This is a genomic window from Allorhizobium paknamense (assembly GCF_030815125.1).
In the GTDB taxonomy this organism is placed as follows: Bacteria; Pseudomonadota; Alphaproteobacteria; order Rhizobiales; family Rhizobiaceae; genus Allorhizobium; species Allorhizobium paknamense.
The window spans coordinates 285,247-342,425 of sequence record NZ_JAUSWH010000005.1 but is presented as its reverse complement, the minus strand read 5'-3'; the positions used below and the strand labels follow the sequence as shown (position 1 = coordinate 342,425).

Genomic DNA, 57,179 nt, shown 5'->3' with positions numbered 1-57,179 from the left:
ACCGGCGGATTGTTCATGCTCTGGTTCATGCGCGGACCCGATATGGCAGAAGATTGACGGAGCCCGCCGGATGCGCGATGCTTGAAAGACCTGACAGCGCGGCGGACCCGCTCCTCTTACTACAGGTGCCGGAGCGTGAAAAGGGTTCGGTGACTTGACGAACTTATACCAAGGTCGTTGAAAAGGCGAGGATGCGTTAGCATCTTCGATGCCTTGCTGTTATTGTGAATTCTTGCCGATCAGCCGCGACCGGAGGCTGTTGGAAATGCCATCGAACAGAAACACCACCAGCAGGATCAGAAGCACCATATAGCAGACATTCTGCCAGTTGGAATTGGTGCGCATCGCCTCCCAAAGCTTGAGACCGATACCGCCTGCCCCCACCGCGCCGATGATGGTGGCGGAACGGGTGTTGGATTCCCAGAAATACAGGGCCTGCGAGGCAAAAACCGGCAAAACCTGCGGCATCACACCGAAACGCTGCACCGCAAGCGGGCTTGCGCCGACGGATTTCATGCCTTCGCGCTGCTTGTCGTCGATATTTTCCAGCGCTTCGGAATAGAGCTTTCCGAGCGTGCCGGTATCCGTGAAGAAGATGGCGGAGATGCCCGCCAGCGGTCCGGGGCCAAAGGCGCGGGTAAAGAACAGCGCCCAGATCAGCATGTCGACACTGCGCAGAAAATCGAAGAAGCGCTTGGTAATCTGGTTCATGCCCCGGCTGGGCGTGATGTTGCGCGCGGCGAGAAAGGACAGCGGAAAGGCAATGACCGTTGCCAGCACCGTGCCGACAAAGGCCATGACCAGCGTCTGCAACAGTTTCGACCAGACATCGTAATGCTGCCAGGAGGGGTTATAGAGGAAATCGTTCCAGGCCAGCGACAGGTTGCTGCGGCTCTTGTCCAGCCGCTCGCCGGAGGTGACAAGCCGCCAGACCTCGCCCGCCGATTTGCCGAAGAAGGCGGAGGTAGGGTCGAAGATGAAATTGGCCCAGCCCAGGAAGCGGTTGTTGACGCGCACCCGTTCCGGCCCGATTTCCGCCCAGCCATTGAAGCCGAAATAGGCAAGCACCCGCCCGCCCGGCTGCCGCTGCTCTAACCACTCCGGCAATGGCCCTTCAGCATCCACCCGCTCCTTCGCTTGATCGAGCGTCAGGGTCGCGCTTTCCGTTCCCTGCGTGACGATGACCTTACCCGGCTTGACCGTCATATGGGCGTGGCTGCCAAGGCTGACTTCGGCCCTGACCACAGCCTCTTCCTGCTTCGGCGCGGAGGGTGCTTCAGCCTGCACTGCCTGCTGCTGCGGGGCAGCGCCCATGAAATTGAAGGCACTGCTGGCGGCGGGTGCTGCGGGCTGGGCGGGGATTGCCGCCTTTTCCGGCTGGCGGGTGATCACGGCCTTTTCCGTCACCAGCCAATCCGGCGTCGGATTGGGACCGGCAGGATCGAAACGGGAATAACTGATGGTGATGGCGCCATCGCGGTCGATGCGCAGTTCAGGGCGGATCTGGTAGGACACCCAGTCAGCTAGGTAATTGCCGGCTATGCCCCAATTGGCGGTGGCGAGGATCTTGCCGATGCCGAAAAACCACCAGGAAAACAGCAGATAGGCGAGAATGGTGAGCGCAATGACCGGTACCCGCCAGGTCTGCCAGCGGCTGCGATGGAGAAGCGCGCCGTGGCGGCTGGCGAGAGCGTCGAAATCCGCAGAGGAAAGACTGGGCATCCATGGCCTCACTGCACAATGGTAAAGGATTGCTCACCCACCAGACGGCGGCGCAGCCAGGCGGAAAGCTGATCGACCGCGACCACCGTCAACAGCAGCAGAATGATGATGGCGATGGTCTTGGCGGCATCGCCCCGGCTGATGGCAAGCCTAAGCGGTTCCCCGATGCCGCCGCCGCCGACAGCGCCGATAATGGTCGAGGCCCGCACATTGATCTCCAGCCGAAGCAGCGTATAGCTGACGAAATTCGGCATGACCTGCGGCACCATGCCAAAGCCGACCCTCTCGATCCAGGTGGCGCCCACGGCGCGCAGCCCCTCATCCGGCTTCATGTCGGCATTTTCAACCACTTCGAAGAACAATTTGCCAAGCGCGCCGATGGTGTGAATGGTGACCGCGATGATCGCCGGAAACGGACCGATGGAAAAGATCGCCAGGATGAAGCCCGCGATCACCACCTCGGGAAAGGCGCGCAGCAATTCCATGAAACGGCGCACCGGCCAACGGATCAGGCGGCTCGGCGTCATGTTGCTGGCCGCGAGAAAGCATAGCGAAAATCCGCCCAGTGCCCCGATCAGCGTCGAGAAGATGGCGATATTCAGCGTCTCCACCATCTTGTAGATATATTCGGGAATGTAGAAAGCCTGGGTGATGTAATAGCGGCCTTCGACATAATCATATTTCATGCTGCCATCCGCATAGGGCGACGGCAGATCGAACATGGCGCGCCAGATTTCCATGCCGTCACGCGGCACGAAATTTTCGAGAAAATCGAAGAGATGCGGCAGCCGATCGAAGAACTTGCCGGAATTGGCCTCATTGGCAAACCAGAGCGAGCCGCCAATGGCCATGAGGAACAGCATCAGCGCCAGCAGCGAATAGATGCGGCGGCGCACCGCCAGTTCCCGCCAATGGGCTTCGATCAGCTTTCCGCCATCCGACAGATGAACCGGGGCACTGCCACTCAGCATATCGCAAACCTTTTCAGCGTCTGTCCAGCAACGGCCTCGACACGGCCTCTTTGCAGAAGCGCGTGAACCATGGGAAGAACCTGTCCGCAGAGGATACTTCTGGAGCGTTTCAATGTTTCACGGAAACACTGAAACGCTCTAACTCTTTGTTTTTACGCATTCCCGGACGGAAAAACAGTTTCCGCTTTACCGGAAAATGCTCTCATGCCCTCCGGCCCGAAACGGGGATCAGCCGCCGATGGTCGCCTTGCGGGCGTCGATGATCGGCTTGTAAAAATCGACATTCACCTTGGCGAAGCCCTTGTATTCGCCGCCTTCGACAGCGGAGAAGCAGGCAGCGTCGGTCTTGGGCAGATCCATCATGAAGGCCGTGACCTTCTGCTTCATCGCGTCGGACATCGAGCTGCGCAGCACGATCGGACCGTTCGGGATCAGCGGCGACTTCCAGAGTTCGACCAGGTCATCCATGTTGAGGACGCCCTTGTCCACCATCTTGCGCAGGTTGCCGGAGGTGTAGCCGTCCTTGAAATTGCCCACACCCGAGCCGAACGTGGTGCCGGCATCGAAGGTGCCCTTCAGCACTTCCAGCACCAGGTTTTCATGGCCGCCGCCAAAGCCGGTGGAGGCGACATATTCCTTGACCGGCGTGCCGCCGAGGGCAGCAGGCAGCGTCACCGTCGGGATAAGGTAGCCGGAGGTAGAATCCGGATCGGCAAAGCCGAGCTTCTTGCCCTTGATATCGGTGACCTTGGTCATGCCGCTGTCCTTGCGGGCCACCATGATCGAATAATAGCCCATGGAGCCATCGGTCTGAACGGTGGTCAGAACCGGCTCAACGGCCTTCGGATTGGCGAGATAGGCCTTGGCATAACCGGCAGCGCCGAGTTCCGCCTGATCGAGCGTGCCGCCGAGAAGACCCTGAATGACGCCGTCATAATCGGAAGCCGGGAAGAAGGAGACTTTTTCAAAGCCGAATTCCTTCTTCAGGTGATCGCCCAGGCACTGATAGTTGCGCAGGCGGTCGGCTTCGTTTTCACCGCCCAGGATACCGATGCGGTATTCCTTGAGCTCTTCAGCAGCGGCGGCACCCGCAAGCGACAGAAGCGCTGCAGAGGCAAGCAGGATTTTCTTCAACATGGCTCTCTCCTGAATACCCGGCTCAGCCGGGCGACTGTGATGAACGAGAAATGCGTTAAAGCGGGGCGGCATAGGCCTTGAGCGGCTGCATGACATCGACGGGACGCGCCTCTGACTGGGGGCGAACGGGCTCGGAACCGGCACGCGACAAGGCGGTGGATGTCATGCTTTCATCGAGTTGGGCGGGATCGGTCACGCCGTAGATGGCGTGGACGGCCTCCGCCGTCAGCGCCTGCGGTGGTCCGTCGAAGACCACCCGGCCTTCCGACATGCCGATGATGCGCTCGCAATAGGCGCGGGCGGTATCCAGCGTGTGCAGGTTGGTGATGACGGTGATGCCCTCGCGACGATTGATGTCGCTGAGTGAATCCATGACGATCTTGGCGTTGAGCGGATCGAGGGAGGCGATCGGCTCATCCGCCAGCAGCATTTTCGGCTGCTGCATCAGCGCGCGCGCAATGGCCACGCGCTGCTGCTGGCCGCCGGACAGCGTGCCCGCCGGTTGCAGCGCCGTCTGCTCGATGCCGAGGCGCTCCAGCGCCGCAATGGCCAGCAGACGCTCTTCGCGGGTAAAGATGTTCAAGAGGCTCAGCGCGGTGGAGCGATGATTGAGCCGCCCGAGCATGACATTGGTCATCACATCGAGACGCGGCACCAGATTGAACTGCTGGAAGATCATTGCGCAATCGCGCCGCCAGTGGCGCAGTGCCGCCCCAGACAGCCGGGTGATATCGACATCGCCGAACCGGATCTGCCCTGACGTCGGATCTGCCAGCCGGTTCAACATCCGCAAAAGCGTGGATTTTCCGGCACCGGACCGGCCGATCACGCCGACCATTTCGCCGGGCGCGATATTCAGCGTCACGGACTGCACCGCCGTCTTCTTGCCGAACTGGCGCGTCAGGTCTTTCAGTTCAAGACGCATGATCTTCTCCGCCATCCCAGAAACTGACTGACGGATAGGCGGGTAATTTGAAGCTTACATGTCAGTTTGATGTACGGACTATTAAATCAGATGGATTTGCGCGTGCGAGCCGACACAAAAAGGGGAGAAACCGCCGGATTGCCCCCCTTCTTCTGGCAGGCAGGCCGGATCACTCCTTGGTGGCGCCCGCCATGATGCCGCCCATCAGCAGTTTTTGCAGAAGGGTAAAGACGATCAGCACCGGCAGAACCGACAGGACGGACATGGACAAAAGCCGCGGCCAATCGATGCCGAAACGGCCGACGGAATTGGCGATCGCCATCTGCACGGTCCACATGTCCTGATCATTGACGATCAGGAAGGGCCAGAGATAATCGTTCCAGCGCCAGACCAGGTTGAAAGCCATCAGCGTGCCGATGGCGGGAATGGACAAGGGCACGATGATCCTGAGCAGGATGCGCCATTCCGGCGTGCCGTCCAGCCTTGCCGCCTCCAGCAGGCTATCGGGAATGTTGACAATATATTGCCGCATCAGGAACACACCGGTGGGCGTTGCCGCGGGCGCGATGATCAGACCGGCCAGCGTGTTGAGAAGGCCCAGATCCCGCAGCACCAGAAAGACCGGGATCAGCACGATCTGCAACGGCACCATCAGCGATGACATGATCAGCATGAAGAGGAGGGTCGCGCCGGGAAAGCGGAATTTCGCCAGCGCATAACCCGCCATGACGCTGATCGTGACCGAGAGCAAGGCCGACAGCACCGCTACCACCGCGGAATTGCGGAAGAAGGTCAGAAAACGCGCCTTTGAAATGGCGTTGGCAAAGTTTTCCAGCGTCGGCTGCGCCGGCAGGAAGGTTGGGGGCCAGGCGAAGATTTCCGCCTGCGGCTTCAGCGCCGACACGAACAGCCATACCGGCGGCAGAAGAAAGACCACCAGCACAAGGCTAATCAGCGCCAGCCGGACGGGAGAATAGGCTTGCGTCATGACTTGCTCCTGGAGATCCTGAGCTGGATGATGGTCAGCGTGATGAGGATGATGAACAGCACCGCCGATTGCGCCGCCGCGATCCCCGCCTTCATCGGCATCTGGAACGCCGTCTCGTAGATCGTCTGGATCAGATAGACCGTGGCCTTGCCCGGCCCGCCGCCGGTGAGAGACACGACCAGTTCATAAACCTTGAAGGCCTCGATGCAGGAGAGAACCACCACCACCGCCATGGTGGGCTTGAGAAGCGGCAGGGTGATATGCGTGAACTGCCGCCATTTCGAGGTGCCATCGATGGAGGCGGCCTCGTAATAGTCCGGTGAGATGGCGGTGAGGCCGGAGAGAAAAATCATCATGTTGACGCCCGCCTGCCACCAGATCCAGGCGACCATGACGGCGATCTGCGCCATCACATCCTGTTCCAGCCACGGCACCGGCGCGATATGCACCAGAGACAGCAGATAGTTGACGAGACCGTTATTCAGCCCGAACAGCCAGCGCCAGGTGACGCCGATGATCAGCAGGCTGATCATCGACGGGAAGAACACCACCGTCCGCACGAAGGCATAGAGCCGCTTCTGCGGCTGCAACAGCAGCGCCAGGCCCAGCGAAAAAGCGATGTTGAGCGGTACGGCGCAGACGACGAAAATCACCGTCTTCAACAGCGACAGCCTGAACTCGCGATTGTCGATAAGACCGATGAAATTATCGAGACCGACAAAAACCGGCCATGTCTGCTTGACCTGCGGCAGCACCACGACGCCGCGCTTGAAGAAGGCCATGACCAGCCCTTGCGCCAGCGGATAAAGCGTGAAGGCCACCAGCAGGGCCACGGTCGGCAGCATTAGAAAGTAAGGCCAGAGCGCCAGCAAACCCGCCTTCAGCCGCCGCGACGGGGCGGGTTCGACACCCGCCTCCGCCTCTCCATGGACAAGCGCGCTCACTGGCCCGCCTCTACGGCCTCTTCGGCGGCCTTGTGGATCTCGGAGACCGCCTCCGCCGCGCTGATCTGACCGGCCACCGCCTGGGTGATGGCGGGCTTGATCACGGCCCAGACGGGCTGCATCTGCGGCCAGGCCTGGTCGGTGGCGGCATAGGCCGGGCTTGCATCCAGTTCGCCCTGCATGGTCTTCACCGCCATGGAGGCGGCTTCATTGCCGTAGTCGACCTTTGCGGCCTTCTTGTTGGCCGGGATGACGCCGAAGGTCTTGGCATAATCGGCCTGAACATCCGGCGAGGTGATCCACTTGATGAAGTCCACCGCCTCCTTGAGATGCGGGCTGGTGTTGAAGGCCACCAGATAATCGCCGCCATAGATGGAGGAGCGGACGGTGCCCGCAGGGGTCGGCCCGGCCTGCCAGCCGAATTTCGCCTTGCCGGCAAGTGCCGGGATCTGCCAGCTGCCGGACATGTAGGCAACGGCCTGACCGTTGAGGAAGAGTTCCTTCGGATTGTCGGAGCTTGCACCGGACCAGAGGCCGGGCGGCAGCACGTCCTTGGTGAGCTTGACGAAATCATCGACGGATTTGGTCCAGGCAGCGTCATCCATCACCACCTTCACCGGTTCCTTTTCAGAGAAGATGTGATTGCCGTACTGGAAGGGATAGACAATGAACCGGCTGGCCGACACGTCCCAGACCATGGGGTAGCGCGTGCCGGATTTCTGCGACACATCCTTGATCCTGGCCGTGAACTCATCCCAGGTCCAGCCCTTGTCCTGCGACGGGATTTCGACACCGGCTTTCTTGAAGGCATCGGTATTGAGGAAGACGCCGGTGGAGGTGACGTTGAGCGGTGCTGCAATCACCTGATCGCCAAGCTTGGCGCCATCGGCCCAGCCCTTGACGAAATCATTGATCCAGTCCGGGCCGATTTCCTTGGAGAGATCGGCGAGGAAAGGCCGGATGACCGGCTCCATGGACGAGGTCAACGACAGATCCGGCATGATGCCGGAGGCCGCATATTGCTGGAATTTCTGCAGCATGCCGTCATAGGGCGTGATCTGCAGGTCGAAGGTCGTTTCGGGATGGCTGGCGGTATATTTGTCCAGAAGCGTCTTCAGCGCCTTTTCCTGGGTATCGTCCTCCACATACCAGACGAGCTTCAATTGCGAAGCGGCGGCGGAAGACATCATCATCAGCGTCGCAAGGGCTGCCGCACTTGCCAGTTTCGTCATCGACATTCTGTTCCCCTTTTCTGCCCGTTAATTTGTTCGGCACCAAGACGAATTAAAGGCACGTCTTTTCGGTCCGTCAAGGGCAGGCGCGTCAAAAATCCGTCAAAACAGCCTGGCGGACAAAATTTGTTCGGAGACTTGACGAACTATGACTGATGTTTCACAGTTATATCCCGTTGAAGAGAAAAGCGAGACGGGATGACAAGAGTTATTCCCGTCACCGGATAAGGAGCCGAAGGTTCCATAGGGGAAGACGCATGGCCGGTCTGGCACTCAGCAAAATCGTCAAGCAATACGGCACCCACACAGTGCTGCACGGCATTGACCTCACCGTCAGGGATGGCGAATTCACCGTTCTGGTCGGCCCCTCCGGCTGCGGAAAATCCACGCTTCTGCGCTCCATTGCCGGGCTTGAAAGCATCAGCAGCGGCACGATCGAGATTGGCGGGCGCGATGTGACGGCACTTCCCTCGGGTGAGCGTGGCCTCTCCATGGTCTTCCAGTCCTACGCGCTCTATCCGCATATGACCGTGCGCAAGAACCTCTCCTTCGGCCTGGAAAACATGAAGCTGCCCCGGCAGGAGATCGATGCCCGCGTCATGGAAGCAGCGCGGATGCTGGCGATCGAGCCGCTCATGGACCGGCGGCCCAAGCAGTTGTCCGGCGGCCAGCGCCAGCGCGTCGCCATCGGTCGGGCCATCGTCCGCCAGCCCAAGGTTTTTCTCTTCGACGAGCCGCTTTCCAATCTCGATGCGGCGCTGCGCGTGCAGACGCGCGGCGAGATCAGCCGTCTGCACAAGCGGCTGGGAGCTACGATGATCTACGTCACCCACGACCAGATCGAGGCCATGACCATGGCCGACCGGATCGCAGTGTTGAACGGCGGGCGGCTGGAGCAATACGGCGCACCGCTGGAACTCTTCGATTTTCCGGCCAACAAATTCGTGGCGGGCTTTATCGGTTCGCCGCAGATGAATTTCTTCGATGGCACCATCACCGATCTCGGCCCGGAAAGCGTCACCGTCAGCATCACCGGCTTTGGCGCGCTCACCTTGCCGGTGGACAGTTCCACGGGCAAGATCGGCGACAAGGTCACGCTCGGCGCGCGGCCCAACCATTTCCGCCTCGGCAAGGCCGAGGGCCGCCCGATGATCGAGGCCCGCCTCAGCACCCAGTATGCCGAAAGTGTCGGAACCGAAACCTATATCTATGGCAAGATCGAAGGTCATGACCGCACGGTCATCCTGCATCTGCCCGATCATGTCGCCATTGCCGATAGCGAGGTGCTGGATATCTGCATTCCCGCCGCCCGCCTTCATCTTTTCCATGGGGAAGCCGGCCTATCCTTTGCCAAGAAGCGCCATGACGGCAGCCTGATTGCCGGCGCCAAAGCCGCCTGAACCCGACGCAGCCCGAGACGGAAGAAGTGATGACGACGACATCCCGCAAGACCGTGAAGACCGCACCGGAACCCAGAGTGGAGATAAACGCCAATGAAGCGGCGCTGACGGTTGCCAACTGCATCATCGATCTTGTCCGGCAAAAGCCTGATGCCGTGCTGGGGCTTGCCACCGGCGGCACCATGGAGCCGGTCTATGCGCATCTGGTTGCCACCTATCGGCGCGGCGAGGTGAGCTTTGCCAAGGTCACCAGCTTCAATCTGGACGAATATGTCGGCCTTCCCCCAAGCCATCCGGGCTCCTATCGCAGCACGATGAACCGGCTGTTCTTCGACCATGTCGATATCGACCCATCCCGCACCCATCTGCCGGATGGCATGGCAGGCGATCCCGAGTCAGCCGCAACCGCCTACGAGGCGGATCTTGCCCGGCTGGGACCGGTGGATCTGCAATTGCTGGGCATTGGCCGCAATGGCCATATCGGCTTCAACGAACCGGGCTCGGCACTGGACAGCCGCACCCGTCAGGTCGAGCTGCATGCCTCGACACTGGAGGCCAATCGCAGCTTCTTCGAGTGCGGCACCGTGCCCCATCATGCCATCACCATGGGCATTGCCAGCATTCTCGATGCACGACGCATCATCGTGCTGGCCACCGGAGAGGCCAAGGCAGAAGCGGTTTCCACCGCCCTTTCCGGCACTGTCAGCGAGGCCTGCCCCGCCTCCGCGCTGTTCTTGCATGATCAGGTGGAATGGGTGCTGGACAAGGCCGCGGCTGCCGGGCTGTGATGGCTGGCGAGCCGTCTTTTTCGTATTTTTCAAAGTTTTAGGAAGCTGCTGGAGAGGGCGCTTACGCCATCTCCTTTTCCACCCGTTCGCGATAGGCCAGAATGGCGGCGGCATGCATGCCGGTCCAGCCTTGCAACAGCGATCCGCGCCCGAAGGGTGGCGAGAAATATTCCACCGAACCGATCCAGCCATTTTCCAGGCTGGTCTGCCACCAGCGGGTCAGCGGATAGGACCAGTCCGCCAGACCGAAGCGCAGGCGCTGTTCGGCATAGAGACCGGAGAGATAGGGCCAGTCAGACCCATTATGGTAGCGATAGGCAAAGGCTGATTTGGCGCGCGTATCGGCCGGGCGTTTGAAAGGCGGCCAGGCGCACATCACGCCCCAGTCACCATAGGGCTGGCTCTGGTTGTTGCGGGTTTCCAGCACCTGCTGCACATGGCCAAGAAGGCTGCGGGCCTTTTCCGCCGGAATGGCATCGAAGCGGGCAAGGGTCAGGCTGTCCAGCGTCAGATGATCCTCGACGAAATCGCCCTTGATACCGTAATCAGCATACCAGCCCTTTTCGGTCAGCAGCGCCTCATCGACGGCGGCGCGCGCCTTGACGGCCACAGTTCTGGCCTCCTCCGCCAGGGCACGATCCTGCGTGCCGCCAAATTCGGCGATCACGTCCAGCGCCCCGATCCACAATCCGATATTGTAGGAGACATAGCCGTGGCGATAGACATTATCGGCCCAGTCCCGGTCATGGCGCGGCTTTTGCGGCAGGCCATTGCCTGCCATGTCATAGGCGCGGTAGCGGCGATAGATCGCGGCCACACGCTGCCAATGCCGCGCCAGCACCTCGGTTTCGCCGGTGCGGCGCAGATAATCGCCAATCGTCAGGATGAAGAACAGCGGGCTGTCGAAATGATCGCTCCACCAGTCTGTCGGGCGCAGATGTTCTTCCTTGTAGACCTTGTTGGTGGTGCGGAATTTCTCCCATTCCAGCCCTTGGGCGGGACCGGTGAGGATCACGCCGCTCGGAGCCTCGCCGTCCGGCTGGATGCCGGTTGCCAGAAGGTCGATCTGCGCGCGTACGGCGGGAAGATCGAGCGTGAGCAGCGCCTGCAGCGTCCAGTAACCGTCCCGGTAATAGGTGCGGGTGGGCGCGCTATAGGCCTGCCCGGCGGCCAGTCCGAGAAAGCTGCCATCCTCTGCATGGCGAATGGAAGAGAGGGCCGCATGGGCGCTCTGCACCGCCATGCTGCGCAACAGCGCCGGCGCGGTGGGGAGAATATCGCAGCGCGCGACATGGGCCGCGCATTCGGCGACAATCGCCTCCACCGAGAGCAAAAGACCCCGCTGCGCCTCTTCCTCGGAGGCGCCAACGGCGATCACGATACCGTCTGACCGTTCCTCGATCAGCGTCACACCCCAGGGCGTCGTGACCCGGCGCAGAGCACCCTTGCGCTCCACCTTCTGCGGCTTGGTCAGGCTGCCCCACCAGGCGCAACGGCGGGCAGGTGCGGCCCGGCGGATTTTCGCGCCGGTCAGGGCGAGCACCGGGGCTGATTGCGCCACATGCAGACCAGCCTCTGTACCGATGATCCGGTTCGGCGCATGCACGAAGGGACCGGTCCATGGCTCAAGCTGAACGGTCGCCATCCGGCCACAGCCCCAGAGCGAGACCTCCAACCGGCCTTCCGGATGAAAATCTCCCTGCAGGCGCGGCGCCATGAAGGCCAGTTGCAGCGGCAAGTCTGTTTCGACCAGGCCATCGGCACGAGGACGTGCCTTGAGAGTGGGAGAGGTCATTCTACGCCCTAATCCTTTGTTTTTACGCATTTCCGGACGGAAAACCGCTAAACACTTTTCCTGGAAATGCTTTTGTTTTTACGCATTTCCAGACGGAAAACCGCCATGCACTTTTCCTGGAAATGCTTTTGTTTTACGCATTTCCGGACGGAAAACCGCCATGCACTTTTCCTGGAAATGCTCCAGAATTCTTCGCCAGGTCTGCGGCCAGCAGAACGGCCCCGATCATCCCGGCGTCGGCACCGAAATGGCTCTGCTCCAGACGGCAGGAAAAGGGCAGAAGCGGCGCGGTCTGGCGCTTCAGCGCGTCAAAAAATTCCGGCTGGCTGCCGATACCGCCGCCGATCACCGTCAGCGCCGGATCGATCATGCTGTGGATGGCGGCAATCCCCAGCGAGGCGGTGCGGGCAATCTCATCCAGCGCCGCTCTGGCCGCTGCATCGCCCTGGCGAAGGGCCGTAAACAGTGCGGCCACCCCGCCCTCTTCCGTCAGGCCGAAGCGGGCGCGAATGCCAAAAGTGCCGACGGCATCCTCAAAAAGGCCATTCAGCGATTGCGGTGCCCTGTCATGAGGACGGTCGCCGACCGGCAGATAGGCAATTTCGCCGGTGCGGCCATGGGCGCCGCGGACCACTTGCCCGCCAAGCACCAGCCCCATGCCCACCCCGGTCCCAAAGGACAGGAAGACGAGCGACCCTTCTCCCTGCCCGCGTCCACGATGGGCTTCGGCAAAGGCGGCCAGATTGACGTCATTTTCCACCGTGACCGGACAGGGCAAGATGGCCGCAAGCAGCGTGGCCAGAGGCCGGTCTTCCGGCAAAGCGAGATTGGGCGACAGCGAAGCCAGCCCCGTCTGCGGGGAGACGACGCTCGGCACGCCGACAACCACCCGGGCGATCTCGGCAGGCGCCACACCCGCCTCCCGCGCCAGCCGCAGCACGATGTCCGCCAGTTGCGACAGCACGGGCGCCTGTGGCCCATGGCGCGTCGGCTCGCTGAAGGTGGCAATCACCTCTCCCCGGTCATCGGCGAGCCCCGCAAGGATCTTGGTGCCACCCAGATCAATTCCCACGACGCAGGCGCCGGAGCGGGTTTTGACGGACGGGCGGGACGGCGGTGCAATCGATGTCGGACGGGAGGTCACGATGCATCCTTCTATTTGTTCGGCAATCTGACGAATTATTAGGAGGCCAAGTCTGGCGCTGTCAAGCGCCATCCTTTCTTCAGGCAGGTGCGGATGTCATTTGCTGCCGCGAAAGCTGGCGTTCGCGATACCAGATGAAGAGGCCGGAGCCGATGAGGATAGCAGCGCCTGCGAAGGTCCAGAGGGTCGGCACATCGCCGAACAGCAGATAACCCAGCAGAAGAACGGCCAGGAACTGGAAATAGGTGAGCGGCGCGAGAAAGGAGGCTGGCGCGAAGCGATGGGCCTGAATGTAGAAATAATGGCTGACCGCGCCGAAGACACCGGCCCCGGCCAGCGCTGCCCAAGCCCGCCCGGTGGAGGGCGTGACCCACAGGAACGGCATGAGCGGCGTCAGGATCAGCGCCGGAAAGGCCGCCATGATCAACAGCATGCTGCCGGGCGAATCGGTCCGGGCGAGACGGCGGGTGAGAATGCTGTAGCTTGCGCCGATCAGCACGGAGGCGAGGATGATCAGGAAAGCCGGATCGAAACTGCCGGGCGTAGGCCGCGTAATCACGAGCACGCCCGCAAAGCCGACGAAAATCGCACTCCACCTATAGCGGCCCACCTTTTCGCCGAGAAAGAACACCGAAAGCAGTGTCACGAAAATCGGCCCCATGAACTGGATCGACAAGGTCTGGGCGATCTGCAGATAGGTGAGCGCGATGAAGTTCAGCAGGGTACAGACGATCTGGATCGAGGCGCGGGCCATTTGCAGTCCTGGGCTGGCGGTACGCCAGACCTCCGGCGACCGCCAGGGATTGAAAATGGCCGCAACCAGCAGGAAATGCAGCGCGAACCGGAACCACACCACTTCAAAGGCCGGCAGTTCCCGCGCGGCAATCTTGGCGGAACTGTCGAGACAGGCAAACAGGCTGACCGCCATCATCATCAGCAGGGCGGCCTTGGCCTTGTTGGTCACCTCGCCTGCAGGCCGCGATGAAGAGGCCGGAATTGCGGTTGCTGAAGATGTCATGGTTCGCCCTCTCTCTTTGACCTTTGCGCTCTTGCGGCACAACGTAGGAGCGGTCATAGCAGAGACGAAAACATTCGTCAGCATGACGAACTATTATTTTTGTGCAGTGCACCCTGGCCGCCAGCGCGTTGCACTGCCCGTTGAAACACGCCTTGTTATACCAAGGCTCGAAGATGCTAACGCATCCTCGCCTTGAAGGAATTTCGAATATCTCAATTGCGTCAGAGGCTTGAGATATTCGAATAAGGAATACGAAGAGCCATTTTCAATGACTCTTCGTATTACCCATCGAAACAGGCGATGAGCCGCTGGGCCGCCGAGGAAAGATGCCGCTCCTTATGGCGGAGCAGCATGAAGTGGCGCGGTGGCAGCGGCACATCCAGCGCCACCAGCAAACCGCTTTCCAGCATGGGTTCTGCCACCAGCCGCGAAACGACGGTTGCAGCCCCTGCCGCCATGGCGGCACTCAGAACGGCTTCATTGGAGGGCAGGCTCAGCACCACATTCAAATCCGCACTGGCAATGCTCATGCCCGCAAGTGCTGCCTCGAATTCCGAGCGCGTGCCGGACCCCTCCTCCCGCAGGATCCAGGGCAGGCTGCGGATCAACTCCGGCGTTGTGGTTTCCGCCGATTTCGCGATACGTCCGAAGGGAGCCACCACCATCAGATGATCCGTTGCCACCCGGCGCTGCGAGAGCGCCGGTTCATCGAGGCTGCCTTCGATCAGGCCGATTTCCACCGCCCCATCCAGCACTGCATCGGCAACCGACCGGCTATTGCCAACGGAAAACACCACCTCCACCTTCGGATAATCCGCATGAAAGCGCACAAGCCTCGGCGGCAGCCAGTAATTGCCGATGGTCTGGCTGGCCTGCAGATCCACCCGCCCGCGCTTCACATCCGCCAGATCGGTCAGCATCCGCTCGGCCTCGCGCATCCGCGCCAGGGTTTCCCGCGCCTCCTTCAGGAAAAAACGCCCCTCGCGCGTCAGTTCGATGCCGCGCCCCACGCGTTCGAACAGCCGCACGCCATGGGCTATCTCCAGCGCCTTGACCGAGGCGCTGACGGCGGAAGGCGTCAGATGCAAGGCCTCCGCTGCCTGCGTGATGTGCTGGCGCTCCGCCACCGCCACGAAAACCGCCAGTTGCTCGAAAGTCATGGAAAATCATCCTGCAAAATCGCATGAAACGTGAATTTTTATTCGATAGTATTTCATGAAATGCAATGGCATCTCTTGGGCATGCCAAACAAAACGCTTCTCCCCCTGTCTGATACCAAGGCTCGAAGATGCTGGCGCATCCCCGCCTTGAAAGAATTTCGAATATCTCAGATGCGTCAACGGCTTGAGATATTCGGAAAAGGAATACGAACTGCCATTTTCAAGGACTCTTCGTATGAAATCTTTCCGGGCCTTGGCCTGGCCGCAGCCCTCACCGGTGGCGCACTGCTGCTGGAGCAGGCGCAATCCGCGCTCACCGGCAGCGTCTTTCTGGATGGCATCGTGCTCGCCATTCTGCTCGGCACCGGCTTTCATACGATGTTCGGCCTGCCTCCGGCCTTGCAGCCCGGCGTGCGGTTTGCGGCAAAAAGACTGCTGGAACTGGCCATCCTGCTGCTTGGCGCCTCGATCAGCCTGTCGGCGCTGGCGGGAACCGGCGCGGTGATGGCGGCGGCGGTCGCGGGCATGGTGGTGCTGTCGCTGCTCTTCAGCTACGGCATTGGCAGGGGGTTCGGCCTGCCGCACCGGCTTGCCATTCTGGTGGCCTGCGGCAATTCCATCTGCGGCAACTCCGCCATCATGGCGGCGGCTCCGGCCATCAAGGCCAGTCAGCAGGATGTGACCGCCTCCATCGCCTTTACGGCAGCGCTTGGCATCATCGTGGTGCTGATGCTGCCGTTGAGTTTTGCCTGCCTCGGCATCAGCCCGGCACAATATGGCGTGTTAGCGGGCATGACCGTTTATGCCGTGCCGCAGGTGCTGGCGGCCACTCTGCCCGTGGCGCAGGTCAGCCTGCAGATCGGGACGCTGGTCAAGCTGATGCGGGTGCTGATGCTGGGACCGGTGGTGCTGGGGCTTGGCCTGATGCAGAACGGCCGGAGCGGCGATATCCAGCGCCCGCCGCTCATGCCCTGGTTCATTCTCGGTTTTCTGGCGCTGATGGCGGCGCGGTCATTCGATCTGCTACCCGCCGCACTCCTTGCACCGCTGCACGGCCTCTCCACCGCGCTCACCACGCTTTCCATGGCAGCGCTTGGGCTTTCGGTTAATCTGCGTGCCATCCTGTCTTCCGGCGGCCGGGTTCTGGCCGCAGGCTCGCTGTCCATTGCCGGTCTTGCAGGTCTCAGCCTGCTGGCCGTGCATTTCCTGCCAGGCCTTTGAACAGAGCAGCCCAGGACGACTGCGCCCGATAAAACACCGGTGGCTGGCCAATGGGCGCGGCAATGGTGATCTCCTCACCGCCCGCATACTCGATCCCACTCCATAGATGCACCCAGCGCTCCGGCCCCGGCAGGTAAAGCTGCCGCTCACTTTCGCCCGCCTTCCAGACCGGCGCAACCAGCAGGTCAGGCCCCAGCAGATAGGCATCCTGGATCGTGTAGGCCTGATCATCGGCCTCGTAATGGAGAAAGAGCGGCCGTTGCAGCGGCAGGCCCGTGTCCCTCGCCTCCCGCGATAGCGCCTTGAGATAGGGCTTCAATCGCACATGCAGATCCGTCATCCGGGCGAAATGATGCAGCACCGCCTCGTCCTGATCGATCTGCAGATTGTCGCGCGGACGGTTGCCCTCATGGGTGCGCATGACCGCTGTGAAGGCCGCCATTTCTGTCCAGCGCATGATCAGCTCCGCTGTCCGCACATTACCGAACAGGCTGGTATAGCCGCCAATATCGGAGTGGTGATAGGCATTGCCCAGCAGGCCGGAGGATAGTGCGCCGCAGATCACCGTCACCAGCCCGTCGTGACGGCTGAAATCCACGGATTGGTCCCCCGCCCACAAGAGCGGGCAATGGGCCTGAACACCGGTAAAACCGGCGCGCATGAAAAACAGCGCCTCTCCGGTCATGTGGCGGCGCTCTACGGCGCGGGCATTGACCTCGGCCCAGATCGTCGGCCAGGCATTATGCATTAGCTTGGCGTCTGCGCCATTTCTCAGATGCACATCGATGGGCAGATATTCGCCAAAATCCGCCATCCAGCCGGACAGGCCGTAATCCAGCATATTCTGGCCAATCACCCGCTCGGCAAACCAGTCTTTTGCTTGGGGATTGGTAAAATCCACCACGCCGCACTGGAATTCGCCGAAATCCACCAGCGCCACCCCGCCCATGTCGGTCAGCGCCAGAAAGCCTTTCATCGCCGCTTCATGAAACAGGCTTCCGTCCACACAAAGATAGGGGTTCACATAGCCCAGAAAGCGGATGCCTTTTTTCCGCAACTCAACAATCCGACCCTTGAGATTGGGATAGCGGGTTTCATCGGCCCGCCAGTCCCAGAAAAGCCTTGCACCGAAGGAGGTATGGCGCAGGCCCACCCAATCCTCGCACCAGAGTCCGCAGACCTTGACACCCGCCGCAAGAATGGCGTCCAGACGCGAAAGGGAATTTTCACCATCCTTGAGGCCGATGATCGCCCCATCCAGCACCCAGTCCGGGAGTTGGGGCTGACGCCCGAAACGCCGGGAAAGCTGATCGACCAATTGGACAAAGGTTGTTTTGGCAAACAGCTCTATGATGCGCGGGATGGCCCAGACCTCAATTTCGTGAAAGGCCTCGTTGCGGAAATCGAAGACGGAATAGGCGGTGGTGTCCACATGCAGCGCGTAGCGCCGCGAGGAGAGATAGGTGGGCTGGGGATAGTTGGTGTGGTAATAATCACCGCCAGCCTTGCCCATCAGGTCCGCGCGCAGGGTGATTTCCGTGGTCTTGTCACGTCCCACCCCGGGCTCGGACGTCCAGAGCGGAAAGCGGCGGCCGCGCATGTCGAAATAGGACATCTGTTCGCCGCCGCCATAGACATGTTCGCCAGCCTCTGCCCGAACGCGCATCCAGAAGCGGTTGAAATGCGAGCCTGCGGCCATGCATTGAATTACACCCTTATCCACGATGAGGGTCATGGCGGGGGGCTGTCCCTCGGCGAAGGAAAGGTGCACATGATTGCCGTCCACCACGGCATGGGTCAGCGGCACCCGTTCTTCCAGATAGTCCTCGATCTCAAAATTGCCGCGATACATATCCATCCGCTCGCGACCACGGCCCACATAAAAGGCCGGATGGTCGGGAGACTGATCAATCAGGATCATCCCATTCAGCGAAAGGGTAAAACCGCGATCGGCGGCTGCAAGCATCAACGTCATGAAAGTCTCGTTACCCCTTGATTGCCCCGGTCGTCAGGCCGGAGACCACCCGCTCCTGAAAGAGCACGATGAGAACGGCGACGGGCACGATGCCCACCACCAGGGCTGCTGAAATGACCGGCCAGGGAAAGGCAAATTCCCCCTGGTACAGCTGAATGCCCACGGGCAGCGTGCGCAGCGCCGGGCTGGAATTGAAGGAAAGCGCCAGCAGGAACTCGTCCCAGGCATTGACGAAGGCCAGAATGCCCGCCGTGAACACGCCGGGCGCCGACAGCGGCACCACCACGCGAAACAGCGCACCGAAGCGGGTGCAGCCATCGATCATCGCCGCATTTTCCAGATCGCGCGGAATGGTTTCGAAGAAAGAAACCAGCATCAAGGTGCAAACCGGCAGCGACAGCACGGCATAGGGCAGGATCAGCGCCGTCCAGCTATTCAGCAGGTTCAGCGCCCGCATCACCTCGAACAGCGGCACCAGCAGCGTCACCAGCGGAAAGGTGGAGACGGCGATGATGGCCCCGAGAATGAGCCCCCGGAAACGCAGATTGAGCCGCGCCAGCGCATAGGCGGCGAGCACCGAGACGAAGAGGGTCAGCAGCGTCGACAACAGCGCCACCATGAAGCTGTTGAACAGGAAGAGATGCAGCGGCTGATCGGAAAAGGCCCGCATGTAATTGGCGAGCGTCGGCGCCTGCGGCAGCCAGGTGATCGGCTTCACCGTCAACTCCGCCTCGGTCTTGAAGGAGGTGAACAGGATCCACAGTGCCGGAAACAGCCCGTTCACGAGAAGCACGGCGGCGGCGATCACCCTGAGCGGCTTGCCGGTGAGCATGGAGGCATTCTCGCGCATCACTGCCCCCTTGCGCGGATGATGCGCAGATAGATGGCGGTGACCGCCATGGAAAACACGAACATCACCACGGCCAGCGCCGATCCGTAGCCGAGATCGAGGAAGGAGACGGTGTTCTGGTGGATATACATGGCAAGTGTCGCGGTGGACGTGCCCGGACCGCCGCCGGTCATCATATAGGGAATGTCGAAGGTTTGCAGCGCCGTGATGGTGCGGAAGATCAGCGCCACTACGATGGCGGGCTTGAGCAGCGGCAGGGTGATCTCGAAGAACTGCCGCACCGGCCCCGCGCCATCGACATCGGCGGCCTCGTAAAGCGAACGCGGAATGGTTTGCAGCCCGGCCAAGATCATCAGCGCCATGAAGGACGAGGTCTTCCAGATGATCGCCAGACAGATGGCGGCAAAGGCAAGGTTCGGTGAATTGAACCAGATGATGCCGGTGACGCCGAAGCGCGCCAGCACGTCATTGACGATGCCATATTCCGAATGGAAGAACCACGCGAAGATCAGACCGACAAAGGAGAGCGGCAGCGCCCAGGGAATGAGCAGCGACAGCCGCACCGGCCAGCGGGTGCGAAACGGCAGATTGGCAAGAAGCGCCAGCACCAGCCCGAGGATCAAGGCTCCCGGCACGGTGATCAGCGTGATGAGCAGCGTGTTCCAGCCCGCCTCCCAGAACACCGGGTCCGAGGCCATCAGCCTGTAATTGTCGATGCCGACGAATTCCGCCGGAAGGCCGGAGGTGAGCGAGAGGTTGAACAGGCTGGTGTAGAACAGCCTGCCCACCGGGTAGACGATGACGAGCAGCAGCAGCACAGCCGCCGGCGCCAGCAGCAGAAACGCAAGCGTGCCCTCACCGGGATCGAAGATCCGGCTGAGCCAGGAGCGGCTTTTCGGGCGCGATGGCGAGGTGACGGTCAAAATCTGTTACATCCGTTTCGGCAAAGCGGGATGACCGGTATGGGTCATCCCGCATAGTCTATCAACGCAGAATCCGGCGCAGACGGCTTTCCATCTGGGCGGCACCGTCTTCCGGCGTTGTCGCACCGGCCAACACGGCGTTGACGGTGGTGCGGATCACCTCGCTCACCTCGTTATAGCGCGGTGTGACGGGCCGCGCCTTGGCGGTTTCCACCACGGCCTTGGCATCGGCAAACCAGGGCGCGGCCTTCAGCACCTCGGGATCGCTATAGACGCTGCCATAGGTGGGCAAAAGCGCTGCATTAACGGCCATGAATTTCGAGACATCGGCGCTGGAGAGATAGTTCACCAGCTTGCGGGCCTCGTCCTGGTGGGTGGAATAGGCCGAGACGCCAAACTCCCAACCGCCTAGGCAGCTTGCCTGCTCGCCGCCGGGAACGGCGGGAAGCCGCGCGACGCCGACCTTGCCGGACACGGTGGATTCAGCCCCCTGGAAGTGGTTCCAGGCATAGGACCAGTTGACGGCAAAGACCACCTTGCCCGCCTGGAATTCCTTGCGGGTATCGTCGGTTGCCACTTCGGCAATGTTCTTCTTGGCCACGCCCTTGTCGACAAAGCCCTTCCACAGCGACAGCGACTTGACGGCGGCATCCTTGTCGAAATTCAGCTTGCCGTCGGAGACCAGTGTCTTGCCCTGGCTCCAATAGGGCAGAAGGAAGGTGCAGACCGCGCCTTCGATGGCCTTGCCCTGGAAGGACAGGCCCTGAAGCTCGGGATCGTTCTCGCCCTTGGTGATGGTCTCGGCGGCCTTGACCAGTTCATCCCAGGTCTTGGGCGGGGCGATCTTGTACTTGTCCAGCAGATCCTTGCGATAATAGAGGAACATGGCATCGGCAAAGGCCGGAAGCGCCACCACCTTGCCGGAAACCGTATTGGCCTCGGCATAGGTGGGCAGGAAGGCGGACATGTCCTTGCCGGCAAAATCGGTCGTCCAGCCGGCGGCGGCATATTGCGCCGGGCGGATCACGTCGAGGATCATCACATCCAGGCTGGAATCCTTGGCCGACATCACCGTGTTGAGATATTGCGCCTGAAGCTCGGAGGTGTTGCCGCCGCTTTCGATGGCCACCTTGGTGCCGGGGTTCTTCGCCTCATACTGATCCAGCACCTTGCGCCAGATTTCCGGCCGATGCTGGCTGGAGAGAAAGATCTTCAGATCCGTCTCGGCCTCAGCCACGCCGGTGGACCACAACAGCGCCGCTGAGACGGCACCGATCAACAGCTTGTTCAATTTCATTCCCTTCCTCCCCATCATTTCTCTTCGAAATATTATGATCTATGTCCCGGTCAAAGACCGATGGCAGCTTCGGAGGCCGCATCGAACACATGCAGTTTTGTCGGATCGAGCCCCAGCCGCACCACTTCACCCACCTTGGGACGCATGGCAGGCGGCATGCGCGCCGTCACCGTCGCCTCTCCCAGCGAGACGTGCAGCAGCGTATCGGAGCCCAGCGGCTCCACCACATCCACGGGAACGGCGATCTCCACCCGCCCCTCGCCCACCGGCAGCACATGTTCCGGGCGGATGCCGACCAGCACCGGCTGTCCATCGGCCAGTTGATCGGCCCGAACAGCCAGACGATCGAGCGGCAGCGCATTGCCATCGGCAAAGGCCAGTTCGGCCCCCCGGCGCGTGGCGCGGGCAAAATTCATGGCGGGCGAACCGACGAAACCGGCCACGAAGACGTTGCGCGGCTGATTGTAAACCTCATCCGGCGTACCCACCTGCTCGATCACGCCATTGCGGAGAATGACGATCCGGTCGGCCAGCGTCATCGCCTCCACCTGATCGTGGGTGACATAGATGATGGTGGTGCGGAGCTTCTGGTGCAGTTTCTTGATTTCGGTCCGCACCTGCCCGCGCAGTTGCGCATCGAGATTGGAGAGCGGCTCATCGAACAGAAAAACCTGCGGATGGCGAACGATGGCGCGGCCCATGGCCACGCGCTGGCGCTGGCCGCCAGACAATTGCCCGGGCCTGCGGTCGAGCAGATGGGCAATGCCCAGCAATTCTGCCGCCTCGTCAATGCGCGACTTCGCTTCGGCAGCCGCCATGCCACGCACCTTCAGGCTGAAACCCATGTTTTCCCGCACGGTTTTGTGGGGATAGAGCGCATAATCCTGAAAGACCATGGCGATATCCCGCTCCCGCGGGGCCAGACGATTGACCACGTCATCGCCGATCATCACCTCGCCGCCGCTGATCGATTCCAGCCCGGCGATCATGCGCAGCGTCGTGGATTTGCCGCAGCCGGACGGCCCGACCAGCACGACGAATTCGCCATCGGCAATGACCAGATCAAGCCCTTTGACGACGCGCTGCGATCCGTAATGCTTTTCAAGCCCCCGCAGGGTCACTGACGCCATATTATGCTCCGCAGCGCAGCCATGCCTGCATGTCGTTGAACCGCTCCCGCCCGTGCCGCCCTGGGCCGCGAGACCGGAGCGGCGATCTTACGGGGGATTTGCCAGAAATCAATATTGCATCAATTTGACGAAAAGCACTTTCGAGCAAATTCCAACCCGTAAAACGGAAGACGCCGCAAAACCATTCCCTATCGGAGCCGCGAGACATAATGGGCGACGGAGGGATCATACCAGGTCTCGGAGACTTCCGGGATGGAGCCATCCTGGGCAAAGCTGCGGCGAATGATATGCGGCACGAGGGCGTTGGGCTGAGGGCTGAAGGCGGCGGGCCGCCAGGAGGGCACCGGTTGCTGACCGATGCAATCCTCCGCCTTTTCGATCCACAACCCAAGCCGCGTGCGGTAGAAAAGGTAGAGCGATTCCGACAGTTCCTCGGCAGACAGCGTGCCGATCAGTGCTGCATCCAGCCAGATTTCCTCCATCGCCGCCGGTTGACCGGACAGGCAGCGCAGACGGCGAATGCGATGGGCAAAGCGCGATTGGCCGAAATGCGGCAGATGCGGCGGCTTTGCCAGCCGCTCTACGCTCAACACCTCCGCCGTCGGCAGGCCACCCCCGCCTAACAACTCCAGCCGAAACAGCGCGTAAACGCTTCTCGGGCTCGCCTGCGCCCGGATGTAATTGCCCGACCCCTGGATGCGCTGAAGAAGCCCCCGCGCCTCAAGCTCGGAAAGCGCCTTGCGCAAAGTGCCCACAGCCATGTCCATCTGGACGGCCATATCGCGCTCAGGCGGCAGTTTTTCGCCATCCTGCAGGCGCCCGGCGGCAATATCACGCACCAGAAGCTCCACGACCTGGAGATAGAGCGGGAGACTGCCACGCGGATGCTTCATCACTCACCGAAACCGAACTTGAATTGATACATGATTGTTTTACGCGATTCTTGATGCTATTCAAAATTGCCGGAAATGTCCGGTGGATGCAATCCACCCTTCCCGATCCCTGCCGAAGGGCAGGACGACGACGAGGAGAGCCATTATGACCATCGTGCCGATCACCTCGGCGGACCTGGATGCTGCGGAAGTCTCGTGGTTTTCCGCGCTCTGCTCCGACGATTATGCCTTTCTCGGCGTGCCGGATGGCGCCTTGCGCTCAAGCTGGCAGCATTGCTCCGATATCGTCCGGAAGGCCGATGCGCTCGGCTTCCGCAACATCCTTTGCCCCTCGTCTTATCAGGTCGGGCAGGACACGTTGAGCTTCGTGGCGGCCTGCTCGCAGATCACCAGCAATATCAATTTCCTTGCCGCGATCCGTTGCGGCGAAATGCAGCCGATCATGCTGGCGCGGACCATCGCGACGCTGGATCACATGCTGTCGGGGCGCTTGACCCTCAATGTCATCAGCTCGGATTTTCCCGGCGAGGTGGCCGACAGCGCCTTTCGCTATCGCCGCAGCCATGAGGTGGTGGAAATCCTGCGCCAGGCCTGGACACGGGAGGAAATCAATTTCGAAGGTGAGGTCTATCAGTTCAAAGGGCTTTCGACCGAACCAGCCCGGCCCTATCAGCAGAATGGTGGGCCGCTTCTTTATTTCGGCGGCTATTCGCCGGATGCACTGGAACTATGCGGCGCGCAATGCGATGTCTATCTGATGTGGCCCGAACCGAAAGAGCAGTTGGCCGAGCGCATGCGCGCGGTGCATGCCCGCGCCAGCGCCCATGGACGCACGCTGGATTACGGCTTGCGCGTGCACATGATTGTGCGCGATACCGAACAGGAAGCGCGAGACTATGCCGAGCATCTCGTCTCGAAGCTCGATGACGAATATGGGCGACTGATCCGGGAGCGCGCCCATGACAGTATTTCTCTCGGCGTGCACCATCAGGCCCGCACGCGGGAACTGGCGGATCAATTTGGCTATGTGGAGCGACATCTGTGGACGGGCATCGGGCGGGCCCGCTCCGGATGCGGCGCGGCCATCGTCGGCTCCACCGACCAGGTACTTTCGGAATTGGAGGACTATCGCAAGATGGGCATTCGCGCCTTTATTCTCTCCGGCTATCCGCATCTCGACGAGGCGGAGCATTTCGGCACCAAGGTGCTGCCGCAGTTGAAAACCTGTTCGCTGCCGCATGCCTATGGCCGCGTCCCGGCCACGGTTCCCGCCACGCCACTGGGTATGGGGGAGCGCCACTGATGGACCGCATCACGCTTCAGCCGGGTCTCGATCTCAGCCGCATCGCCTATGGCATGTGGCGGCTTGCCGAGGATGCCGATACCAGCCCCGCCCACATCATCGCCAAGGTGGAAGCCTGCCTGGAGCAGGGCATCACCACCATGGACCATGCCGACATCTATGGCGGCTACACCGTGGAGGGCATTTTCGGCGCCGCGCTCAAGACGGCACCATCGCTGCGCGACAGGATCGAGATCGTCACCAAATGCGGCATTGTCGCCCCTGCCGGACGCTACGCCTCCGCCCGCGTCAAATATTACGATACCAGCAGCGCCCATATTCGCTCTTCGGTCGAGACCTCGCTGAAAGAAATGGGGATCGAGCACATCGACCTCCTGCTGATCCATCGCCCCGATCCGCTGATCGACCCGGAAGAAACCGGGCGGGCGCTGGACGAGGCCGTCGCCTCCGGCAAGGTCAGGGCTGTCGGGGTTTCGAATTTCCGGCCTTTCGATGTCAGCCTGCTGCAATCGGCCATGACGACACCGCTGGTGACCAACCAGATCGAACTGAGCCTCAGCCACACCGCGCCCTTCATCAATGGCGATCTGGCCTTCCTCCAGGAACGGCGCCTGCCGCCCATGGCCTGGTCACCGCTTGGCGGTGGCAGCCTGTTTTCCGATAAGGCGTCTCCCCTGCTGGCAGCCCTGGAAAAGATCGGCGCTGCCTCTGGTACGGATGCAAGCGCCGTGGCACTGGCCTGGCTTTTGCACCATCCGGCGCGCATTCTGCCCGTGGTCGGCACGAACAGGCTGGAGCGCATTCGCAGGATTGGCGATGCGTTGAAAGTGAAGTTCGACCGCGAAAGCTGGTTCGAACTCTACACCGCAGCCATCGGGAAGGACGTTCCGTGACGCATGGCCTTGGGAGCGACGAGAGGGTTTTTATCCCTGGCCCTGACAATGCCAGAGGCTTTCGCGATGCGCTCGGGGCCTTCGCCACGGGGGTGACCATCGTCACTGCCCGTGGTCCGGATGGTCCCGTCGGGATGACGGCAAACAGCTTTACCTCCGTATCGCTCGATCCGCCGCTGGTGCTGTGGTCGGTGGCGCGTCAATCCTCGCGCTACCCCGTATTTCGCTCTGCCGCCCATTTTGCCATTCATGTTCTGGGTGAAGGCCAGCAGGATCTGGCGCTTGCCTTTGCCCGCAGCAGTTTCGGCTTTGAAGGCGTGGACTGGCAGGAGAACGATCACGGCGTTCCCCTGCTGTCCGGCAGTCTGGCCTGCTTCGAATGCCGCCTTCATGCCGCGCATGAGGCGGGAGACCATACCATCCTGATCGGCGAGGTGCTTCGCGTGACGCAAGGCGGCGGCGCGCCGCTGTGCTTTTCGCAAGGACGCTTTGGAGCTTTTACAGCCTCTCCGTAGGTTTCATGAAACAGGTTCGGAGCATCGGACCGAAAAGTGGGAACCGGTTTTCGGAAAAATCCGATGCGAAAACCAGAAAGGAGAGCATCGTGACGATTCCGTTTTGCGGCACGATGCTCTAGGGTCAAAACTCAATCAGGATGGGTGTTCTGCAAGGCGTATTTTGTGTCTGAGTAGGAGGAAAGGTGAAGGAAATGCCGATCATTTTCAAACCTTTCCGACGCCCGCAGGCGCAAAATACGCCTTGCCCGAAGGGTTGAACGGGATGGGCCGCCTGATTGCGAACAATGCTCGACAAGGCCTCAGGGCCTTGCCTTGCGCTTGTTCGCGGCCATTCAATCCCATCCCGTTCAACAGAACACCCATCCTGATTGAGTTTTGACCCTAAAGATCCAGGAACTTTTAAGCTCTGGTCCCGTTCATCCGTCGTAACAATTCACAAGCGATGGAGGAATACCCCATGAGCAGCATGAGCGATAAGGTAAAGGGCACCGCCAACGAAGTCGCAGGCAAGACCAAGCAGGCGGCGGGCAAGGCCACCGGCAACGACCGCATGCGCGCCGAAGGCGCTGGCCAGGAAGCCAAGGGCAAGACCCAGAAGACGGTCGGCAAGGCCAAGGATACCGTAAAGGGCGCTGTGGACCGGCTCTGATCTAGGTCTCTCTGCCGCAAATCTGCGTCAATCGCAAAGCCCGCGACTAACGCCCCTAGAAAAGCCCGCCACCGTGCGGGCTTTTTGCATAAAAAAGGAATTATTGCTGCATTGCCGCATTTTTCCGCAAAAGCGTCCTACCTGCCAACAAGGACACGCAATTTTATTTCGTTTGACGACCCATTTTTTTCCATTTAGTTAAATTCAACAAAATTTAGGGGTCAAACGCGTCAAAGAATGCTGAACGCATCTTTACAGTCCTGAAACAGCCGATAATACGAAGCTTCTGTCGTTTAGCGAACCGTAAAAAGAGGGGCGAACCCTCGGCCTTGGGGACTATGCGCCGGATTGGTCAGACGTGCACGGAAGACAAGAACAAGGGCCGTGCATCTGGGTTCACAGTGTTTACGGGCGGAGCGTCGCAGGCTCCTTGTCCCGTTTGGGAGATTTTTATGAAACGTAAATTTGGCTTTGCTGCGGCACTGCTCGCCGCATCCTTCCTGTCCACCGCCGCCAGCGCCAAGACCTTCGTCTACTGCTCGGAAGGCTCGCCGGAAGGTTTCGATCCCGGCCTCTACACCGCTGGCACCACTTTCGATGCCTCCGCCCACCCGGTCTATAACCGCCTGCTGGAATTCGAACCCGGCACCACCAATCCGGTGGCCGCACTGGCCGAAAGCTGGACCATCTCTCCGGACGGCAAGGAATATACCTTCAAGCTGCGCCCGAATGTGAAGTTCCAGACCACGGAATTCTTCACCCCCACCCGCACGCTGAATGCCGATGACGTGATCTTCTCCATCGACCGGCAGATCAACAAGAGCAATCCGTGGAACCAGTATGTCGCTGGCGGTTCCTGGGAATATGCCGCAGGCATGGGTTTCCCGGAACTCATCAAGTCCATCGAAAAGGTGGATGACCTGACGGTGAAGTTCGTGCTGAACCGGCCGGAAGCGCCCTTCCTCGCCAACATCGCCATGCCGTTCGCCTCCATCGTGTCCAAGGAATATGCCGACAAGCTGAAGGCTGACGGCAAGATGGAGCAGTTGAACCAGATGCCGGTCGGCACCGGTCCGTTCACCTTCGTCGCCTATCAGCAGGATGCCGTCATCCGCTTCCAGAAGAATGCCGACTACTGGGGCAAGGCACCGAAGATCGACGATCTCGTCTTCGCCATTACCACGGATGCCGCCGTTCGCTACCAGAAGCTGAAGGCTGGCGAATGCCAGTTGATGCCGTATCCGAATGCCGCCGATGTCAAGGCCATGAAGGCTGATCCGAACCTGAAGGTGATGGAGCAGGAAGGCTTGAACATTGCCTACCTCGCCTACAACACCACGCAGGCCCCCTTTGACAAGCCGGAAGTGCGCGTTGCCCTCAACAAGGCGATCAACAAGAAGGCCATTGTCGACGCCGTGTTCCAGGGCATGGCGACGCCCGCCAAGAACCCGATCCCGCCGACCATGTGGTCCTATAACGACAAGGTGCAGGACGACAGCTACGATCTCGATGCCGCCAAGAAGATGCTCGAAAAGGCTGGCGTCAAGAACCTGTCGATGAAGATCTGGGCCATGCCGGTTTCACGCCCCTACATGCTGAACGCCCGCCGCGCCGCCGAAATCATGCAGGATGATTTTGCCAAGATCGGCGTCAAGGTCGAGATCGTCTCCTATGAATGGGCCGAATATCTGCAGCGCTCCAAGGCCAAGGACCGCGACGGCGCCGCCATCCTCGGCTGGACCGGCGACAATGGCGATCCGGACAACTTCCTGGATACGCTGCTGGGCTGCGATGCCGTGGGCGGCAACAACCGTGCGCAGTGGTGCAACAAGGAGTTCGACGCGCTGGTGAAGAAAGCCAAGGTCACCGCTGACAAGGCCGAGCGCACCAAGCTCTACGAACAGGCTCAGGAAGTCTTCAAGAAGGAAGCCCCCTGGGCGACCATCGACCACTCGCTCTCCGTGGTGCCGATGCGCAAGGACGTCACCGGCTTTACCCAGAGCCCGCTGGGTGACTTCACCTTCGAAAACGTCGATATCAGCGAGTAATCATCCTTCCCTGCGAAGCGGCCGGGCCTCATCCCGGCCGCTTTGTGTATTTTATGCGGCTTTCCGTTGAAACGACGGAGCCGCCTTTCCTGACGACATCACCGGGAAAACAACAGGTCCGTCCATGTTCGGTTTTTTCTTGCGGCGTCTTGCCGTGCTGATCCCGACCTTCATCGGGGTCTCGATCATTGCCTTTGCCTTCATCCGCCTGCTGCCCGGCGATCCCGTGGCGCTGCTCTCGGGGGAACGGGTCATGTCGCCCGAGCGCCATGCTGAGATCAGCGCCCAGCTTGGCCTCGACCGGCCCATGGTCATGCAATATCTCGACTACCTGCGCGGCATCCTCACCGGTGATTTCGGCACTTCGATCGTTTCCAAGACGCCGATCCTGAAGCAGTTCCTGGCGCTTTTTCCGGCGACGGTCGAGCTTTCCTTCTGCGCCATCCTGATTGCCGTCCTGATCGGCGTTCCGGCGGGCGTGATCGCCGCCATCAAGCGTGGTTCGGCCATCGACCAGTCGATGATGGGCGTGGCGCTGGTGGGCTATTCCATGCCGATCTTCTGGTGGGGCCTGCTGCTGATCATCCTGTTTTCCGGCATTCTGCAATGGACGCCGGTCTCGGGCCGCATCTCGCTGATGTATTTCTTCAAGCCCGTCACCGGCTTCATGCTGATCGATTCGCTGATTTCCGGGCAGAAGGGCGCCTTCTCCTCCGCCGTCAGCCATCTGGTGCTGCCCTCCATCGTACTGGCCACCATTCCGCTGGCGGTTATTGCCCGGCAAACGCGCTCCGCCATGCTGGAAGTGCTGTCGGAAGACTATATCCGCACGGCCCGCGCCAAGGGACTTTCGCCCTTCCGGGTGGTGGGCCTGCATGCGCTGCGCAATGCCATGATCCCGGTCATCACCACCATCGGCCTGCAAATCGGCGTCATGCTGGCGGGCGCCATCCTGACGGAAACCATTTTCTCCTGGCCCGGCATCGGCAAGTGGATGGTGGATAGCGTCTTCCGCCGCGATTATCCGGTGATCCAGGGCGGTTTGCTGCTGATCGCCGGCATCATCATGGTCGTCAACCTGATCGTCGATCTGCTCTACGGGCTGATCAATCCGCGCATCCGGCACTGAGCGCGGCAGGAGAACTCACATGGCTCACATTTCTTCCGACAAGAACGTGCCGAGCGCCGCTGCCATGCGCCGCCAGATGCTGAAGGAATTCTGGTTCTACTTCGCAGAAAATCGCGGGGCAGTGATCGGCCTTTTCATCTTCCTGGCACTCATCGTCATCGCGGTCTTCGCGCCGCTGATCGCGCCGCATTCGCCTTTCGAGCAATATCGCGACGCCGTGCTCCTGCCGCCCGCCTGGATCGAAGGCGGCCGTCTGGACCATCTGCTGGGCACCGACCCGGTTGGCCGCGACATTCTCTCGCGGCTGATCTACGGCTCGCAATATTCACTGTTCATCGGCGTCTTCGTCACCACGCTGTCGCTCACCACCGGTATCCTGATCGGTTTGATCGCCGGCTATTATCGCGGCTGGGTGGATACGGTGATCATGCGGCTGATGGATATCATCCTCGCCTTCCCGTCGCTGCTTCTGGCGCTGGTGCTGGTGGCCGTGCTTGGCCCGGGCCTCGTCAATGGCATGATCGCCATCGCGCTGGTGCTGCAGCCGCATTTCGTGCGGCTGACGCGCGCCGCCGTCATGGCCGAGAAGACCCGTGATTACGTGACCGCCGCCCGCATTGCCGGCGCCGGTCCGCTGCGCCTGATGTTCCGCACCATCCTGCCGAACTGCACCGCACCGCTGATCGTGCAGGGCACGCTCTCCTTCTCCAACGCCATTCTCGATGCGGCAGCCCTTGGCTTTCTCGGAATGGGCGCGCAACCGCCCGCACCGGAATGGGGCACGATGCTGGCCGAGGCGCGGGAGTTCATCCTGCGGGCCTGGTGGGTCGTCACCTTCCCCGGCCTTGCCATTCTCATCACCGTTCTGGCCATCAACCTGATGGGCGACGGCCTGCGCGATGCGCTCGATCCGAAGATGAAGAGGTCCTGACCATGGCGCTTCTGACAATCGAAAATCTCACCGTCGAGTTCCAGACCGCCAATGGCTGGTTCAAGGCCGTGGATGGCGTCTCGCTCTCCATCGACGAGCGCGAAGTGCTGGCCATTGTCGGCGAAAGCGGCTCGGGCAAATCGGTCTCGATGCTGGCGGTCATGGGGCTTTTGCCGTGGACGGCGAAGATCACCGCCACCCGCATGGACTTCATGGGCCGCGATATCCAGGCGCTTACGCCCTCCGAGCGGCGCAAGCTCATCGGCAAGGACATGGCGATGATCTTCCAGGAGCCGATCGCCAGCCTCAATCCCTGCTTCACCGTGGGGTTCCAGATCGAGGAAGTGCTGCGCATCCATATGGGCCTTGGCCGAAAGGAACGCCGCGAACGCGCCATTGAACTCTTCACGCTGGTCGGCCTGCCCAATCCAGCGGAACGGCTCAATCATTTTCCGCATCAAATGTCCGGGGGCCAGTGCCAGCGCGTGATGATCGCCATGGCCATTGCCTGCAATCCGAAGCTTCTGATTGCCGATGAGCCGACCACGGCGCTGGATGTCACCATCCAGAAGCAGATCCTCGACCTGATCATCCGGCTGCAGGCCGAGACCGGCATGGGCCTCATCATGATCACCCATGACATGGGCGTTGTGGCGGAAACCGCCGACCGCGTCATCGTCCAGTACAAAGGCCGCAAGATGGAGGAAGCCGATGTGCTGAGCCTCTTCGAAGCCCCGAAACATCCCTATACCCGCGCCCTTCTTTCCGCCTTGCCGGAAAATGCCACGGGCAAGCGGCTCAGCACCGTGTCCGATTTCATGGCGGAAGCGAACCTGGCTGGAGGTAAATGATGAACGACAGCCAATCCAAGGCTCCCATGCTGGAAATCCGCGATATCAAGCGGGATTACCATGTGCCCGGCGGCTTCATGAAAAAGGAAAAGACCGTCCATGCGGTGAAGGGCGTTTCCTTCAAGCTGGAAACGGGCAAGACGCTGGCCATCGTCGGCGAAAGCGGCTGCGGCAAGTCCACGCTTGCCCGCATCCTCACCTTCATCGATGAGCCGACGGCGGGCGAATTGCTGATCGACGGTCAGCGCGTCGATACACGCCCGGGCCATCTGACATCGGAAATGCGCCGCAAGGTGCAGATCGTCTTCCAGAACCCCTACGGCTCGCTCAATCCGCGCCAGAAGATCGGCGACGTTCTGGGCGAACCGCTGGCCATCAACACCAGCCTCTCCAGCGCCGAACGCCGTGACCGCGCCATGGAGATGCTGGTGAAGGTGGGGCTGGGACCGGAACATTATAACCGCTACCCGCACATGTTTTCCGGCGGCCAGCGCCAGCGCATCGCCATCGCCCGCGCCCTGATGCTGAACCCGAAGCTGCTGGTGCTGGACGAGCCGGTTTCGGCACTCGATCTGTCCGTGCAGGCGCAGGTGCTGAACCTTCTTACCGATCTTCAGGAAGAATTCGGGCTGACCTATGTGTTCATCAGCCACGATCTCTCCGTGGTCCGCTACCTCGCCGACGAGGTGATGGTGATGTATTTCGGCGAAGCGGTGGAATATGGCAGCCGGGAGGAGGTCTTCTCCAATCCCCGCCATGAGTATACACGCACGCTGTTTGCCGCCACGCCGCGCGCCGATGTGGCATCGATCCGCGCACGCCTTGCCAAAAAGGCTGTCGGCTAGGGTGTGTGGGTATTCAGTTTTGGGCGTGGCGAAAACGGTGATTTTCGAGAACCGGAGCGGAGTGTACTTGAGTACATGAGCACCGGAAGCGCAGGAAATTGCCGTTTGCAGCCCGCTCAAAGCTGAATACCCACACACCCTAGACTGAGGGCATTGATCCAAAGCGGTCTCGTTCTCTTATAAGGAGACGTCGGGCGATGTGGATGGCAACGGCCCGGCGTTTTTGCGTGAAAGGTTTCACGCAAAAGCTGCTACTGCATAATTCCTTAGATCTGAATCGATTTAAGGGAAAAATTATGCAGCAAAGGTTCGCTGTAAGCCCAAGGATGGACCGGATGCCGATCAGAAAACGCAATCCCTATTATCAAGGCCCGGTCAGTGACCATTTCGACGGTCGGCTGTTCTTCACGCCGGAGGCGGAAACGCTCAAATCCTTCAGCGATGTGATGCGGTGGATGCGCACGCGCAAAAAGTCGGACTGGCCGCGTCGCTGGCCGGAGGCGCCGCACGCGGCAAAGCCACTGGCGCGGGTCGAAGGCGATGGCCTTGGCATCACCATGATCGGCCATGCTTCGCTTCTGATCCAGATTGCCGGGCTCAATATCCTGACGGATCCGGTTTTTGAGCGCCGCGCCTCCCCCTTCTCCGTCGCCGGACCGCTGCGCGTCAACGATCCGGGCATTGCCTTTGCCGACCTGCCGCCGATCGACCTTGTGCTGCTCACGCACAATCATTACGACCACATGGATATCCGGACGCTGAAGCGGCTGAAAAAGACGCATGATCCGCTGGTCATCACCCCGCTCGGCAATGACACCATTCTGAAGCGCAGCATTCCAGACCTGCGCATCGGTTGCGTGGATTGGGGCGAAACCGTCGCTGCCGGAACCAGTGTGATCCATTGTGAACCCACCTGCCACTGGTCGGCGCGCGGTGTGGGCGACCGGGCCATGGCACTCTGGTGCTCTTTCGTGATCGAAACGCCTGCGGGCAAGATCTATCACATCGGCGATACCAGCTTTCACGAGGGACGGCATTACCGCATGATCCGCGAAAAGCACGGCGATCTGCGCGCCGCCATTCTACCCATCGGCGCTTACGAGCCGCGCTGGTTCATGAAGACCGGTCACCAGAACCCGGAAGAGGCCGTTGCAGGCTTCCAGCTTTGCGGCGCACGTTTTGCCGTTGCCCATCACTGGGGAACCTTCCAGCTGACGGATGAGCCAATCGAAGCACCGAGACAGGCGCTTCATGAGGCGCTTTCCAAAGCGGGTGTTGAGGCAGACCGGTTTCGCACGCTTCTGCCGGGGCAAAGCTTCAATGTCCCTGCCTGAGGGCCACTCCCTCTGTCTGACGCGATGGACTGGCTCGAAGGAACGTTGCCTGCGTCCTTTCGTTTAGAGCGCTTGTGAACATAAAACCGGCATCCACTTTTCCTGGAAATGCTCTAGGTCTTTGTTTTCACGCATTTCCGAACGGAAAACCGGTTCCCACTTTTCCTGGAAATGCTCCGATGGCATTTGCAACCCGGTTGAAAGTCGGTATTGCATCCTGCAATGCCCACGAACAACCGAAAAGTGCAGGAAGGCTAAGCTGCGCAGTTGAAGCGACCTCTGACGAAGATCCAGTGGCAACCTTTCCACCGGCTTGTCTCGCCGGGCCTGACGATTATTGCCGTCGTGACACTGATCGCCATTATCTTCGCCCAGGAGTTCCTCAGCTGGCAGTCGGAAGTCGAGCGGCACGAGCAATCGCTGCTGCAAGTAGCTCGCAGCTTCAGTCAGCATGTCGATGATACGATCGACCAGTCGACGCTGGCGCTTGCGGATCTCAGATCGGAAATCGATGACGAATACGGCACCAGCGCCATCAAGGACAAGCTGAACGCTATGATGCGCGCCCAGGTCGCGGCCTCGCACCGGCTTGGTTCGCTGATTTTCATCAATGCGCAGGGGGATCTCGTTGCGAGTTCGGCACCGCACCCGCCAGCGAACGTGAATTTTGCAGATCGCGACTATTTTCGCCTGCATCGGGACAATATCCAGCAAGGCACCGTCATAGGCCTGCCCATCACCGACCGGCTCACCGGAAAAGCGGGCTTTACCCTGTCGCGCCGCTACGAGCGGCTGGGACGCGGCAGCTTTGCCGGCGTGATTTCCGCCACGGTGCCGCTCGCCTATCTCGAAAGTTTCCTCGGAAGTTTCGACATCGGTCAGGAGGGCACGCTGCTTCTCATGCGCGCCGATGGTATCGCGCTGATGCGCAACCCCCACAGGCAAGACGTCCTTGGAAAGGATATGTCCGGCTATGGGCTTTTTACCCGGCAGTTGAAGGAAAGAACTGTCGGCACCTATCATTACCTCTCCCAAACCGATGGGCGGGAGCGCATCGCAGCCTTCGTGAAAAGCCCGCAAACCGGCATGGTCGTGCTAGTCTCTGCTTCGCAGGACGAAACGCTGAGCCGGTGGATCGGCAATGCGCGCGGACGCTGGATGTCTCTCGGCATCGCCGTCCTTCTGGTCTGCTATGCCAGCTGGCGCTCGCTGCGCCAGTCGCGGCTCCGGCTGCAGAGGGAGCGGGACGTCACCGCCCGTGAGGCGGAATTCCGCAGCCTCGCAGAAGCCTCTGCCGATGTCATTCAAAGACTGGATGAAAACGGCATCCGCCATTATGTCTCGCCGGCGGGCGAGAGAATGTACGGCAAGCCGGCAGCCGATCTGATCGGCACCTGCATCACCGAGGGCCTGAGCGCTGACGATGCTTCCCGGGTTGAGGATGTGCTGCGGCGGCTGCGGGCGGGCGCCAGCACAGATACCGTTCTTGTCGGGCGAGTGAACGGTCAGGGCGAAAAAATCTGGGTGGAGGCCTCCTTTACCCGTACCTCTATCCCCGGCGAATCCCAACGCTTCAGCGTGGTGGTCGTGACCCGTGACGTGACCCGCCACAAGGTCAGCCATGATCAACTGGACACTCTGGCGCATACCGATGCCCTGACCGGCCTTGCCAATCGCCGGGCGCTCGAAATGCGGCTGGCCAAGGCCGTGGAGGACCTGAACAGCGGCGAGGCCTGCCTTGCCTTGCTGATGATCGATGCCGACCGCTTCAAGCACTATAATGATCGCTATGGCCACATCGCCGGTGATCGATGCCTGGAGGCCATCGCCGCCGTCATCCGCGCTGCCGCCTCTCGGTCAGGCGATGTCGCGGCCCGTTATGGCGGCGAGGAAATTGTCGTTCTCCTACCCGGCGCCACCCTGGAAAATGCCAGGGTGGTGGCGGAACGGATTCGCGCCGCAGTGCAGGACCTTGGCGTCGAGCATCAGGACAATCAGCCCTGGGGCAAGGTGACGGTCAGCATCGGCGTCGCCTCCCTCTCGGCCCGCGCGCTGGAAGTGCCCACCAAGCTGGTCGAAGAGGCGGACAAGGCGCTTTATCAGGCGAAATCCCTGGGACGAAACACCATCGTCATGTCAGAAGCCCATTCCTAGAGCTTTGTTCTCACACATTTCCGGACACCAAACCGGTTCCCATTTTTCTCGGGACAATGCTAAAGCCACCCACCCCGCCGATTGAGCGCCACCGAGTAAACGCTTGTGGAGGCGGTGATGAACAGCACATGGCCATAGCGTCCGCCGAAGCAGACATTCGACACCGTTTCCGGGATGAGGATCTTGCCGAGAAGCCGCCCATCTGGCGCAAGGCAATGCACACCATCGCCCGCGGAAGACCAGAGATTGCCGTCGCGGTCCACCCGCATGCCATCGGCAGCACCCGGTGAAATGGCATGGAAGACCTCGCCGCCCGTCAGGCTGTAATCGCTCCCGACATCGAAGACGCGGATATGACGGGGATCGTCGGAGAACATGCGGCCGGTATCGGCGACATAAAGCCGCTTTTCATCCGGGCTGAAGGCCAGGCCGTTCGGGCAGTTGAAATCGGTCAGCACCGCCTCAATGCTGCCATTCGGATCGACGCGGTAGACATTGCAGGGCAATTCCTGCTCGCTCTTCTGGCCTTCATAATCCATGGCAATGCCGTAATGCGGATCGCTGAACCAGATCGCACCATCCGAGGCGACAATGACGTCATTGGGGGAGTTCAGCCGCTTGCCCTGATAGCTGTCGGCAATCACGGTGATCGAGCCGTCATATTCGGTGCGGGTGACACGGCGGGTAAAATGTTCGCAGGAGACGAGCCGCCCCTGCCGATCACGGGTATGACCATTGGCGAAATTGGAAGGCGCGCGGAAAACACTCACGCCCTGTTCCGGTATCCAGCGATAGATGCGGTTATTGGGAATATCGGAAAACAGCAGGCAGTTGAGATCGCCAAACCACACCGGCCCCTCCACCCAATCAAACCCCGTCGCAATTTTCTTGACCGGCGCATTGCCAAGGACGAAAGTGGAAAAAACCGGCTCGACAGCCTCGAAAAATGTCATGATGCCTTTCTCCTCCCGAAATCATCTGGCTTTATCGACATGGTATCGATAACATCGCCTGAAAATCAAGCAGCCATGGGAGGAATTTCAGTGTCCTTTTCAGAACCATCGTCACGGCTCACGGATGCGGGCGTGGAAACGATGTTGCGTGCGGCCATTGCCGCGGCATCAGACATGGGTCAGCCGCAATGTATTGTGATCGTTGATGCAAGCGGCGTTGAGCTCTCGACATTCCGCATGAGCGGTTCGCGCTTTCTCTCGCTGAAAAGCGCGCTGTCCAAGGCCAAGACCGCCGCCTCGATCAACGGCCCCAGCGCCAGCCTGCCCGACCATGCCAAGGTATTGCTCGGCCTTGCCACGGAAGGCGATGTCACCGGACTGCGCGGCGGTTTGCCGATCCGCCTGAACGGCCATCTGGTCGGCGGGATCGGGGTCGGCTCCGGTTCAGGCGAGCAAGATGAGGCCGTGGCGCTCGCTGCCCTCAAGGCCATTGGAGCGGACTTGCCATGAAACAGAAGCTTGCCTTTCTCGGCACCGGCCTGATGGGTGGCCCCATGGCCCGCCATCTTGCCGCTCATTATGACGTAACCGTCTGGAACCGCTCCCGCAACAGGGCGGATGCGCTGGCCGACGTTGCCAAGGTCGCGGATACGGCGGAGGCCGCAGCACAGGATGCGGAGATCGTCATTTCCATGCTGATCGACGGTCCCACCACCCGTAGCGTCCTCAGGGATGGCGGTGTGATCGAAGCGGCAGCGGAGGGCGCGCTGATCATCGACATGGCCTCGGTGGAGCCGGACTGCGACAAGGCGCTTGCCGGTTTTGCCATCTCTCTCGGCAAGCGCTTCATCGACGCGCCGGTCTCCGGCGGGGTGAAGGGGGCAGAGGAAAAGACGCTCTCCATCTTCATGGGCGGAGAAAAATCCGATGTCGAGGCCGCGCGTCCGGTTCTCGCCCATCTCGGGCGGCCCACCCATATGGGGCCGCTCGGCACCGGCCAGACGGCAAAGCTCGCCAATCAGCTGATTGTCGCCGTGACCATCGGCGCGGTGGCGGAAGCGTTTACGCTGGCGCAATCGGCAGGCTGCGATCTGGCCACGCTGCGCGGTGCCTTGCGCGGCGGTTTTGCCGATAGCCGTATTCTCGACCTGCACGGGCAGCGCATGGTGGAGGGCAATTTCGTACCCGGCGGGCGCTCGGTGGCGCAGTTGAAGGACCTGAACAATGCGCTCGACGTTGCAGCGGAAAGCGCGCTGAAACTGCCGCTTTCGCAAACCGTGCGGGCCGCCTTCGATGATTTCGTGAAAAACAAGAACGGCGCGGAAATGGACCACGCCGCATACTTCCTCTGGCTTCAGCAGAGCCAGTCCTGACGATGGAAAGACGGCTGCGACCATCGCAGCCGTCGAAACCGTCAGGAAAAAGCAATCTGCGCCTTCATCGCCTTGCTGCGATCCGCCGCCGTTTCAAAGGCTTTCACGGCGTCGCTGAGCGGCAAAGTATGGGTGATGAGGGGCTTCACGTCGATCAACCCCTTGCGCATCAGTTCGACGCCGGTCGCAAATTCCTCATGGAAGCGGAAAGAGCCGCGCAATTCCAGTTCCTTCGAGGTGATCGCCATCATCGGCAGGCTCATATCGCCGCCCAGCCCGAGCTGGATGATGACGCCGCGCGGGCGCAGCGCCGCGATGCCGCTGGCAAGGGCCGCCTGCGCGCCAGAGCATTCATAGAGAATGTCGAAACTGCCCTTGTCCGCTGTATAGGGTTGCAGTGCTTCGGGCTCTTCCGCCGTATTGATGACGCGGTCCGCGCCTGCCTCCTTGGCCATGCCGAGGGTGAAATTGGAAAGATCGGTCGCGACGATCTCCGCTGCCCCCGCCCGGCGGGCCGACAGTATGGAAAGCAGCCCGATCGGCCCGCAGCCGGTGATCAGCACCCGCTTGCCGAGCAGCTCACCGGCGCGGCGGGTGGCGTGCAGGGTCACGGCCAGCGGCTCGGCCATGGCCGCCTCACCGGGGGTCAAGCCGTCGGCGGGCACACATTGCAGCACATCGGCCACGAGGCTTTCGCGGAAAGCGCCCTGAATATGCGGAAAAGGCATGGCGCTGCCGTAAAAGCGCATGTTCAGGCACTGGTTATGCAGGCCCTGCTGGCAATAGCGGCAGGTTCGGCACGGTCTGGAGGGCGAAACGGCCACCAACTGCCCTCGGGAGAGCGTCGTGACCCCCTCGCCCAACGCCTCGACAACACCGGAGACTTCATGGCCGAGGATCATCGGCTCCTTCAGCCGCACCGCGCCGAAACCGCCGTGATTGTAATAATGCAGATCGCTGCCGCAGATGCCGCCGGTGGCAAGGCGGATTTTGACCTCGCCGGGACCGGGGCTTTCCTCCGGGCGCTCTTCAATGCGGATATCCTTGGCCGCATGGGCAACAATGGCTCTCATGGCCCCTTCTCCTTGGAACGATGATTTAAATAACCGGGGTGGGCAAAGGCTCACCCGCGAAATGTGCGGTGAGATTCTCGCGCAGCAATTGCCCCATGCCCTTGCGGGTCTCCACCGTGCCCGAGCCGTGATGCGGTTGCAGCAGCACATTGTCGAGTGCCAGGAAACGCGGATTGAGCTTCGGTTCCCCCTCGAACACATCGAGCGCGGCACCACCCAGACGGTTCTGCTCCAGAGCATCCAGCAGCGCGTCTTCATCGATATTGGCAGCGCGCGAGACGTTGATCAACATGCCTTCCGGCCCCAGTGCCTCAATGACCTGGCGGCTGACAATGTGGCGGGTGGCGGCGGAGGCGGCAAGCGTCACGAAAAAGAAATCCGACTGCCGGGCCAGTTCCACAGGATCTGCAATGAAGCGCATATCCCCGGCCGCCGCCTTCGGCGCGGTGGCGCTGTAGGCAATCTGCATGCCGAAACCCTTCAACCGCTCTGCCACGGCAAAGCCGATACGGCCAAGCCCGAGAATCCCGGCGCGGCGGCCAAAAACCCGCCTTTGCAGCGGAAAACCGCCCTTTTTCACCCAGCTTCCATCGCGCGCCCAGCGTTCTGCCGCCACCATGCTGCGCGAGAGGCACAGCATCATCGCCACGCCGAGATCGGCGACATCGCCGGTCAGCACATCCGGCGTATTGGTCACGCGAATGCCGCGCTCCCGGCAGGCCGCAAGATCCACCGCATCGAAGCCGACACCATAGACGGAGATGATTTCAAGATGGGGGCAAGCCTCGATCAGCGCCCGGCTTGCACCCAGTTCTCCCCGCGTGGCGATGCCGCGAATGGAAGGGCCAACCTCTGCCAGAAAGGCCGCCTTGTCTTCTGCCTCAAAATAGCGATGCACCGTAAAGGCAGCGTTCAACGGCTCTTCATCCCATGCGGGATAGGCCCCGAGCTGCAAGATGCCGGGTTTTGCCATTCTCAAATCTCCTCCCATGCCCCACCCCGTGAAAGGGCTTGACGTTTTATGTTATCGATAACATAAACGGAAAAGCTTGATTGTCCAGAGCACGAGCTTGAAAAGTGGATCTCCTGAAATCCACGGAAATCACCAAGGCGGAGGAAGCCATGTCGCTCAAACTTTTCGATCTCACCGGCAAGCGCGCGCTCGTCACGGGCTCTTCCCAGGGCATCGGGCTGGCGCTGGCCAAGGGGCTGGCGGAGGCGGGCGCGACGCTGGTGCTGAATGGCCGCAACCGCGACAAGCTGGAGGCGGCCGCGACGGAATTTTCAAACCCTGTCGAGCTTCTGGACTTCGACGTGACGGATCATGCCGCAGCCCGCGCGGCTGTGGATGAATTTGAAGCGAAAAAAGGCGCCATCGACATTCTCGTCAACAATGCCGGGATGCAGCATCGAAGCCCGCTGGAGGATTTTCCAGCCGATGCCTTCGAGCGGCTTTTGCAAACCAATATTGCCAGCGTCTTTCATGTCGGCCAAGCGGTTGCCCGCCACATGATCGGACGCGGACGCGGCAAGATCATCAACATCGCCAGCGTGCAGACGGCGCTCGCCCGCCCCTCCATAGCCCCCTACACCGCCACCAAGGGCGCGGTGGGCAACCTCACCAAGGGCATGGCGACCGATTGGGCCAAGCATGGCCTGCAATGCAATGCCATCGCGCCAGGCTATTTCGATACGCCGCTGAATGCCGCACTTGTGGCCGATCCGGCCTTTTCCGCATGGCTGGAAAAGCGCACGCCCGCAGGCCGCTGGGGGCAGGTGGAGGAACTGGTCGGCGCCTGCATCTTCCTGTCCTCGGATGCCTCGTCCTTCGTCAACGGCCATATTCTCTATGTCGATGGCGGCATAACCGTCTCGCTCTAGAGCATAATCCGACCGGAGTGAAACGAGGACGAATAAGATTATGCTTAAAAAAGAACGGCTTGGAGCGCAGATCTGATTCAATCAGATCGAAAAGCGCTCCAACCAAAAGGGGGAGGAGAAGAGCATGAGCAACAGGGTAGCACTGATCGGCGCGGGCGCCATGGGCGGCGCCATCGGCAAGCGGCTGGTGGAAACCGGCAACGCGCTCACGGTTTTCGATCTCGATCCGGAAAAGCGGGCCGCACTGGTGGCGGTGGGTGCCAAGGAGGCCACAACGGCGGCGGAAGCAGCCTCGGCATCCGATACCGTCATCCTCAGCCTCAACTCCCCGGCCATCGTACGCGCGGCAGTCTTTGGCGAAAAGGGCGTGGCGGAAGGGGCAAAGCCGGGCACGCTGATCATCGACATGTCCTCCATCGATCCCGATGCCACGAAGGCCTTGGCGAAGGATGCAGAGGAAAAGGGCCTGCGCTGGGTGGACAGCCCCCTTTCCGGTGGCGCGCCCAAGGCCGCCATCGGCGAACTGACGCTGATGGCCGGTGGCAGGGAAGAGGATGTCGCGGATGCCCATAAGGTGCTGAAGCACGTGGCCAGCAACTACACCCATATGGGGCCCGTAGGCGCTGGACAGACGACGAAGCTCATCAACCAGGTGCTGTGCGGGCTGAATTTCATGGCCGTGGCGGAAGCGACGCAACTGGCGCTGGATGCCGGTGTGGATGCCGCGAAAATTCCGCAGGCGCTGAAGGGCGGACGGGCCGATAGCGCCATTTTGCAGGAATACATGCCGCGTTACGTGGCCCGCGATTACCGCCGCACCGGGCGGATCGACAATATGGTGAAGGATCTGAACGGCGCGCAGGATCTGGCGCGGCGCACCCATACCGCCATGCCGCTCACGGCGATCTGCGCCGAGGTGCACAGATTGATGACCGCAGCAGGCTTCGGCGGCGAGGACCAGGCCATGCTGATGGAATATTACACACGATCAAAACCGGAGGAGACCCAATGATCACGCGTTACGCCCTGTTCGAAGGCAAGGTGAAGGACGGCGAAACGGCAGCCTTTCGCGAGGCGGTGCTGACGGAAATCCTGCCGAAGTGGAAGCAGTTTCCCGGCGCGGTCTCCGTTCGCGTCACATTTTCCGATGCGCGGGATGAGGGTGCGCCGGAATTTCCGCTGATCCTTGCCATCAACTATCCGGATATGCAGGCGGTGGAACAGGCACTGGCAAGCCCGGTTCGGGCAGAGTCGCGCGCGGCGACGGAAAGCGTCGTGAAGCGCTTTTTCGATGGACGCATCCACCATCACGTCACGGAGGCGCATGAATTTCCGCTAATATCTGGCTGAACCCTTGGATGAGCGGCCAATAATCGATTATATTGTTGGTGATATCGATAACAATGGTCGCTTCATGAACCATCGCCATCGTCCGCCCACCATGGCGGATATTGCAAAAATCACCGGCGTCTCCCCGATGACCGTCTCGCGCGCCTTCAAGGGCGGCAGTCTGGTCAGCAAGGAGACGCGTGACGCCATTTTGCAGGCGGCGGAGGATCTTGGCTATGTCTTCGATTCCACCGCCTCCAACCTGCGCTCGCAAAAAAGCGACTTCGTGGCCGTGACCATTCCCTCCATCAACAACGCCAACTTCGCCGATACGGTGGGCGGGCTTTCGGAGGTGCTGGCGAGCCGCAACATGCAGACCCTGCTGGGTTACACCAATTACGACATGCAGGAAGAAGAGCGGTTGATCGAGCAGCTCTTACGCCGCAAGCCGCAGGCCATTGTGCTGACCGGCGGCAAGCATACGGCCCGGGGCCGCAAAATGCTCTCGCAGGCCCGCATTCCTGTGATCGAAACCTGGGATATTCCCGCAGACCCCATTGGCCATTATGTCGGCTTTTCCAATGCGGGGGCGGTGCGTGACATGGTCAGCCATTTCGTGGCCGTAGGCTATAGCCGCATTGCCTTCATCGGCGGCGATGTGGGCCGCGACACCCGCGGCTCGGACCGCCGTGTCGGCTTCGTGGAGGCCATGAAGGCGCACGGGCTGGACGCGACCCGCCTGATTGCCGCAGGCCAGCCGCCGATTTCCATGCGCGAGGGCGCGGATGCCATGGCACGGCTGCTTGAGCAATTTCCCGATACGCAGGCCGTGATCTGCGTCTCCGACCTCTCGGCCTTCGGCGCGCTCACCGAATGCCAGCGGCGCGGCGTTTGCGTGCCGGACCAGATCGCCATTGCCGGCTTCGGCGATTACGAAATCGGCGGTATTAGCGTGCCGACCCTCACCACCATCGACGCAAGAGCCCGGGACATCGGCCTGGAAACAGGCCGGCTCATCCTCGACATTCTCGATAACGCGCCAGATATTGGTGATGTCACGATAAAGCCGCAGCTCATTTTGCGGCAAAGCAGCCGGTGACGAAATCAGGGCATAGAGCTTGAATGCCGGCTAAACCGAACTCATCGCCGCGTCTTTCAAATAGTCAGTAACGGGCCGCTCTCAGCGCTTGCAAATCCCCGCTGGTGAGTGCTGGAAGATTTGCCTCGATAATCTCCAGAGGCCAATCCCACCACGCTATGTCTAGCAGTTCGGAGATGATTTCATCGGGGTAACGCATTCGAATGAGCGATGCTGGGTTTCCTCCCACAACAGCGTAAGGGGGAACATCCCTGGCAACCACCGAGGCGGCGGCAACAATCGCGCCCGAACCGATATTCACGCCTGGCATTATTGCGGCATTGTGGCCAATCCATACATCATGCCCCACAACAGTGTCCTTGACCGGAAGGTCCTTGTATCCAAACGTCTCCGGGTTGAAGATGCGAAATGGATATGTGGTGAAACCGGTCATCGGATGATTTGCCGAACTGGTGATAAAGTAGCTTCCTCTCGCAATCTGAACAAATTTACCAATCACCAACCGCTCACGAACGCCATGCCCCAGATAAGGAGCCAAAATGATCGCCGTATCTTCAGGTCTTCCGGAGTGTGTATAATAGCTATACTCGCCGATCTCCATGCGGGGATGGTCGACAACATTCTTCAGATAAACAGTGTCCCGGTACACACTCCCGTCGGGCAAGGTTATCGGGTGGACATCATTCACTTGAAGAAAAGCCATAACGCGTCTTTCGTTTAGAGCATAATCCGGTCGGAGTGAAACGAGGATCGACAAGATTATGCTTCAAGATTAAGTGTTGCAGCGCCGATCTGATTCAATCAGATCGAAAATCGCTCCAAATTCTAAACAGTCGCATTGACGTAAAAACGCGGCAACACGCGGGTCAATTCACCCATGTTATTCCGTCGATCTGCGGAGTGATACCGCCCCGGCGATATGGCACGCATGAATATTTTTGATGAAGATGTTCAGATGCGGCTATGGGCATTCTCAGTATTGTCAATACCAACTGCAAAGACTTGTCATCGCAATTGAACACCATGTAAAAAATTTCGATATAGCCCAAAAGCAGAAGGCGCGGCTTTCGCCGCGCCTCCTGTTCTCATTTGCCCCAGATCTTCTTATAGGCATCCCGGTAACCGTTATCCGGGTCGAAGGTGTTTTTCGGGCCACCGTCGAATTCGACATTCTCCGCCGTGACCACATGCAGCGGTGAGACGTAGCCGGACCAGTTTTCGCCTGCGAAGGCGCGGTTCAGTTCGTCCACCAATTGCCAGCCTTGCAGGTTGAGCGGCTCGGCCACCGTCACAGACTGATATTGCTTGGCGCGGATCCGTTGATAGGCGCTTTCAGAGCCGTCGCCGGCGGCGATGCTTTTCGGTTTGCCATCGCCATCGATCCCGGCGGAGGCAAGGGCCGGGCCCATGAAGTCGAAATAGATGTCGTTGATGGCCAGAGAATGGGTCCATTTGGCGCCGTATTTCTGCAGAAGCGTCGTGGTCAGCTGCGGCATGCGCTGCGAGGTTTCGGCAATCGGCGTATCCACATATTCCAGCACCGTGCCGCCCAGCTTTTCGATCTCGGCCTTCATGCGATCGGCCTTGGCGATGGCGATGGCGTAGGTGGAGTCGGTGAAGATCACCACGCCGGGCTTGCCGCCGGCATCGACAAAGGCGTAATCGGCGGCAACCCTGGAAACTTCCATGGCATCCGTGGTAACGTTGGCGAAGACGCCGACATCCGGCACGGGACCAATGGCAGGGGCCGCATGCCAGGAGACCATCGGGATTTTCGCAGCTTTTGCGGCTTCCATGGCAGGCTTCTGCTCCACCGCGTCGAAGCCGTTGATGATGATGCCGTCCGGCTTCAGCGCCATGGCCTGACCGAAGGCCGCCGTGCGCCCGCCAATCGAGCCGCCGCTATCCAGGACGGTGATCTTCCAGCCGATGGCGCTGGCGGCTTCCTGGATGCCGTTGGTCACGCCCAGAATACCGCCATTCTTCATGTCGGCGGCGACGATGACGATGGACTTGCCCTTGGCAGCCTTGGGGCCGGTGGTGGGTCCATCCCACTTGTCCACCTTGCTGGCATATTTCGCCACCATGGCCTTGGCGTCGGCCAGCGGATCGGCCAAGGCCGGACCGGCCGCCATCACGGTGATGGCAAGGGCCGTGGATGTCAGAAACGTTCTGCGGTTCATGGTTATTTTCCTCCCTCTGGAATTTTGAAGTTTTGCAAACTCTGGTTCTTTTTCATTCGGTCTTGCCCGTCTGCGGCGGTTTCGCCTTTGCGACATTCAGGCCCCGGCGGCGCTGGGCATAGCCGGCAATACCGATGGCAATCAGCAGCGTGACGCCGTTGAACAGCGGCTCGACATAGAAGGAACCGCCCAGTTGCTGGATACCGGCAATACCGACGGCGAGGATGATGACGCCAATCATCGTGCCCCAGACATTCACACGGCCAGGCTTGATGGTGGTGGAGCCCAGAAAGGCCCCGACGAGCGCGGGCAGCAGATATTCAAGCCCGACACTGGCCTGGCCAATGCGCAGCTTGGACGCCAGCAGCACGCCCGCCACCGCCGACAACGTGCCGGAAGCAATGAACGCGCCGATGACGAAGCGGCGAACCGGGATACCGTTCAGAGCTGCAGCCTTGGGGTTTGCGCCAATGGCGTAAACGTAGCGGCCAATCGGGGTATATTCGAGCACCACCCACATGATGACCGCGAGCACCAGCACATAGAGGCCGGTGATCGGCAGGCCGAAGACCATGGTGCCGTTCAGCGCATAAAAGCCCTGCGGCAACACGCCGATCATCTGGCGGCCACCCGTGTGCCAAAGCGCCAGAGCATAAATGACGGTTCCTGTGCCGAGCGTGGCGATGAAGCTGTCAATCTTCGCCACTTCCACCAGCACGCCGTTCAGCAGCCCGGTCAGCGCGCCCAGCGCCAGCACGATCAGCACCGCCACCGGCCAGGGCAGGCCCAGCATGGTTTGCAGGCTGATGGCAAGGATGTGCCAGAGCACAATGCCATAACCGATGGTGAGATCGATGCGCCCCGCCGCCATGGGGATCATCGCCGCCAGCGAGAGAATGGCAATGATCGTCTTGTTGGCGATGATCGAGCGCAGGTTCAGCACCGTCGGAAACGTATCCGGCAGGAGCAGCGAAAAGAACAGGATCAACAGCGCGGTCAGGATCACCAGACCGTAGACCGGGGTGAGCCGCAGCCATTTTTCGGTACGGCTGAGACCTTTCATTTCCGCGCGGGTGGGTTCAAGGGCAGTGGACTGGATGGACTGCATGACGGTTCTCCTGAAATCAAGCCGCTTCGGAGGCGGACGCCGCGGCGATGACGGCGGATGTGGTGAGCGCGGCCCCGTCCAGTTCCCGGACGATCCGGCCCCGCGAGAAAACAAGCGCCCGGTGGCAGATATGCGCGATCTCCTCGAAATCCGTGGAGATGACGAGAACGGCAAGGCCGCTTTCCACGGCCTCGGCAATCAGCCGGTAGATATCGGCCTTGGCGCCGACATCGACACCGGCTGTCGGGTCTTCGGCAATCAGCAGCTTGCGGCCCGTGGCAAGCCAGCGCCCCACCACTACCTTCTGCTGGTTGCCGCCGGACAGCGCCTCGATCGGCAGTGCCTGATCATTGGGACGCAGGCCCACCTGATTGCCGAGCGCGCCCGCAAGCTCCGCCTCCCGCGCCGGGCTCATCAGGGTGAAAAGCCCCCTGCCCGAAGCGCCGGGATTGATGAAGGTATTTTCCCGGAGACTGAGCGACATGGCGACGGATTCCTCCGTGCGATCGCGGGCAATCAGCCCGATGCCGGAGCGAATGGCGGCAACAGGGCTGGACAAATCGGGGGGCACGCCATGCACCTCCACCTTGCCGGTGGAGGCCTCGCAGCCAAACAATGCCCGCCCGATCAATTCCTGACCGGCGCCGCGCAGGCCCACAAGGCCCAGCAATTCGCCCTTGCGAAGATCGAAGGACACCGGCCCTGCGCCCCGGCAATAGAGATCGCGCACCGTCACCAGCGGCGCGCCGAGCGTGGCCTCCGGCTTGACGAACAACTGGTCGGCCTTGCGACCGACGATCATGCGGATCAGTTCATCGGAATTGGTTTCAGCCACCGCCGTCTGGCCCACCAGCCGCCCATCGCGCAGCACCGCGACCCGGTCAGCGATACGGAAGATTTCATCGAGACGGTGCGACACATAGATCATGGCCACGCCGCGTGCTTTCAGTGGGCGCAGCGCCGTGAAGAGCCGCTCCACCTCATCGGCGGGGAGGCTGGCGGTGGGCTCGTCCAGCACCAGAATATCGGCCTCCACCGCCAGCGCCCGAGCAATGGCCACCAGCGATTTTTCCGTGCGCGTCAGGTCCTGGACCCGGGTGGAAGGATCGAAATCGCAGCCGACGAGCTTCAGCGCCTCCGCCGTGCGCCGCTCGGTGCCACGCCAGTCGATCAGCTTGTTGCGCAAGGAAAAACCCTGGGCGAGTCCGACATTTTCCCCCACCGTCATCCATTCGATCAGGCCGAGATCCTGGTGAATGAAGGCCACCGGCTGGCGCTGGTTGGGCTTTGGCGGACGATGGTGATAGGCCGCCCCCCGAAAGGCGATCTCGCCGCCATCGGGTTTGTAAATGCCGGCCAGCGTTTTGATCAGCGTGGATTTGCCGGCCCCGTTTTCCCCGAGAAGGGCGAGAATTTCGCCACGATGCAGGGAGAGGGACACATCGCTTAAAGCGCGTGTTCCACCGAATTCCTTTGAGATGTTTCGAAATTCCAGTAGCGGCTGCTCTTGCATCTCGCTCCTCCCAAAGCTTGATCCTACAGGCGTTGCAAGACCATATGTTATCGATAACATGAAAGTCAAGACACGCTTTTTTGGATATGTCAATAGATAAATACACCTATAGGACGAGACATTAAATCTTGTGCCTTTTCGTCGCGTCTATATCGTTGCGGCGCCAAAGGCGGACATGCGATATGGCCCGGCCAGCAGCGAGGAGGAAACATGGCTTCAAGCCTTGAGAATAAAAGGATTTCGCCGGAAAATGCAGAGGCGGCGCATCTTCTGAGACAGGTTTTCGACCAGGCGCTGAAGGCCGTCGATCCGCTGCTGGCCGTTCCGCCCTTTCTGCCGCCCGAGCCCGCGGGACGCACCGTCGTGGTGGGTGCGGGCAAGGCCGCCGCCCGCATGGCGGAAGCCGTGGAGCGGCACTGGCAGGGACCGCTTTCCGGCACCGTCGTCACCCGCTACGGCCATGGGGCCGATTGCCGGAAGATCAAGGTGATCGAGGCCGGGCATCCCGTGCCCGACAGCGCAGGCGCGCTGGCTGCGGAGGAGATCCTCTCCGCCGTGCAGGGCCTGGGAAAAGACGATCTGGTGCTCTGCCTCATGTCCGGCGGCGGCTCGGCGCTGCTGACCCGTCCGGCTGCGGGCATCAGCCTGGAAGAGAAGCGCGCCATCAACCGCGCCCTGCTCAACAGCGGTGCGCCGATCCAGGAGATGAATTGCGTTCGCCGGCACCTCTCCGCCATCAAGGGCGGCGGCTTGCTCGCGGCCTGCGGTGCGGCCAGAGTGGTGACGCTGGTGATTTCCGACGTGCCGGGCGATGATCCTGCCGTCGTGGCCTCCGGTCCCACCGTGCCGGACGACACGACGCCCGCTGATGCTCTTGCCATTCTCAAACGCTATCGCATCGAGCCGCCTGCATCCGTTCTGGCTCATCTGACGGCAAACACGGAGAGCCGCAGGCCAAAACCCGCCCCAGGCACCGTGCATGTCATTGCCACCGCCCAGCAGGCACTGGAAGCGGCGGCAGACGCCGCCCGCACGCTCGGCATCACGCCGCTGATCCTGAGCGACCGCATGGAGGGAGAGGCGCGCGAGGTGGGCAAGGTCCATGCCGCCATTGCCTTGCAGATCCGCAATCACGCCCAGCCGGTTGCCGCCCCTGCCCTCATCCTCTCCGGGGGAGAAACCACGGTGACGGTGCACAATTCCGCTGGTCGCGGTGGCCGCAATCAGGAATTCCTGCTGTCGTTAGCGATTGCGCTGGACGGAGCGGACGGCATTCACGCGCTGGCCTGCGACACCGATGGCATAGACGGCTCCGAAGAGGTGGCAGGCGCCATGCTGCACCCGGAAACGCTGGCAATGGCGCGCATGGCCGGACTGGACCCGAAACAGCAACTGGCCATGAACGATGCCTACACCCTGTTTGCCGCCACCGACACGCTGATCGAAACCGGGCCGACGCGCACCAATGTCAATGACCTGCGCGCCCTATTGGTTTTATAAAGCATATCAGGAAAAGTAGAATCCGGTTTTCCGTCCGGAAATGCGTAAGAACAAAGGGTTACAGCGACCAATCAGGCGGCTTGCTCGCGGCGATAGCCGGTATCGACCACCAGCGTGCCGCCGCAGAGCCGTGAGACGCAGGCGCAGATGCGGGGATTTTCCTTACGTTCGCCTTGCGAAAAGAACACGTCTCGATGATCCACCTCGCCAGTGGCCGAGACAATGGAGACCGCGCAAAGTCCGCATTCGCCGCGCCGGCAATCGAAGATCATCGGCACGCCAGCGTCGGTCAGCGCGTCCAGCATGGTCTGGTCGGCGCGCACGGTGATGCTGCGGCCATAGCCTGCGACCTCCACCTCAAATTCCTGCTCGGCAAAGCGGCCATTATCACCGAACACCTCGTAGCGCAGGCGGCTCATCGGGCGGCCGCTGCGGCGCCAGATATCGCGGGCGGCTTCCAGCAGGCCAAGCGGACCGCAGATATAGGCCTCGGCATCTGGCGGCAGGGCCGAAAATTCCGCTTCGAGATCGAGATGCTGCCCTTCATCCTGAGAGAAACATTGCAGCCGGTCGCCCAGCAGGGCTTGCAGGGGTTCGGCAAAGGCCATGAGGCTGCGGTTCTTCGCGCCATAGACCATGCGCAGCGATTGACCCCGCGCCGCCAGCGCCTCAGCCATGCCATAGATCGGGGTAACACCGATACCACCGGCGATCAGCAGGTAGTGGGAGGCCCGCCAGGAAAGCTCAAAGCGGTTTTCCGGTTCCGTCATCTCGGTCTCATCACCCGGCTGCATGCGCCAGATGGCGGCAGAACCACCCCGGCTATTGGGATGCAGCTTCACGGCAATGCTGAGCGTGCCCGGCGCACTGGGAATGACGGTGTAGGTCCGAATGGCGGGGGCGCCGTTGATCATCACCTTGATATTGGTATGCGAGCCGGGATCGAAGGCGCTTTGCAGACCATCCACGGCAAAGGTCAACATGCGCACATCGGCAGCGGGCTCGGCCATGCTGATCACCCGGGCCTTGCGCCAGATCTGTTTGGATTTCATGGTTTCCTCCTCGAATTCTTTTGAATACCCACACACCCTAGCTGGCCAGCATTGCAAGCGAGAGCACCTTGCCCTTCAACTCCGGCTGCCGCTCCAGCACGAAATCGAGATTGTGCCGCGCCAGCCGTGCATGTTCACGCATCAGAGCCTCCACCCGTGCGCCCTCCCGGCGCGATATCGCCTCGACAATCGCCTTGTGCTGGGCTTGGGCAACGAACAGCGTTGCCTCGAAGGCGGGAATTTCCACCTCGGCCCCCGCCACGAAGGCATTGGGGCTGGCAAAGGGCAGACGGGTGACCCGCGCCAGTTCACGCCCGATCAAGTCACTGCCGCTCGCCCCTGCAAGCAGCCGATGGAATTCCGCGTTCAACCCGGCATAGGCCTCGAAATCCACGCTGCCCGGTACTTGCCCGAAGACACCGTCCAACCGCTCAACCAACTCGGAAAGAAGCCTGAGCCTGGCGGGAGCGACACCGCGTTCCGCCGCAAGCCGCGCGGCTGTTCCTTCCAGCACGCCGCGCAGTTCAATGGCATCGATGGCATCCTGACGGCTGAAGCGGCGCACCTCGTAGCCGCCGGAGGAAAGCGGCGTCAGCAACCCCTCCTGCTCCAGCGTCTGCAAGGCGGCGCGAAGCGGCGTGCGCGACACCGCCAGCCGGCTGGCCAGCGCCACCTCTGAAAGGCGTTCGCCCGCCGCCAACTGGCCGGTCAGAACCAGATCGCGCAGACCGAGCAGCGCCTTTGCCGTCTGTTGCCGGCCTGATGCCTGTTGCTCCGCCATGGCCTATTCCGCCGCGGCGGGAAAGGCCGTCCTGCCAGCCAGTTCCGCATCGATCATCCGGTCGATCAGCTTGCGCGCCCACATGGAACCGGCATCGATATTGAGGTTGTAGAACTGATGATCGGGATTGGCATCGATGGCCCGCTGCTGGGCCTCCAGCACCACTTCATCCTCGCGGAACACACCGGCCACGCCCTCGCGCAATTCATGGGTCCGCGCCTGGTTTTTCAGGTCGTAATTGCGGGCAAAGGCCCAGAAGTAAAGACAGGTCTTGTCGGTGGAAGGGGTAATGGTATTCAGCACATAGCCGTTTACACCCCTGGAGCGGTTGCCCTCGCGCGCGCCGGTTCCCGCTTCCGCCACGCCGACATCGATGGCCACCGTGCAGGGCGCTTCGAACCGGATGATCTGCCAGCGGTCCACCTTGCCGGGGCGGCCATATTGCTTGGCCCAGAAAGGTGGCGGGTTGATGCCCTCCATCCAGCGGGTGATATAGGCGAAGCGGTCGGAATGGGTGGCCTCGAAGGGCGATTCGGCCACGGCGCGGTCACCGATGGACGAGCCGTGCACAAAGGTCTCATGCGTCAGATCCATCAGATTATCCACCACCAGGCGATAATCGCATTTCACCTCGATCAGCTTGCCATCCGCCGCCCAGTCAGGATCGTTGTTCCAATGCAAGTCGGGAATGAGCGCAGGATCCGCCAGCGCCGGGTCGCCGGGCCAGATCCAGATGAAGCGATGCTTTTCCGCCACCGGATAGGATTTCACGCAGGCAGAGGGATTGATGGTGTGCTGCGAGGGCATGTAGACGCAGCGCCCCGTATCGTCGAATTCCAGCCCGTGATAGCCGCAAATGACATTGTCACCCTCAAGACGCCCGAGCGAAAGCGGCACCAGCCGGTGCCAACAGGCATCCGCCAGCGCGACGGCAGCGCCGTCCTGCTTGCGATAAAGCACGACAGGCTTGTTGCAAATGGTGCGGGCCAGAAGGCCGCGCTTGACCTCCACATCATAGGCCGCCGCATACCAGGCATTCAGGGGAAAAGTCGGTCGGGTCATGATCTGTCCTCCTAACAGACCCCAAGCAGGCCACGATGTATACAGATTGTCAATTCACAAGTTCAATATGGAGTTTTAACGGGCATAAATAGCGTACTTTCTATTTTAGGAAGATTTTCTGTATACAATGACTGAAACGCCTCAGCGGGAATGACTCTTCACCAGATTGAGTGCCGGACATAACTTGTGGGTTATATTCACACTCCTTTAATTCATTTTACTTCCGCTTGGCGTTTTGCAATTCTGGCAAAGATGCGGGCGCTGGAGGCTGCCTGTCTCAAGGGAGGGAATCATGAAAATCTGGCTGGGTGCTGCTGCGGCGGCGCTGATCTTTGCATCGTCGGCTGCGGCCGATACCATCAAGGTTGGGGTTATCGGGCCATTTTCCGGCCCCTTTGCGCTGCAGGGCAAGAACTTCAAGGCCGGCATTGATGCCTGGTTTGCCCTTCACGGCAAATCGGTGGGCGATCACACCGTCGAGGTGGTCTACCGCGACGTGCCCCAGGCCGACCCCGCGCAATCCAAGGCGCTGGCGCAGGAACTGGTGGTCAAGGAAAAGGTGCAATATCTCGCCGGTTTCTACTTCACGCCGGATGCCATGGCCGCAACACCCCTGCTGAAGCAGGCAAATGTGCCGATGGTGGTGATGAATGCAGCCACCTCGGCCATCGTCACCAAGAGCCCTTATGTAGTGCGGACCTCCTTCACCACCTGGCAGACCTCGACACCCATCGCCAAGGTAGCCTTCGATGCCGGGGTGAAGAAAATGATCTCGGTGGTCAGCGATTACGGACCGGGTGTCGATGCCGAAAACGCCTTCAAGGCCGCCTATACCGCAGCGGGCGGCACGGTGGTGGAAACCGTGCGCATGCCGCTAGCCACCAATGATTTCAGCCCGATCATGCAGCGGGTCAAGGATTCAGGCGCCGAGGGCGTGTTCGCCTTCCTGCCCTCCGGCCCGACGACGCTCGGCTTCGTCAAGGCCTTCAACGACAATGGCCTGAAGGCCAAGGGCGTCAAGCTCTTTGCCCCCGGCGACCTGACGCAGGAATCAGACCTGCCGGCGCTCGGGGAATCGGCCCTTGGCATGCAAACCACTTTCCATTACGCGATCTCGCATGATTCGCCGGAAAACAAGGCTTTCGTCGAGGCCGCGGCCAAGGCCATTAGCAACCCGAAGGAACTCTCCTTCCCCGCCGTCGGCGCCTATGACGGCATGTATGTCATCAGCAAGATGATCGAGGCCACCGGTGGCAAGCAGGATGCCGAAAAGGCCGTAGAGGCCGTCAAGGGCTTGTCCTGGACCAGCCCGCGCGGCCCCGTGACCATCGACCCCGAAAGCCGCCATATCACCCAGACCATCTATCTGCGCGAAGTGGCGAAGACGGCGGATGGCAGCTATTACAACAAGGAAATCAAAAGCTTCGAGAAGCAGGGCGATCCGGGCCTGGCGGCAGCCAAGTAAGGACGCAAGGGAGCACCATGCAAACGGTACTCAGCATTTTCACCGATGCCCTGGCCTATGGCATGGTGCTCTTCGTGATTTCCATTGGCCTCTCGGTCACCATGGGCCTGATGCGGGTGGTCAATCTCGCCCATGGCGCTTTTGCGATGATCGGCGGCTATCTCGCCTCCTATGCGGTGCAGGGGCTTGGCCTTGCCTATGGGTTTGCGGTGATCGTCGCGGTGATCGGCACGATCATCATCGCCATTCCCCTGGAACGCTTTCTCTACCGGCGCATCTATGGCGCACCGGAATTGACCCAGGTGCTGATGACGATCGGCATCACCTTCGCCGTGATCGGCATCGCCAATTTCATTTTCGGGCCAACGCTTAAAACCATTCCGCTGCCGTCAGCGCTGGCCGGGCCGGTGGATCTCGGCTTCCGCACCATTGCCAGCCATCGGATCTTCGTCATCCTCTGCGGATTGATCGTGGCGGCAGCCCTGTGGTTCACATTCGAGCGCACGGCCTTCGGCGTCAAGCTGAGAGCGGCGGTGGACAATGCCGCCATGGCTGCGGCGCTTGGAGTGCGCACGGAGGTGATCTACGCCATCAGCTTTGCCATTGCCGTCGGGCTTGCCGCGCTTGGCGGCGTCATCGGCGCCGAACTGCTGCCGGTCGAACCTTATTATGCCCTGCGCTACATGGTAACCTTCCTGGTGGTGGTCTCGGTCGGCGGGGCGGGCTCCATTCCCGGCGCGCTGACGGCCTGCCTGCTGCTTGGCGCCATCGATACCACGGGCCGCTATCTCGCCCCCGAATATGGCGAATTCTTCTTCTATCTCGCGGTGATCGTCATCATCTCGATCTTCCCGCGTGGCCTGATGGGCAGGCTGAAACGATGAAAGCACCCTCAGACCATGCACAACACCGGACCTAACGCGTTGAAAAACGGCATGGCGACATCGGCAACTCCCTTAGCGCGCGGTCAGCGCCTGCGGTCCGCGATCGCACCGCTGGCGATCCTTATGCTTGCGGCCATTGGCTATCTGCTGTTTCCCGACAATCTGGCGCTTCTGACCCGCATCATCTCGATTGCGCTGCTGGTGCTGGCGCTTGATCTCGTCACCGGCTATTGCGGCATTGCCACGCTCGGCCATGCGGCGCTGTTCGGCGCAGGTGCCTATGCCAGCGGTATTGCCGCCGTGCACTTCTCCATCACCGATCCGCTTGCCATGACGGCCATCGGCGCCGCAGGCGGGGCGGTCGCCGGTCTCCTTTCCGGCGTCGTGCTGCTGCGCGCCCATGGCCTGCCGCAACTGGTCCTGTCCATTGCCGTCATCCATCTGTTTCACGAGGCCGCCAACAAAGCCTCCGGCTGGACCGGCGGCAGCGACGGTCTTTCCGGCATTGCGCCGGACGCCCTCTTCGGCCAGTTCGAATTCGACCTCTGGGGACACACCGCCTATCTCTACGGTGCCGGCCTGCTGTTGCTGATCTTCCTTCTGCTGCGCCTGCTGACCGCTTCACCCTTCGGAATGCTGTGCCGAGGCATCAGCGAGGATCGCATCCGCATTCAGGCCATGGGGGCGGCGGTGAACGGCACGATCTTGAAAATGTTCGTCATCTCCGGTGCGGTGGCGGGCGTCGGCGGTGCGCTGAACGCCATTTCGACGCAGGTGGTCGGCTTGGACAGCCTGAGCTTTACCCTCTCCGCCGAGGCCCTGGTCATGCTGGTCCTGGGGGGCGCTGGTTCGCTGTTCGGTGGCCTGTTCGGCACGGTGATCTTCATGTGGTTCGAGGATCTGGTCTCCGCCGCCAACCCCTTCCACTGGCTCACCATTGTCGGTCTGCTGCTGATTGCCGTGGTGCTGTTTGCGCCGCGCGGCCTTTACGGCGCGGCGGGCGCTCTCCTCAAGCGTTTTCACAGGAACCGGTCATGACGGCTGTTCTGGAAGTTTCCGGCCTCAACAAGAGCTTTGGCGGCCTGGCCGTGACCAATAATGTCTCACTCTCGCTTGAGCCGGGGGACCGGACGGTGTTGATCGGGCCGAATGGCGCGGGCAAGACCACCTTTGTCAATCTCGTCACCGGCAATCTCAGCCCCACCTCCGGAACAGTGCGGGTGGCGGGCGAGGATGTCACACGGCTTTCCGCCAGCGAACGGGTGCGGCGCGGGTTGGTGCGCTCCTTTCAGGTCACACGGCTTTTCCAGGACATGACACCGGAAGAGCATGTGGCGCTCGCCATTCTGCAACGGCAGGGAAAGACCGGACGGATGTTCGGGCACTATGCCGCCATGGCTCCGGTCATGGAGGAGGTACGCGATATTCTCGGCACGCTCGGGCTTTTGCCGCTGGCTGAAACCCGGGTACGGGAGATCGCCTATGGACAGCAGCGGCTGCTGGAAATCGCGCTTGCCATGGCGCTACGGCCCAAGATCCTCTTGCTGGACGAACCTGCGGCAGGCGTACCTTCCACCGAAACCGCCCGTATCGAACAGGCGCTGGACCGGCTGCCCGCCGATCTTGCCGTGCTGATGATCGAACATGACATGGATCTCGTTTTTCGCTTTGCCAAGCGCGTGGTGGTGCTGGCGGCAGGCACGGTCATCTTCGATGGCGACCCGCGTGCCGTTACCGAAAATGCCGAGGTCCGCG

53 protein-coding genes (2 of these 53 only partly in view) are annotated in these 57,179 nt (G+C 61.0%); 25 read left to right on the top strand and 28 right to left on the bottom strand.

Annotation, left to right across the window (positions count from 1 at the left end):
* The 8 genes from QO005_RS10925 to QO005_RS10890 form a co-directional block, all read right to left on the bottom strand.
* A protein-coding gene (locus QO005_RS10925) for an ROK family transcriptional regulator (RefSeq protein ID WP_307158051.1) crosses the window boundary here: on the bottom strand, nt 1-29 show its beginning. The gene continues 1,162 nt to the left of window position 1, outside the view; the window shows 29 of its 1,191 coding nt (coding positions 1-29); its start codon is at nt 27-29; the stop codon falls past the left edge of the window.
* Nucleotides 30-219: 190 nt separating this feature from the next.
* Nucleotides 220-1,722 (bottom strand): phosphonate ABC transporter, permease protein PhnE, encoded by a 1,503-nt coding sequence (gene phnE / locus QO005_RS10920; protein WP_307158050.1) that lies wholly within the window; start codon nt 1,720-1,722, stop codon nt 220-222.
* An 8-nt stretch (nt 1,723-1,730) separates the two neighbouring features.
* Nucleotides 1,731-2,693, bottom strand: a complete 963-nt coding sequence (phnE, locus tag QO005_RS10915; RefSeq protein ID WP_307158049.1) for a phosphonate ABC transporter, permease protein PhnE — start codon at nt 2,691-2,693, stop codon at nt 1,731-1,733.
* 228 nt (nt 2,694-2,921) lie between these two features.
* Nucleotides 2,922-3,830, bottom strand: coding sequence for a phosphonate ABC transporter substrate-binding protein (gene phnD, locus QO005_RS10910; protein ID WP_307158048.1), 909 nt, complete (start codon nt 3,828-3,830; stop codon nt 2,922-2,924).
* Between the two features lie 55 nt (nt 3,831-3,885).
* Nucleotides 3,886-4,755: a phosphonate ABC transporter ATP-binding protein gene (gene phnC / locus QO005_RS10905; protein ID WP_307158047.1), complete on the bottom strand. Its 870-nt coding sequence runs from the start codon at nt 4,753-4,755 to the stop codon at nt 3,886-3,888.
* A 169-nt stretch (nt 4,756-4,924) separates the two neighbouring features.
* Complete coding sequence (locus tag QO005_RS10900) at nt 4,925-5,743, bottom strand: carbohydrate ABC transporter permease (RefSeq protein WP_307158046.1); 819 nt, start codon at nt 5,741-5,743, stop codon at nt 4,925-4,927.
* A complete protein-coding gene (locus QO005_RS10895) occupies nt 5,740-6,687 on the bottom strand; it encodes a carbohydrate ABC transporter permease (protein ID WP_307158045.1) in 948 nt (315 codons plus the stop codon). Before QO005_RS10895 ends, QO005_RS10900 begins: the two co-directional genes overlap by 4 nt.
* Nucleotides 6,684-7,925 (bottom strand): ABC transporter substrate-binding protein, encoded by a 1,242-nt coding sequence (locus QO005_RS10890; RefSeq protein WP_307158044.1) that lies wholly within the window; start codon nt 7,923-7,925, stop codon nt 6,684-6,686. The genes QO005_RS10895 and QO005_RS10890 overlap by 4 nt, the downstream gene beginning before the upstream one ends.
* A 251-nt stretch (nt 7,926-8,176) precedes the next feature.
* Between QO005_RS10890 and QO005_RS10885 the strand changes: the two genes are divergently transcribed.
* Together QO005_RS10885 and nagB are read left to right on the top strand one after the other, a co-directional pair.
* A complete protein-coding gene (locus tag QO005_RS10885) occupies nt 8,177-9,319 on the top strand; it encodes an ABC transporter ATP-binding protein (protein WP_307158043.1) in 1,143 nt (380 codons plus the stop codon).
* Between the two features lie 29 nt (nt 9,320-9,348).
* Complete coding sequence (gene nagB, locus QO005_RS10880; protein ID WP_307158042.1) at nt 9,349-10,107, top strand: glucosamine-6-phosphate deaminase; 759 nt, start codon at nt 9,349-9,351, stop codon at nt 10,105-10,107.
* Between the two features lie 61 nt (nt 10,108-10,168).
* Here the strand turns inward: nagB and QO005_RS10875 are convergent, their stop codons facing one another.
* From QO005_RS10875 to QO005_RS10860, 4 genes are all read right to left on the bottom strand, one after another.
* A complete protein-coding gene (locus tag QO005_RS10875) occupies nt 10,169-11,902 on the bottom strand; it encodes a GH116 family glycosyl hydrolase (protein WP_307158041.1) in 1,734 nt (577 codons plus the stop codon).
* Between the two features lie 133 nt (nt 11,903-12,035).
* Nucleotides 12,036-13,046, bottom strand: coding sequence for an ROK family protein (locus QO005_RS10870; protein WP_307158040.1), 1,011 nt, complete (start codon nt 13,044-13,046; stop codon nt 12,036-12,038).
* Nucleotides 13,047-13,125: 79 nt separating this feature from the next.
* On the bottom strand, nt 13,126-14,064 hold the full coding sequence (locus tag QO005_RS10865; RefSeq protein ID WP_307158039.1) for a DMT family transporter: 939 nt from the start codon (nt 14,062-14,064) through the stop codon (nt 13,126-13,128).
* 281 nt (nt 14,065-14,345) lie between these two features.
* Nucleotides 14,346-15,224, bottom strand: a complete 879-nt coding sequence (locus tag QO005_RS10860; RefSeq protein WP_307158038.1) for a LysR substrate-binding domain-containing protein — start codon at nt 15,222-15,224, stop codon at nt 14,346-14,348.
* A gap of 171 nt (nt 15,225-15,395) precedes the next feature.
* On the opposite strand from QO005_RS10860, the gene QO005_RS10855 reads away from it, so the two are divergent.
* Nucleotides 15,396-16,445 carry a YeiH family protein gene (locus QO005_RS10855; protein ID WP_307158037.1) on the top strand — a complete coding sequence of 350 codons (1,050 nt, stop codon included), beginning with the start codon at nt 15,396-15,398 and terminating at the stop codon, nt 16,443-16,445.
* Here QO005_RS10855 and QO005_RS10850 read toward each other — a convergent pair.
* The 6 genes from QO005_RS10850 to QO005_RS10825 all read right to left on the bottom strand — a co-directional run bounded on the left by QO005_RS10850 (nt 16,408) and on the right by QO005_RS10825 (nt 23,513).
* Entirely contained in the window at nt 16,408-18,420 is a 2,013-nt protein-coding gene (locus QO005_RS10850; RefSeq protein WP_370878047.1) for an alpha-glucosidase, read from the bottom strand. The genes QO005_RS10855 and QO005_RS10850 overlap by 38 nt on opposite strands.
* Nucleotides 18,421-18,430: 10 nt before the next feature.
* Nucleotides 18,431-19,270: a carbohydrate ABC transporter permease gene (locus QO005_RS10845; RefSeq protein ID WP_307158036.1), complete on the bottom strand. Its 840-nt coding sequence runs from the start codon at nt 19,268-19,270 to the stop codon at nt 18,431-18,433.
* Entirely contained in the window at nt 19,270-20,142 is an 873-nt protein-coding gene (locus QO005_RS10840; RefSeq protein ID WP_370878051.1) for a carbohydrate ABC transporter permease, read from the bottom strand. The genes QO005_RS10845 and QO005_RS10840 overlap by 1 nt, the downstream gene beginning before the upstream one ends.
* A gap of 112 nt (nt 20,143-20,254) precedes the next feature.
* Nucleotides 20,255-21,490 carry an ABC transporter substrate-binding protein gene (locus QO005_RS10835; protein WP_370878046.1) on the bottom strand — a complete coding sequence of 412 codons (1,236 nt, stop codon included), beginning with the start codon at nt 21,488-21,490 and terminating at the stop codon, nt 20,255-20,257.
* Between the two features lie 50 nt (nt 21,491-21,540).
* Nucleotides 21,541-22,620, bottom strand: a complete 1,080-nt coding sequence (locus tag QO005_RS10830) for an ABC transporter ATP-binding protein (RefSeq protein ID WP_307158033.1) — start codon at nt 22,618-22,620, stop codon at nt 21,541-21,543.
* A gap of 188 nt (nt 22,621-22,808) precedes the next feature.
* Nucleotides 22,809-23,513 carry a GntR family transcriptional regulator gene (locus QO005_RS10825; protein WP_307158081.1) on the bottom strand — a complete coding sequence of 235 codons (705 nt, stop codon included), beginning with the start codon at nt 23,511-23,513 and terminating at the stop codon, nt 22,809-22,811.
* Between the two features lie 145 nt (nt 23,514-23,658).
* On the opposite strand from QO005_RS10825, the gene QO005_RS10820 reads away from it, so the two are divergent.
* From QO005_RS10820 to QO005_RS10770, 11 genes are all read left to right on the top strand, one after another.
* Nucleotides 23,659-24,816 carry an LLM class flavin-dependent oxidoreductase gene (locus QO005_RS10820; RefSeq protein WP_307158032.1) on the top strand — a complete coding sequence of 386 codons (1,158 nt, stop codon included), beginning with the start codon at nt 23,659-23,661 and terminating at the stop codon, nt 24,814-24,816.
* Nucleotides 24,816-25,709 (top strand): aldo/keto reductase, encoded by an 894-nt coding sequence (locus tag QO005_RS10815; protein ID WP_307158031.1) that lies wholly within the window; start codon nt 24,816-24,818, stop codon nt 25,707-25,709. Before QO005_RS10820 ends, QO005_RS10815 begins: the two co-directional genes overlap by 1 nt.
* Nucleotides 25,706-26,224 carry a flavin reductase family protein gene (locus QO005_RS10810; protein ID WP_307158030.1) on the top strand — a complete coding sequence of 173 codons (519 nt, stop codon included), beginning with the start codon at nt 25,706-25,708 and terminating at the stop codon, nt 26,222-26,224. Before QO005_RS10815 ends, QO005_RS10810 begins: the two co-directional genes overlap by 4 nt.
* A gap of 460 nt (nt 26,225-26,684) precedes the next feature.
* Nucleotides 26,685-26,876: a CsbD family protein gene (locus tag QO005_RS10805; RefSeq protein ID WP_307158029.1), complete on the top strand. Its 192-nt coding sequence runs from the start codon at nt 26,685-26,687 to the stop codon at nt 26,874-26,876.
* A gap of 452 nt (nt 26,877-27,328) precedes the next feature.
* A complete protein-coding gene (locus tag QO005_RS10800; protein WP_307158028.1) occupies nt 27,329-28,924 on the top strand; it encodes an ABC transporter substrate-binding protein in 1,596 nt (531 codons plus the stop codon).
* A gap of 124 nt (nt 28,925-29,048) precedes the next feature.
* Complete coding sequence (locus tag QO005_RS10795) at nt 29,049-30,053, top strand: ABC transporter permease subunit (RefSeq protein WP_307158027.1); 1,005 nt, start codon at nt 29,049-29,051, stop codon at nt 30,051-30,053.
* 19 nt (nt 30,054-30,072) lie between these two features.
* On the top strand, nt 30,073-30,984 hold the full coding sequence (locus tag QO005_RS10790; protein WP_370878045.1) for an ABC transporter permease subunit: 912 nt from the start codon (nt 30,073-30,075) through the stop codon (nt 30,982-30,984).
* A gap of 2 nt (nt 30,985-30,986) precedes the next feature.
* Nucleotides 30,987-31,835, top strand: coding sequence for an ABC transporter ATP-binding protein (locus tag QO005_RS10785; RefSeq protein ID WP_307158026.1), 849 nt, complete (start codon nt 30,987-30,989; stop codon nt 31,833-31,835).
* The gene (locus QO005_RS10780) at nt 31,835-32,680 is read left to right on the top strand and encodes a dipeptide ABC transporter ATP-binding protein (protein ID WP_307158025.1); all 846 of its coding nucleotides are present in this window, start codon (nt 31,835-31,837) and stop codon (nt 32,678-32,680) included. The genes QO005_RS10785 and QO005_RS10780 overlap by 1 nt, the downstream gene beginning before the upstream one ends.
* Nucleotides 32,681-33,015: 335 nt before the next feature.
* Nucleotides 33,016-34,014: an MBL fold metallo-hydrolase gene (locus QO005_RS10775; RefSeq protein WP_307158024.1), complete on the top strand. Its 999-nt coding sequence runs from the start codon at nt 33,016-33,018 to the stop codon at nt 34,012-34,014.
* A gap of 267 nt (nt 34,015-34,281) precedes the next feature.
* Nucleotides 34,282-36,168 (top strand): diguanylate cyclase, encoded by a 1,887-nt coding sequence (locus QO005_RS10770; protein ID WP_307158023.1) that lies wholly within the window; start codon nt 34,282-34,284, stop codon nt 36,166-36,168.
* Between the two features lie 59 nt (nt 36,169-36,227).
* Here QO005_RS10770 and QO005_RS10765 read toward each other — a convergent pair whose 3' ends face one another.
* The gene (locus tag QO005_RS10765; protein ID WP_307158022.1) at nt 36,228-37,121 is read right to left on the bottom strand and encodes an SMP-30/gluconolactonase/LRE family protein; all 894 of its coding nucleotides are present in this window, start codon (nt 37,119-37,121) and stop codon (nt 36,228-36,230) included.
* Between the two features lie 90 nt (nt 37,122-37,211).
* On the opposite strand from QO005_RS10765, the gene QO005_RS10760 reads away from it, so the two are divergent.
* Together QO005_RS10760 and QO005_RS10755 are read left to right on the top strand one after the other, a co-directional pair.
* The gene (locus QO005_RS10760; RefSeq protein ID WP_307158021.1) at nt 37,212-37,631 is read left to right on the top strand and encodes a GlcG/HbpS family heme-binding protein; all 420 of its coding nucleotides are present in this window, start codon (nt 37,212-37,214) and stop codon (nt 37,629-37,631) included.
* Nucleotides 37,628-38,494, top strand: a complete 867-nt coding sequence (locus QO005_RS10755) for an NAD(P)-dependent oxidoreductase (protein ID WP_307158020.1) — start codon at nt 37,628-37,630, stop codon at nt 38,492-38,494. Before QO005_RS10760 ends, QO005_RS10755 begins: the two co-directional genes overlap by 4 nt.
* A 41-nt stretch (nt 38,495-38,535) precedes the next feature.
* Here QO005_RS10755 and QO005_RS10750 read toward each other — a convergent pair whose 3' ends face one another.
* Both QO005_RS10750 and QO005_RS10745 read right to left on the bottom strand, forming a co-directional pair.
* Complete coding sequence (locus QO005_RS10750) at nt 38,536-39,567, bottom strand: L-idonate 5-dehydrogenase (RefSeq protein ID WP_307158019.1); 1,032 nt, start codon at nt 39,565-39,567, stop codon at nt 38,536-38,538.
* A 25-nt stretch (nt 39,568-39,592) separates the two neighbouring features.
* Nucleotides 39,593-40,540, bottom strand: a complete 948-nt coding sequence (locus tag QO005_RS10745; RefSeq protein ID WP_307158018.1) for a 2-hydroxyacid dehydrogenase — start codon at nt 40,538-40,540, stop codon at nt 39,593-39,595.
* Between the two features lie 149 nt (nt 40,541-40,689).
* Here QO005_RS10745 and QO005_RS10740 point away from each other — a divergent pair, with 149 nt between their 5' ends.
* The 4 genes from QO005_RS10740 (at nt 40,690) to QO005_RS10725 (ending at nt 43,876) form a co-directional block, all read left to right on the top strand.
* Nucleotides 40,690-41,448, top strand: a complete 759-nt coding sequence (locus QO005_RS10740) for an SDR family oxidoreductase (protein WP_307158079.1) — start codon at nt 40,690-40,692, stop codon at nt 41,446-41,448.
* Nucleotides 41,449-41,572: 124 nt separating this feature from the next.
* Complete coding sequence (locus QO005_RS10735) at nt 41,573-42,460, top strand: NAD(P)-dependent oxidoreductase (RefSeq protein ID WP_307158017.1); 888 nt, start codon at nt 41,573-41,575, stop codon at nt 42,458-42,460.
* Nucleotides 42,457-42,798, top strand: coding sequence for a hypothetical protein (locus QO005_RS10730; RefSeq protein ID WP_307158016.1), 342 nt, complete (start codon nt 42,457-42,459; stop codon nt 42,796-42,798). Before QO005_RS10735 ends, QO005_RS10730 begins: the two co-directional genes overlap by 4 nt.
* Before the next feature lie 64 nt (nt 42,799-42,862).
* Complete coding sequence (locus QO005_RS10725; RefSeq protein WP_307158015.1) at nt 42,863-43,876, top strand: LacI family DNA-binding transcriptional regulator; 1,014 nt, start codon at nt 42,863-42,865, stop codon at nt 43,874-43,876.
* Between the two features lie 64 nt (nt 43,877-43,940).
* Here QO005_RS10725 and QO005_RS10720 read toward each other — a convergent pair whose 3' ends face one another.
* The 4 genes from QO005_RS10720 to QO005_RS10705 form a co-directional block, all read right to left on the bottom strand.
* Nucleotides 43,941-44,579, bottom strand: coding sequence for a CatB-related O-acetyltransferase (locus tag QO005_RS10720; RefSeq protein WP_307158014.1), 639 nt, complete (start codon nt 44,577-44,579; stop codon nt 43,941-43,943).
* Between the two features lie 382 nt (nt 44,580-44,961).
* Nucleotides 44,962-46,059 carry an ABC transporter substrate-binding protein gene (locus QO005_RS10715; protein WP_307158013.1) on the bottom strand — a complete coding sequence of 366 codons (1,098 nt, stop codon included), beginning with the start codon at nt 46,057-46,059 and terminating at the stop codon, nt 44,962-44,964.
* A gap of 52 nt (nt 46,060-46,111) precedes the next feature.
* On the bottom strand, nt 46,112-47,167 hold the full coding sequence (locus tag QO005_RS10710) for an ABC transporter permease (protein WP_307158012.1): 1,056 nt from the start codon (nt 47,165-47,167) through the stop codon (nt 46,112-46,114).
* A gap of 16 nt (nt 47,168-47,183) precedes the next feature.
* Nucleotides 47,184-48,680, bottom strand: coding sequence for a sugar ABC transporter ATP-binding protein (locus QO005_RS10705; RefSeq protein ID WP_307158011.1), 1,497 nt, complete (start codon nt 48,678-48,680; stop codon nt 47,184-47,186).
* 210 nt (nt 48,681-48,890) lie between these two features.
* Between QO005_RS10705 and QO005_RS10700 the strand changes: the two genes are divergently transcribed.
* Entirely contained in the window at nt 48,891-50,180 is a 1,290-nt protein-coding gene (locus QO005_RS10700; RefSeq protein ID WP_307158010.1) for a glycerate kinase type-2 family protein, read from the top strand.
* Nucleotides 50,181-50,251: 71 nt separating this feature from the next.
* Here QO005_RS10700 and QO005_RS10695 read toward each other — a convergent pair whose 3' ends face one another.
* From QO005_RS10695 to QO005_RS10685, 3 genes are read right to left on the bottom strand one after another with little or no spacing between them, the layout of a single operon-like run.
* Nucleotides 50,252-51,232 (bottom strand): PDR/VanB family oxidoreductase, encoded by a 981-nt coding sequence (locus tag QO005_RS10695; RefSeq protein ID WP_307158009.1) that lies wholly within the window; start codon nt 51,230-51,232, stop codon nt 50,252-50,254.
* 37 nt (nt 51,233-51,269) lie between these two features.
* Nucleotides 51,270-52,013 carry a GntR family transcriptional regulator gene (locus QO005_RS10690; RefSeq protein ID WP_307158008.1) on the bottom strand — a complete coding sequence of 248 codons (744 nt, stop codon included), beginning with the start codon at nt 52,011-52,013 and terminating at the stop codon, nt 51,270-51,272.
* 3 nt (nt 52,014-52,016) lie between these two features.
* Nucleotides 52,017-53,075 (bottom strand): aromatic ring-hydroxylating dioxygenase subunit alpha, encoded by a 1,059-nt coding sequence (locus QO005_RS10685; RefSeq protein ID WP_307158007.1) that lies wholly within the window; start codon nt 53,073-53,075, stop codon nt 52,017-52,019.
* 292 nt (nt 53,076-53,367) lie between these two features.
* Here QO005_RS10685 and QO005_RS10680 point away from each other — a divergent pair, with 292 nt between their 5' ends.
* The 4 genes in view from QO005_RS10680 to QO005_RS10665 are tightly spaced (at most 51 nt apart) and all read left to right on the top strand, a layout consistent with a single transcriptional unit that may run on beyond the window.
* Nucleotides 53,368-54,540, top strand: coding sequence for an ABC transporter substrate-binding protein (locus QO005_RS10680; RefSeq protein ID WP_307158006.1), 1,173 nt, complete (start codon nt 53,368-53,370; stop codon nt 54,538-54,540).
* Between the two features lie 17 nt (nt 54,541-54,557).
* A complete protein-coding gene (locus tag QO005_RS10675; RefSeq protein WP_307158005.1) occupies nt 54,558-55,424 on the top strand; it encodes a branched-chain amino acid ABC transporter permease in 867 nt (288 codons plus the stop codon).
* A 51-nt stretch (nt 55,425-55,475) separates the two neighbouring features.
* Nucleotides 55,476-56,462, top strand: coding sequence for a branched-chain amino acid ABC transporter permease (locus QO005_RS10670; RefSeq protein ID WP_307158004.1), 987 nt, complete (start codon nt 55,476-55,478; stop codon nt 56,460-56,462).
* Nucleotides 56,459-57,179, top strand: partial view of an ABC transporter ATP-binding protein gene (locus tag QO005_RS10665; RefSeq protein WP_307158003.1) — the 5' portion only. Its footprint extends 44 nt past the window's final position; only the first 721 of its 765 coding nucleotides appear in the window; its start codon is at nt 56,459-56,461; the stop codon falls past the right edge of the window. Before QO005_RS10670 ends, QO005_RS10665 begins: the two co-directional genes overlap by 4 nt.

Excerpts from the sequence above, each read along its gene's own strand:
- QO005_RS10705 (WP_307158011.1), bottom strand. The coding sequence starts at position 48,680 with ATGCAAGAGCAGCCGCTACTGGAATTTCGAAACATCTCAAAGGAATTC.
- QO005_RS10745 (WP_307158018.1), bottom strand. The coding sequence starts at position 40,540 with ATGGCAAAACCCGGCATCTTGCAGCTCGGGGCCTATCCCGCATGGGAT.
- QO005_RS10795 (WP_307158027.1), top strand. The coding sequence starts at position 29,049 with ATGTTCGGTTTTTTCTTGCGGCGTCTTGCCGTGCTGATCCCGACCTTC.
- QO005_RS10670 (WP_307158004.1), top strand. The coding sequence starts at position 55,476 with ATGGCGACATCGGCAACTCCCTTAGCGCGCGGTCAGCGCCTGCGGTCC.
- QO005_RS10820 (WP_307158032.1), top strand. The coding sequence starts at position 23,659 with ATGACCATCGTGCCGATCACCTCGGCGGACCTGGATGCTGCGGAAGTC.
- QO005_RS10890 (WP_307158044.1), bottom strand. The coding sequence starts at position 7,925 with ATGTCGATGACGAAACTGGCAAGTGCGGCAGCCCTTGCGACGCTGATG.
- QO005_RS10720 (WP_307158014.1), bottom strand. The coding sequence starts at position 44,579 with ATGGCTTTTCTTCAAGTGAATGATGTCCACCCGATAACCTTGCCCGAC.
- QO005_RS10775 (WP_307158024.1), top strand. The coding sequence starts at position 33,016 with ATGCCGATCAGAAAACGCAATCCCTATTATCAAGGCCCGGTCAGTGAC.
- QO005_RS10675 (WP_307158005.1), top strand. The coding sequence starts at position 54,558 with ATGCAAACGGTACTCAGCATTTTCACCGATGCCCTGGCCTATGGCATG.
- phnE (WP_307158050.1), bottom strand. The coding sequence starts at position 1,722 with ATGCCCAGTCTTTCCTCTGCGGATTTCGACGCTCTCGCCAGCCGCCAC.
- QO005_RS10755 (WP_307158020.1), top strand. The coding sequence starts at position 37,628 with ATGAAACAGAAGCTTGCCTTTCTCGGCACCGGCCTGATGGGTGGCCCC.
- QO005_RS10830 (WP_307158033.1), bottom strand. The coding sequence starts at position 22,620 with ATGGCGTCAGTGACCCTGCGGGGGCTTGAAAAGCATTACGGATCGCAG.
- QO005_RS10875 (WP_307158041.1), bottom strand. The coding sequence starts at position 11,902 with ATGACCTCTCCCACTCTCAAGGCACGTCCTCGTGCCGATGGCCTGGTC.
- QO005_RS10815 (WP_307158031.1), top strand. The coding sequence starts at position 24,816 with ATGGACCGCATCACGCTTCAGCCGGGTCTCGATCTCAGCCGCATCGCC.
- phnC (WP_307158047.1), bottom strand. The coding sequence starts at position 4,755 with ATGCGTCTTGAACTGAAAGACCTGACGCGCCAGTTCGGCAAGAAGACG.
- QO005_RS10685 (WP_307158007.1), bottom strand. The coding sequence starts at position 53,075 with ATGACCCGACCGACTTTTCCCCTGAATGCCTGGTATGCGGCGGCCTAT.
- QO005_RS10845 (WP_307158036.1), bottom strand. The coding sequence starts at position 19,270 with ATGCGCGAGAATGCCTCCATGCTCACCGGCAAGCCGCTCAGGGTGATC.
- QO005_RS10850 (WP_370878047.1), bottom strand. The coding sequence starts at position 18,420 with ATGACGTTGATGCTTGCAGCCGCCGATCGCGGTTTTACCCTTTCGCTG.
- QO005_RS10785 (WP_307158026.1), top strand. The coding sequence starts at position 30,987 with ATGGCGCTTCTGACAATCGAAAATCTCACCGTCGAGTTCCAGACCGCC.
- nagB (WP_307158042.1), top strand. The coding sequence starts at position 9,349 with ATGACGACGACATCCCGCAAGACCGTGAAGACCGCACCGGAACCCAGA.
- QO005_RS10885 (WP_307158043.1), top strand. The coding sequence starts at position 8,177 with ATGGCCGGTCTGGCACTCAGCAAAATCGTCAAGCAATACGGCACCCAC.
- QO005_RS10800 (WP_307158028.1), top strand. The coding sequence starts at position 27,329 with ATGAAACGTAAATTTGGCTTTGCTGCGGCACTGCTCGCCGCATCCTTC.
- QO005_RS10825 (WP_307158081.1), bottom strand. The coding sequence starts at position 23,513 with ATGAAGCATCCGCGTGGCAGTCTCCCGCTCTATCTCCAGGTCGTGGAG.
- QO005_RS10855 (WP_307158037.1), top strand. The coding sequence starts at position 15,396 with ATGCGTCAACGGCTTGAGATATTCGGAAAAGGAATACGAACTGCCATT.
- QO005_RS10835 (WP_370878046.1), bottom strand. The coding sequence starts at position 21,490 with ATGAAATTGAACAAGCTGTTGATCGGTGCCGTCTCAGCGGCGCTGTTG.
- QO005_RS10860 (WP_307158038.1), bottom strand. The coding sequence starts at position 15,224 with ATGACTTTCGAGCAACTGGCGGTTTTCGTGGCGGTGGCGGAGCGCCAG.
- QO005_RS10865 (WP_307158039.1), bottom strand. The coding sequence starts at position 14,064 with ATGACATCTTCAGCAACCGCAATTCCGGCCTCTTCATCGCGGCCTGCA.
- phnE (WP_307158049.1), bottom strand. The coding sequence starts at position 2,693 with ATGCTGAGTGGCAGTGCCCCGGTTCATCTGTCGGATGGCGGAAAGCTG.
- QO005_RS10735 (WP_307158017.1), top strand. The coding sequence starts at position 41,573 with ATGAGCAACAGGGTAGCACTGATCGGCGCGGGCGCCATGGGCGGCGCC.
- QO005_RS10750 (WP_307158019.1), bottom strand. The coding sequence starts at position 39,567 with ATGAGAGCCATTGTTGCCCATGCGGCCAAGGATATCCGCATTGAAGAG.
- QO005_RS10900 (WP_307158046.1), bottom strand. The coding sequence starts at position 5,743 with ATGACGCAAGCCTATTCTCCCGTCCGGCTGGCGCTGATTAGCCTTGTG.
- QO005_RS10805 (WP_307158029.1), top strand. The coding sequence starts at position 26,685 with ATGAGCAGCATGAGCGATAAGGTAAAGGGCACCGCCAACGAAGTCGCA.
- QO005_RS10680 (WP_307158006.1), top strand. The coding sequence starts at position 53,368 with ATGAAAATCTGGCTGGGTGCTGCTGCGGCGGCGCTGATCTTTGCATCG.
- QO005_RS10710 (WP_307158012.1), bottom strand. The coding sequence starts at position 47,167 with ATGCAGTCCATCCAGTCCACTGCCCTTGAACCCACCCGCGCGGAAATG.
- QO005_RS10730 (WP_307158016.1), top strand. The coding sequence starts at position 42,457 with ATGATCACGCGTTACGCCCTGTTCGAAGGCAAGGTGAAGGACGGCGAA.
- QO005_RS10740 (WP_307158079.1), top strand. The coding sequence starts at position 40,690 with ATGTCGCTCAAACTTTTCGATCTCACCGGCAAGCGCGCGCTCGTCACG.
- QO005_RS10690 (WP_307158008.1), bottom strand. The coding sequence starts at position 52,013 with ATGGCGGAGCAACAGGCATCAGGCCGGCAACAGACGGCAAAGGCGCTG.
- phnD (WP_307158048.1), bottom strand. The coding sequence starts at position 3,830 with ATGTTGAAGAAAATCCTGCTTGCCTCTGCAGCGCTTCTGTCGCTTGCG.
- QO005_RS10700 (WP_307158010.1), top strand. The coding sequence starts at position 48,891 with ATGGCTTCAAGCCTTGAGAATAAAAGGATTTCGCCGGAAAATGCAGAG.
- QO005_RS10695 (WP_307158009.1), bottom strand. The coding sequence starts at position 51,232 with ATGAAATCCAAACAGATCTGGCGCAAGGCCCGGGTGATCAGCATGGCC.
- QO005_RS10725 (WP_307158015.1), top strand. The coding sequence starts at position 42,863 with ATGAACCATCGCCATCGTCCGCCCACCATGGCGGATATTGCAAAAATC.
- QO005_RS10780 (WP_307158025.1), top strand. The coding sequence starts at position 31,835 with ATGAACGACAGCCAATCCAAGGCTCCCATGCTGGAAATCCGCGATATC.
- QO005_RS10765 (WP_307158022.1), bottom strand. The coding sequence starts at position 37,121 with ATGACATTTTTCGAGGCTGTCGAGCCGGTTTTTTCCACTTTCGTCCTT.
- QO005_RS10715 (WP_307158013.1), bottom strand. The coding sequence starts at position 46,059 with ATGAACCGCAGAACGTTTCTGACATCCACGGCCCTTGCCATCACCGTG.
- QO005_RS10790 (WP_370878045.1), top strand. The coding sequence starts at position 30,073 with ATGGCTCACATTTCTTCCGACAAGAACGTGCCGAGCGCCGCTGCCATG.